The sequence below is a fragment of the Pseudoalteromonas shioyasakiensis genome (assembly GCF_019134595.1).
Classification (GTDB): Bacteria; Pseudomonadota; Gammaproteobacteria; order Enterobacterales; family Alteromonadaceae; genus Pseudoalteromonas; species Pseudoalteromonas shioyasakiensis_A.
This window is the reverse complement of the sequence record NZ_CP077770.1, coordinates 3,275,247-3,332,917: the sequence shown is the minus strand read 5'-3', so window position 1 is coordinate 3,332,917 and position 57,671 is coordinate 3,275,247. Positions and strand designations below refer to the sequence as shown.

Genomic DNA, 57,671 nt, shown 5'->3' with positions numbered 1-57,671 from the left:
GAGGTAAATCAATTAGAGTTATAGATCCAAGAGGAATAAACACAAATAACGAGTTTACTATTTTTGGAGATGTTCGCTATGACATTGCTAAGTTATCACATTCCATAATAGGGCTTTATGATCTCTTAATATCAGAGTTTTATCACCTTGATTACGATGAAGATGAGATTAAGTTCTCGCTAGAACTAAATACTGAAATGAATGGATTGCAGAAATTATTTTTAGACGCTGTAGAAACCGAATTTGACCTAAGTTTTAAGACTCTCCTTTCAATGCAAATACACCTTTTTTTATCAATGTTACCATTACATTCAGATTGCGAAAAAAGACAACAGGCTATACTTGCAAATGTTTACAGATTATATCACAAGATTGATTAGAGGTTGAAATGATAGTTATACCTATGGCGGGCCAAAGCTCAAGGTTTACAACTGCTGGATATAAAAAACCAAAGTTCATGTTAGAAGCTCATGGTATGAGTATGTTTGAACATTCATTAAAAAGTTTCGAGTGTTTTTATGAAAATACACCATTCCTCTTTATAACTAGAAATAGTAAAGAAGTAGTTGACTTTGTAAACGAAAAAGCGCTTCACCTGGGAATTCTAGAGTTTTATGTCGTTGAACTTGAGTTCCAAACACGAGGGCAGGCAGAAACTGTAAGCTTAGGAATTGATAAATGGCTGAACCTTTACAAAAGTAGTGATTATAGTGATGAATTTCCAATAACAATTTTTAATATTGACACTGAAAGGCCTGGTTATAGACATCCGGAGCTTATCAATTCTAGTTATTTAGAAGTTTTCAAAGGAACTGGTGATAATTGGTCTTTTGTTAAACCAAGAAGCCCTGAGTCAAATGATGTAATCCTTACAGCTGAAAAAAAGCCTATTTCTGATTTATGTAGCACTGGGCTTTACTATTTTTCTAAGTATTTTCTATTTAAAACTGCACTTGAAAATTATCTTAAGCTGCCAGAAGAGTGCTGGGAGAAGGGAGAGTTATATGTTGCACCACTTTATAATTACTTAATCAAGGCTGGTTATGAGGTTAAATTTAACCTTATAGAACGGCGGAACGTTATATTTTTTGGAACTCCAAAAGAATATGAAGATTATAAGTGTAATGAGAATAAAGGTTGAGAAATTTACTTCTGAGCATGGGGATACGGGGAGCCTCTTTGCTAGTGGCTTTCTTTGTAACCCTCTATATTACAAGAACTTTAGATTTGGAGGCGGCTGGCTACCTTCTTTTCTTACTTAACACTATGCTATTATTTAGTAATTTTTTTCTATTAGGTTGTGAACCTAAGTTTATTAAATGCTCTGCAGTTAGTGTGACAAATGAAGGATACAGAGAGGAGCTAAATAAATATCTATCTATGATATTGTTTGTCTTAACTGTGGCTAGTTTAATAGCTTTAATAAGTTATTTATTTACTCATAAACTTGATCTTATAGTTTACTATCAAGCATTCATACTGTCATTTTTGCTTGTTGTAATAAAAGTGTTTACTTCTTTTTTTATAGGTAAAGGTCGGCTTAACTTAAGTGTTTTACTAGAGTCTCTAGTCCATAATTTGTTTTTTTTATTAGCAACTTATCTGTGTGTGTCATTTGGTTTATTTGAGGCAAGTATTACTAACTTTTACTATGCTTTATTAATTGGTCTTTTAATTTCATTAGGTTTATCTTTTCTGATTAATGTCTCAAAACTAAATTTTAAATTGAATATCAGTATGAAGAAGGCTCTAGTTGAATTAAATAGTAAAAGTGTAAGGGATTATACTTCGATTATGTTAATTACTTTAGTTGCGACTTTTTTTCCTATTCAATTTGGTAAAACAGTTCTCAATGTTGAGCAAATTGCATTAATTCTTGTATCAGTAAGAATTGCTTCCCTTATAAGAACTCCATATATTGTTCTAAATGCTTTGCATTCACCACTATATGCTAAATATATTAAAGAAAATAACTATAAAGAGTTAAAGCTAAAGCTCTCAAAGGATGGTAAAGTTCATATTTTTTCAAGCTTGGCATGTACTGTAACTATATTGTTTTGCGGGGAGAAAATACTTCATTTGTTCGGGGGGGAGTATGTAGATGCCGGTAAATATCTTACGATTGTAATCTTAGGACAATTTATTTTCTGTTCTTTAGGGCCTGTTGGTGCTGTCATGTTGATGTCAGGCCAAGAAAAAATTGTAAGAAGTAAGCTTTTTTTAAATGCTTTGATTAACTTACCAATAAGCATTGGTCTTATAAGTTTTTTAGATGGATTTGGGGTCTGTATATCCATTTTATTATTCATGGCCGGTCAAAATTTATTGTTATTAACCTCATTTGAAAGATTATTTAAATATAGCTATTTAAAAACTGTATTAAAGAGTGAAATGAAATGATTAAACAGAAAGAAAATATAGCGATAATTCTTTTTGGAAATATGAGAACTTTTGAAAGTTGTGCTCTATCCTTATTAAATAGCCTAGATAGAAACCTTTATAATATTGATGTATATATACATACATGGAGTAAAAAAGAGCGGACGACTGAGTCATTTTATGATGTGAATACAACTAATAACGATAATGTGGATGTTGATAAGATTAAAGAACTATATTCTCCAAGGTTGTTAGTTGTTGATGAACCCCTTCAATTAGTGGCTGAACCTTGCCCGCACACCGGATATGATATAGCGGGTATGAAATCAATGCACTACTCTATGTCCAAGGCTATTAACTTGGCATTAAGTGAAAAAGATTATTCAGCGTATCTATTAACCCGACCTGATATATTATTTAAAAGTCATTTACCTATGGCAAGTGCATTAGAATATTTTTCACTTCACGATAAAAATTTACCTATTTTATTCCGTGCTTGCTATTTCGTACCTACTTATCAAAGTGATATAGATTATTTTAGAAAGGCTGGAGCTACCGATTGCGTGATGTTGATGAATAGACCAGCAGCCGATGTTCTCTCATCAATGAACGATATACCCAAAAATATATACTATGAAAAAGTTAGAAAGTGGGCGGAAGGTCAATTAGATCTATTTCTAGCTCATAAAATAGTTTTAGTAAAAACAATGAACTTTACTGCGCCATTAAATTGGTCTTTGCTTAGGGAGAGCGGTGAAGAAGTGAAGCGTTCTGTTGCTATATTGCAAGAATTCAAAGCTATTACTTGCAGGTTAAAAAATATTTTTAGATTAGTGCGATCCAATGATAAGTTATAAAGACATAAAATTAAATCTAAATGTTTCTGATTCTTTAGCGCTTCTAATTGCCACTGTTGCTTTTATTATCATTCAAAATAATGTTTATTCTTTTTTTGACTATGATGGTTACCAAATGTATATAGAAGCTAATGGTCTTGCTATGGTTAGGTTTTCGAAAGAAATAATTAGTGCAAGTATTATGGATATTCTTTCTAAATTGAAGCTGTCAGCTTGGCACTATTATTTTATTTGTAATTTGTCTTTTATAGCATCATGTTATGTTGTAACAAGAAAGGCAGGGAATTTAAAAAACCTCATTTTTTTACTTTTAGTGATAAACCCAATTACATTTATAATGTATTTGACACCTCGTCAAACTATGTCAATAGCATTTTCCCTTTTAGCATTTTCAACTAATCGCTTCTATTTGAAAATTGCTATTTTTATTTTTGCTACTTTAACTCATACAGCTAGTGGAATCATATCGCTGATCTTCTTCTTTATTTTCAACTCCACTTTTAAGTTTTCATTAATGTTCATGCTCGGTTTTTTCGCTATATTTTCTATGGTAATGAGTGGGATTATCCCAACTAAGTATGCGTATGTTTATACTGAAGAAATCAGTAATGATCGAGGTTGGGGGCGGCTTATGTATTTCCTTGTTTTTACATCCTTTTTAATGTTTCTTAATAAGAGTAAAGAGTGCGGGATCGCATTTTTGTCCGCCTTGTTGATTATAGGGTTACACATAATAGCTCCAGTAGGTGGTAGATTACTGTATATTGTTTTGCCTCTCCTTTTACTTTCATATAAAAATCTTTACTACACTCTCAACTATGTAATATTCTTATTTTTTGTTGTTATTAATATTATTTTGTGCTCGTTTATCGTTTATAGTGGTTCCTATGGATATTAAATTGTCAGTTATAATTCCGTTATATAATAAATCATATAGTATTGTGAGAGCTTTGGATTCGGTGCTCTCACAAAAAAGGAGTATTGATGAGTTAATAATTATTAATGATGGGTCTACAGATGAAAGCCTTGCTATAGTTAGATCTTTTTTTAATAATAGAGAGGTGCCATTTACAGTTTGCATTATAGATAAAGATAATGAAGGTGTTGCGGCGACTAGAAATCTTGGCATTGATAAAGCAAGAAATGATTACATAGCATTTCTTGATGCAGATGATTATTGGTCAAGCGACTTCTGGAGTGCTCGATATGACGCTATATTACATAATGATGCTTGTGAAGTTTATTCAGGATCTCATTACTTAAATGGCAAGTTAGTTACTCCTTATGTTGGTGAAAAATATGGTATAGAGAATCACTTCTTCATAAGGTCAATATTTGGTTCCTTAATTAATAGTTCAAAGGCCGTTTTTAAAAAGAAAGTTCTTTATGATAGCGGATTGTTCCCTTTAGGTGCTAATGTCGCTGAAGATTTGTATTTGTGGATAAATATTGCAACGAACAACTCTATTTTTTATGATAGTAATCCCTCTGTTTATATTGAAGTGCAAGACGATGATAGCCGAGATAAGCGAGTTGGTGAATTACCGTTGCCAATACTGAAAATATACCCGAAGGTTAAATTCTCTTCACTTCGAGTTTATTTGTCATTTATGTTATGGAAGCACTATTTACGAGCCATCAAAACTAGAGATGAAAAGTTTATTAAATCTTCTGATAATATTTTGAGGCCACTAGATCGTTTTGTTATTAATTTTATGAAAGTTATAATTAAGTAAGTGACCTATATATGCCAAGCCTTCAATATAAAATTTTTTCTTCTCTCTTATCAAAACTACCACTTTATTTAAGAATTCAGATTCTCTACTACAGGAGGTTTAGAAGACTTTGTAACTTCTCATCACCTCAGTGTTTTACTGAAAAGTTACAGGTTAAGAAAGTTACTGACAGGGATAATTTGTTAACGGTCGCTGCAGATAAAATTGCTTCAAAGCTTTTTGTTAAAGAGCTTGTAGATGATATATATATACCTAAAACACTTTGGAGTGCAAGTTCAGCAGAAGAGATAGATTACCTAAATTTAGAAAACTTACCTGTGGATTATGTTTATAAAGCAAATCACACTAGTCAAACAATCGAAATTATTAAAGACTCTAAGCATCTTAGCAAATCAAAAATGAAAGCTTTAGCAAAGGTATGGTTAAAGCATGACCAGTCAGGTTCGTTAGGAGAATGGGCTTACGAAAATATAGAACCCAAAGTGTTTATTGAGGAGTTTTTGGATTTTGGAGGTAAAGAACCTGATGATTACAAACTTTTTGTTTATCATGGTAAAGTCCACTTTATTCAGTTGGATTCTGACAGGTTTTTAGATCACAAAAGAAATATGTTTGATCGAGATTGGGAAGATTTAGGGTTCTCTTTTTCTCATTCAAGAAAATTACCTATACCACCGAAGCCACCTTTTCTAGATGGAATGATAGAAATAGCCGAGAGAATTGGTGCAAACTTTGATTTTATTAGAGTCGATTTATACTGGTATAATAGTCGGATAACTTTTGGTGAGCTTACTGTATATCCAGGTGCTGGCTTTGAAAAATTTCCTAGTATTGAATGGGATAGAAAATTTGGGGAACCATGGAAGATTTAAATTCAGATATATTAGGTTTTAAACTTTTATTTATAGTAAATGTAGACTGGTTCTTCATTTCACATCGCTTGCCAATAGCAAAAGAGGCATTGAACAAAGGATATAAAGTTACTATTGCCTGTAAGTTTACTGAGCACAGAAAGTATCTCGAAGATATGGGTTTCGACCTTATTGAGGTTCCCTTCAGTAGAAGTGGTGGGGGGGTGTTTTCTGAGTTAAAAGTACTCAAGAAAGTTAAGCAAGTACTAGATATTGTTAAGCCTGATATTGTGCATGCAATAACAATAAAACCTGTCCTGTATACTGGATTAGCTTTAAAGTCTACTAAGTCTAATGTTCCATTTGTAGCGGCCATATCTGGCCTCGGTTATGTTTTTACTGCAGATTCTTTAAGGGCTAAATTTACAAGGTTTATTGCTTCAGTCTTTTATAAAGTAGCGCTTTCACAAGAGTTTAAAAGAGTTATCTTTCAAAATACATCAGATGAAGCAATACTAACTCGAGTTGCTAAGCTGGATAGCAATGATAAAGTTTTAATTAAAGGATCGGGTGCTGACTTATCTGTTTATAATTTTAAACCAGAAAATCTAAACAAAGCACCTAAAGTAGCGATGGCGTGTCGGTTGTTAAAAGAAAAAGGTGTATACCAATATATAGAGGCGGCGAAAGTTGTTAAAGCTTCTCACCCTGATGTTGAGTTTTTACTAATTGGTACACCAGATTTAGAGAACCCAAACACTGTAAAGCAAACTGAAATTGAGCAATGGGTTAATGAAGGGATTATCAACTACCTAGGTCATAGAAATGATATTCCCGATGTTTTCTCTGAGAGTAATATTGTGTGCTTACCCTCTTTTTATGGGGAAGGAGTGCCTAAAGTTTTAATTGAAGCCGCTGCATGCGGTCGAGCTATCGTAACAACGAATAACCCCGGCTGTAGAGATGCTGTCATTGAAGGTAAAACAGGGTTAACGGTGCCGGTCCGTGATTCTATCAAGTTAGCTGAAGCACTTATTCAATTAATAGATAATACTAACCTTAGGTTAAATATGGGGCAACAGGCGCGAAAATTTGCAGAGCAGGAGTTTGATGTTAATAGTGTTGTTGATAAACATTTGGAAATTTATAGCTCAATATTAGCAAGGTGTGAGCAATGATCGGTGTAACAGGTTATACGGGTTTTGTTGGTAGTGCTTTATTGAAAGAGCTTGAATCGAAAAAAGTTTTACTTTTAGGTCGCAAGGTTTTGCCTGAATACCCTAACTTTAGCTATTTTGATTTGATTGATACTAAAAATCTTGAACTGCAAGATAGTTTGAACACAGTTGATGTGTTAATACACAGTGCTGCAAGAGTTCACATAATGAATGATAGTGCACTTGACCCTCTTGCTGATTTTAGAGCTGCAAATACACTTGGAACTATTAATTTAGCCAAACAAGCCGCGCAAGCTGGAGTTAAGCGCTTTATTTTTATTAGCTCTATAAAAGTAAATGGTGAGAGCACAACAAATAGGCCTCCATTCTCTTCAGCTGACTTGCCTTCCCCCGAGGACCCTTACGGTATTTCAAAAGCTGAGGCTGAGCAGCAATTACTTGAGCTAGGTAAGCAAACAGGAATGGAGATAGTTATAATTCGCCCCCCGCTTGTTTTCGGTGAAGGAGTGAAAGCGAACTTTGCATCTCTAATGAAATTGGTTAGCAAAGGCTTACCGCTACCATTTAGGCTAATTAAAAATAATAAACGAAACTTAGTTTCTGTTTATAACTTAGTTGATTTGATTAAAGTGTGTATTGACCACCCAAATGCATCTAACCAAGTGTTTTTAGCAAGTGATGACCATGATTTATCTACTGCTGAAATGGTTGCACTCATGGCTAAAGTACAAAATAAACCCAATTTAGCTATACCTGTGCCTGTATGGTGTTTTAAGTTAGCAGGTAAATTATTAGGCAAACAAGCCTTAATAGACCGATTGACTGGTTCATTGCAGCTAGACATAGCTCATACAAAAAATACACTTAATTGGTCACCGCCATACACTGTTGAGCATGGCTTTAAGCTAGCCGCTAAAAATTGTTCGAAAAAATAGTTAATGGATTTATAAATGATACGCTTATTAGACTTTTTGTTTGCTTTATTTGGTTTGTTATTTGCCTTACCATTTTTAGTTATTTTATATGTTATTGGTTTATTTGATACAGGCTCACCTATTTTTACTCAACAGCGTGTAGGTCGTAATAAAAAGCCATTTACTCTGGTTAAGTTTAGAACCATGAAGGTTGATACTGCATCGGTTGCTAGTCACTTAGCAAGTACCGCATCTATCACGCCTTTTGGTGGTTTTTTACGTAAAACTAAGTTAGATGAGCTACCACAGCTTTGGAATGTATTGAAAGGCGAAATGAGTTTGGTCGGCCCTCGCCCAGGTTTATTTAACCAAGAAGAGTTAACTGCAGCGCGTGATGCTAAAAATGTTTTTGATGTTCGCCCTGGTATTACAGGCCTTGCTCAAGTTAGCGAGATTGATATGTCGACCCCTGAGTTACTTGCAAAGACTGATCGTGAGATGATCGATACTTTAAATTTAAGTAATTATTTTAAATATATTCTTATGACTGTAACAGGTAGTGGTAGTGGGGATAGGGTTAAGTAAAAGGTTACTAGGTTCTAGGGAAGTGACTAGGTTCTAGGGAAGTGACTAGGTTCTAGGGAAGTGACTAGGTTCTAGGGAAGTGAGTAGGTTCTAGGGAAATGACTAGGTTCTAGGGAAATGACTAGGTCCTGAGAATTGCTAGGTTCTAGAAGAAGTCTAGAGAACTAAGGATGGTAATTATGCAATTTGAAAAACTGGATGTTTGGAAGAGAGCTTCTCGTTTAGCTTGTGATATCTATAAAGTTACTAAAGATTGTAAGGATTATGGCTTTAAAGACCAAGTAACGCGTTCAGCTGTTTCTATCCCTTCTAATATAGCCGAGGGAATAGAGCGTGAAACTGTGAATGATGAGTCTAGATTTTTGTATTATGCTAAAGGTTCTGCTGGTGAGTTAGTTACACAGCTTTATATTGGCGTTGAAATTGGATTTATAGAAAAAGAGCATGGATTAAAGCTAGTATCCGAAGCTAAAGAAGTTGCAGCTATGATCGCTTCGTTAATAAAGCGAAGAAAGGGTTTCGTTAAAGAGCGAGAGTCTATTTATGATATTGGTAGCTCCTAGCTCCTAGCTCCTAGCTCCTAGCTCCTAGCTCCTAGCTCCTAGCTCCTAGCTCCTAGCTCCTAGCTCCTAGCTCCTAGCTCCTAGCTCCTAGCTCCTAGCTCCTAGCTCCTAGCTCCTAGCTCCTATATTTTCTTTTAATTTCAATAGTTAATGAATTTGTATTAGATTGTGGCACTTTGGGCTTTTTAAAGTTATAATTTATAAAATTTTAACAATTATTAAGCTTAGAGTAAGTTATGGATGAGATACTTTAAGTTTGCTGTCGTTACAAGAAAGGGAACTTGTTGTGGATAAATATATTCGCGCTGTACTGAGTGCCTCCCGCGCCAAAAAAAGGTTAATTACCTTACTCTTTGATTCGTTTTTTATTATCTCTGCATTTTGGTTAGCCTTAATAGTTAGGCTCGATAGCATTTCGCCACTTTATAGTTTTGATAACTGGCTTGTATTGGCTTTGTTACTTCCTACCTCGTTATTTGCGTTTGTTAATTTAGGTTTATATCGCGCAGTACTTAGGTACATGAATACTCATGCGTTATGGGCTATTGTGTTTGGTACATTAATAAGCACAGTTTCGTTAGTTTTAATTGCGTTTTTTATTGGTACAAACATACCGCGTACCATGCCTTTTATTTTTGCATGGCTTTGTTTACTCACTGTAGGTGGCTCACGTATTGTGGCCCGCTCTATGATTGGCCGTTTAACTACTGCTAATAAAGAGTCGGTCATTATTTATGGTGCAGGCTCTGCAGGTAGACAGCTTGCAACAGCATTAAACACGGGGCCGGAGTACTATGTACGTGCTTTTATAGACGACGATACAACAAAGCAAGGCTCAATAATTCAGGGTATCCCCGTTTTATGTTTTAAAGGTATTTACGACCTTGTAAATAAAGGCCCTGTTAGCAAGGTGTTACTTGCTTTACCTAGCGAAAGCCGCGCCCGCCGTAAACAAATTTTAGCTCAGTTAGAGCCGTTAAAAGTAACCGTACTCTCTATACCAGGTATGGCCGATGTGGTTGAAGGTAAAGCTAAACTCTCTGAATTCAGAGACGTGGAGATAGAAGATTTATTAGGCCGTGACCCTGTAGACCCAAAACCTGAGTTAATGGCAGCTAATATCACTAATAAAGTGGTTATGGTGACTGGGGCGGGTGGCTCTATAGGTTCTGAGTTATGTAGGCAAATAGTTAAACAACAACCTAAAAAACTTGTTCTGTTTGAGGTAAACGAGTTTGGCTTATATTCAATCGAAAAAGAGCTGAGTGAGTATATTACTCATAATAACTTAAGCGTAAAGCTAGTGCCAATTATGGGCTCTGTGCAGCGTATTAACCGGATTGAAACTGTAATGATGGCCTTTGGTGTACAAACGGTTTACCACGCAGCTGCATACAAGCATGTCCCTTTAGTTGAACACAATGTTGTTGAAGGGGTGCGCAATAATGTATTTGGTACTTACTATGCAGCAAAAGCTGCGGTAAACGCGAAAGTCGAAACCTTTGTACTAATTTCTACCGACAAAGCAGTACGGCCAACCAATGTTATGGGCGCAACTAAACGTATGGCCGAGCTTTGTTTGCAAGGTTTAGCGCAAAATAAAGGTAAACAACATAATACCCGCTTTTGCATGGTACGCTTTGGTAATGTACTTGGCTCAAGCGGCTCGGTTGTGCCCTTGTTCCGTAGGCAAATTAAAGAGGGTGGGCCAATAACCTTAACTCACCCAGACATAACGCGCTTTTTTATGACCATACCAGAGGCTGCACAGCTTGTTATACAAGCAGGCTCTATGGGTAAAGGCGGTGATGTATTTGTACTCGACATGGGCGAGTCTGTAAAAATTAAAGACCTCGCGACAAAAATGATTCGCCTTTCAGGTTTTGAAGTAAAAGATGAAGCAAACCCGCATGGTGATATAGCCATAGAATGTACCGGCCTTCGCCCTGGCGAAAAGTTATTTGAAGAGCTATTGATTGGCGATAATGTTGGCGAAACATCACACGAGCGTATAATGACTGCAAACGAAGTCATGCTGCCACTCCCTGAGCTCAACGTATTTTTAGAAGCGTTAGATATTGCATGCCATAATTTTGATCACCAAACAATTCGCCAATTACTACTTGATGCACCAACAGGCTTTAACCCGACTGATGGCATTTGTGATTTAGTTTGGAATGCAAAACAAGCTAAACCCGTAGCAAATGATGAACAGCCAAGTAAGGTTGTTAACTTTAAAGGTTAGAATTTTTTGTGTTTTTACTCTTTTTGAGCGCGATTTTTCGCGCTTTAATTGTTTTTAAAGCTATGAAATTTATTTAAGTGTATTACATATAGCTCAATTAGCTTTTTATAAGGTTCTAACTAGAGCTGATGTTGCTTATAATACTGGTAAAATAAGTATCTTCCAGTGAAGGTGCGGCTTATACGAAAGGATATTATTAAATGAAAATAGCGGTAGTTGGTACGGGTTATGTAGGCCTGTCTAATGCAATGCTTTTAGCGCAGTATAACAAGGTTGTTGCTTTAGATATTGATGAGCAAAAGGTTGCTCTATTACAAAGTAAACAGTCGCCAATCGTTGATACTGAAATTAGTGATTTTTTACAAAATAAGCCACTTAACTTTAGCGCAACCACAAATAAAGAGTCAGCGCTTTTAAATGCCGAATTTGTAGTCATTGCCACTCCAACTGATTATGACCCAGAAACTAATTATTTTAATACTCGCTCGGTGGAGTCGGTAATTAGCGACGTGTTAGCTATAAACCCAACCGCTACCATGATCATTAAGTCAACAGTGCCAGTGGGTTATACCAAATCAGTAAAAGAGCAGTTTGGTACTGATAATATTATTTTTTCGCCTGAGTTTTTACGTGAAGGTAAAGCGCTATACGATAACTTACACCCATCACGTATTATTGTGGGTGAACAAAGTGAGCGCGCGAAAGTGTTTGCAAATTTATTGGCAGAGGGCGCTGTAAAAACAGATATCGAAGTATTATTTACTGACTCAACCGAAGCTGAGGCGATTAAGTTATTTTCGAACACTTACCTAGCAATGCGTGTAGCTTACTTTAACGAGTTAGACAGCTACGCCGAAAGCCATGGTTTAGATGCAAAACAGATTATTGAAGGTGTAGGCCTAGACCCACGTATTGGTAAACACTATAACAACCCATCGTTTGGTTATGGTGGTTACTGTTTACCTAAAGATACCAAGCAGCTATTAGCTAACTACCAAGATGTGCCGAACAATATGATCCGTGCGATTGTAGATGCCAATACGACTCGTAAAGATTTTATTGCTAACTCCATTATTAATCGTAAACCTAAAGTGGTGGGTATTTATCGTTTAGTGATGAAATCTGGCTCTGATAATTTTAGGGCGTCGGCTATTCAAGGCATTATGAAACGCATTAAAGCTAAAGGTATTGAAGTAGTGGTTTACGAGCCAACCTTTGAAGGCGAAGCATTCTTTAATTCGCGTGTAATTAAAAACCTTGATGAGCTTAAAAGTATCTCTGATGTAATTGTGTCTAACCGCATGGCCGAAGAGTTACAAGATGTAGCAGATAAGGTTTATACCCGCGATTTGTTTGGAAGTGATTAATGCGAATTAGCTGTCAGCTTTCAGCTTTCAGCTGTCAGTTTTGAGCTGAATGTGCATATTCGCCGCTGAGGTGATTGGTGGCATCGTAGGTATGAAATTTACTTCGCACGAAAATTTATTCACAAAGAGAAGTGAATGAGAAGAGAATGAGGAAACCACAAGATCATTTTTTATTTCCTCTAAAGCGCAGCGTCTCTTAGCCTCTTTGTGCGATTAGTTGTATTTAATGTAGGCGTGAAATTTATTTCTCGCAAAGAGCTTGATTGAACCACAGAGGACACTGAGAGCACAGAGGAAGTAATTTATAGAATCAGATATGCACAGTGCTGTTTTTAGGTAATGTAGGAGGTACTTTAGTGCCGAAGTCTTTAGTGTAATTCACAGCTAAAGCCGTTCCTACGAATTAAAGAACCTTTGAACAAAGATAAGTAAACGAGAAAAGAACGAGGAAGTGATAATAAAGCTTTTTGTTTTCTCTGAAGCGCAGCGCCTCTGTGTGCTCTGTGGTTCATAGTGTTTTTCTATCTTTAACCTAATTAAAACCACAGAGGGCATAGAGAGCATAGAGGTTGAGAAGGAGGTATTTAAGCTTTTTATTTAAAGCGCAGCGTCTCTTTATCTCTTTGCGAACATTTAGTTTCTCTGTGTAGCGCGTTGCGCCTTGGTGTACTCTGTGGTTCAAAGTAAGAGCATTAAAGCTTTAATTAAGTCAAAAGAATTGGCGGCCTTCGGGCTCTAAAAAAGTAGGAATAAAATGAAATATTTAGTAACCGGAGCTGCGGGTTTTATTGGCGCAGCTACTTGCCAAAAGCTACTAGCGCAAGGCCATACAGTTGTTGGTATTGATAACCTAAACGACTATTACGATGTAAATTTAAAACTTGCCCGCCTTGAGCTAATTAAAGATAACAGCAACTTTAGTTTTGTTAAACTTGATATTGCAGAGCGTACTGCAATGGCTGAACTTTTCAAAAATGAGCAATTTGATCGTGTTATTCATTTAGCAGCACAAGCTGGCGTGCGTTATTCAATTGAAAATCCAGACGCTTATGCAGATTCAAACCTTGTTGGTCATTTAAATGTACTTGAAGGGTGTCGTCACAATAAGGTTGCGCATTTAGTTTATGCTTCGTCGAGCTCTGTTTATGGCTTAAACGAAAAAACTCCATTCGAAACAACCGACAGTGTTGATCACCCGGTTTCGTTTTATGCAGCTACTAAAAAAGCTAATGAGCTAATGGCTCATAGTTACTCGCATTTGTATAACTTGCCAACAACAGGCTTACGTTTTTTTACGGTTTATGGCCCATGGGGTCGCCCAGATATGGCGCCTTATATTTTTACTAAAAAGATCCTCGACGGCGATACGATCGATATTAATAACAATGGCGATATGTGGCGTGACTTCACCTTCATTGACGATATCGTTGAAGGAGTTGTACGTGCCGCTGATGTAGTACCTGAACGTGATGATAACTGGAAAGTTGAAACCGGTTCACCGGCAACAAGTTCTGCCCCGTTTAAGGTGTACAACATTGGCCATGGTAGCCCAATTAACCTAATGGACTTTATTAGTGCTATTGAAAGCGAATTAGGTATTGAAGCTAAGAAAAACTTTCGTGAAATGCAGGCTGGTGACGTTTATAAAACGTATGCAGATACCCAAGACTTATACAAAGCTACAGGTTACAAACCTGCTGTAGGTGTTAAGCAAGGTGTAGCTGAGCTTATCAGTTGGTATAAAGAGTTTTATAACAAACAATAAACTCTTGTGAATTTCTAGGGGCTGAAAGAGCAAAGCATAGAAGCTATAAGTCTAATGTGCTTTTTCTATGCTGAGGTGATAAGCAGCACCGTAGGCGTGAAATTTATTTGTTGACCACAACAATTTCGCGCGAAAGTAATTGCACAAAGAGAAGTGAACGAGAAGAGAAAGAGGAAACCAAAAGATACTTCCTTTTTAGCGAAGCATCTCTTAGCCACTTTGTGAATTAAAGACCTTTTCTAACCACAGAGGGCACTGAGATCACGGAGGTAGAGAAGGAGGTATTTAAATAGTATTTCTCTTTAGCGCAGCGTCTCATAATCTCTATGTGATCATTTGGTTTCTCTGTGTAGCGCGAAGCGCCTCGGTGTACTCTGTGGTTCAAATGTGTTTTTACACAAAAAGAAAAGCTAGCCGTGAGTGTTAATGTGAGCGCACATATTCGCTGCTGAGCTGATAGACGACACTGTAGGCGTGAAATTTATTTCGCGTGAAGATCTTGATTGAACCACAGAGGTCATAGAGAGCACAGAGGAAGAGAAGGAGGGATTTAAATTAGTGTTTCTCTTCAGCGAAGCGCCTCTTAGCCTCTTTGTGCAATTATTGCCTTTGATGTAGGCGTGAAATTTATTTCGCGTGAAGAGCTTGATTGAACCACAGAGGTCACAGAGAACATAGAGGAAGAGAAGGAGAGATTCAAATAGTGTTTCTCTTCAGCGCAGCGTCTCATAATCTCTATGTGATCATTTGGTTTCTCTGTGTAGCGCGAAGCGCCTCGGTGTACTCTGTGGTTCAAATGTGTTTTTACACAAAAAGAAAAGCTAGCCGTGAGTGTTAATGTGAGCGCACATATTCGCTGCTGAGCTGATAGACGACACTGTAGGCGTGAAATTTATTTTGCGTGAAGATCTTGATTGAACCATAGAGGTCACAGAGAGCACAGAGGAAGAGAAGGAGGGATTCAACTAGTATTTCTGTCTCATAACCTCTTCGTGAACATTGGTATTAACGAAAAATAAAATAAAAAACCATTCAGCTTGTATCTACATTGGTACTGTTAGTTTGGTATTATTGTAGATTAAATTATTAGATAAGGGACTTAATATGAAAGCAGTGATCCCAGTTGCGGGCCTTGGTACCCGTATGCTTCCAATGACCAAAGCAATTCCTAAAGAAATGCTGCCGTTAGTTGATAAACCACTTATTCAATACATCGTAAACGAGTGTGTAGCTGCCGGTATTAAAGAGATTGTATTAGTAACTCATAGCTCAAAAAACGCTATTGAAAATCACTTTGATACTAGCTTTGAGCTAGAGGCTACACTCGAAAAACGTGTAAAGCGAACACTGCTAGAAGAAGTTCGTTCTATCTGCCCACCTGATGTAACCATTATGCATGTTCGTCAAGGCGAAGCTATGGGCTTAGGTCACGCAGTTATGTGCGCAAAGCCAATAGTCGGTGATGACGATTTTGTTGTTGTACTGCCTGATGTTATTTTAGATAGTTACACTGCTGACCAAAAAAACGAGAACATTGCCGCTATGATTAAGCGCTTTAAAGACGTTAAAGCAAGCCAAATTATGCTGGAACCTGTTCCGCAAGAAAGTGTGCACAAATATGGTATTGCAGATATTGGTGGTGTAAAAATTAAAGCAGGCGAAAGTGCGCCAATTAAAACCATGGTTGAAAAACCAAAGGCTGAAGAAGCACCTTCTAATTTAGCGGTTGTTGGCCGTTATGTGTTATCAAAAGCTATTTGGCCGTTACTTGCTAAAACACCTGCGGGCGCTGGTGGCGAAATTCAATTAACCGATGCGATTGATGAGCTGATGAAAACTGAAGTTGTTGAGGCTTTCCACATGAGTGGCAGAGCACATGACTGTGGTGATAAGCTTGGTTATTTAAAAGCAATTGTAGAATACAGTATGCGCGATGATAATCTAGGCGCAGAGTTCTCTGAGTTTTTAAGTGAAATGGTTGAGCCAAAAGTGAGTCATTTAAAAGCGGTTTAATCTCTTTGTCAGTTTCTGATATATCTAAACGCCTACACATTGTGTAGGCGTTTTTGTTTATTAGATAGAATTTTAAACACAAAGGGGCGAGGATTACAGATTGAGATAATTAATAGACTTAAGGTGAATGTGTAGACTCTTTACTAAAGTGATATTTGATACCGTAGGTCTGAAATTTATTATGCACGTAAGATCTCTTTTGAACCACAGAGGACACAGAGAACACAGAGGTAAATACGGCAAGACTAAAAACTCAGAAAGAGCTGTTTGGTAGTGTTATGTTAGTTTGTGGGATGTTTTGGATACCAAAATTTTAAGAGCTTTGAACCACAGAGGGCACAGAGAGCACAGAGGAAGAGAAAGAGGTACAAGGTGCTTTATCTTCAGCCCGGTGTTTTATGAGTTTTAGAATTAATTTAATTTTCTCTATGAAGCGCGAAGCGCCTCTGTGCGCTCTGTGGCTAAAAGTGTTTTTATACAAAGAGAAAAGCTCGCCGTGAGTGTTAATGTGAGCATGCATATTGGTCACTGAGGTGATAGGCGACACCGTAGGCGTGAAATTTATTTCGCGCGAAGATCTTGATTGAACCACAGAGGTCATAGAGAGCACAGAGGAAGAGAAAGAGAGTTTCAAAATAGTATTTCTCTTCAGCGCAGCGTCTCACAATCTCTATGTGGTCATTTGGTTTCTCTATGTAGCGAGAAGCGCCTCGGTGTACTCTGTGGTTCATAGTGTTTTTTGTGGGTCAGATATTGGTTGATTGAATGGCATTGTATGTAAGGCGCGCCAAGCAAGCGTGACGCCTACTGTTTAATATTTTATTTCTCTGTGTAGCGCGAAGCGCCTCTGTGTACTCTGTGGTTCATAGTGTTTTTTGTGGGTCAGATATTGGTTGATTGAATGGCATTGTATGTAAGGCGCGCCAAGTAAGCGTGACGACTACTGTTTAATATTTTATTTCTCTGTGTAGCGCGCAGTGCCTCTGTGTACTCTGTGGTTCATAGTGTTTTTTGTGGGTCAGATATTGGTTGATTGAATGGCATTGTATGTAAGGCGCGCCAAGCAAGCGTGACGCCTACTGTTTAATATTTTATTTCTCTGTGTAGCGCGCAGTGCCTCTGTGTACTCTGTGGTTCATAGTGTTTTTTGTGGGTCAGATATTGGTTGATTGAATGGCATTGTATGTAAGGCGCGCCAAGTAAGCGTGACGACTACTGTTTAATATTTTATTTCTCTGTGTAGCGCGCAGTGCCTCTGTGTACTCTGTGGTTCATAGTGTTTTTTGTGGGTCAGATATTGGTTGATTGAATGGCATTGTATGTAAGGCGCGCCAAGCAAGCGTGACGCCTACTGTTTAATATTTTATTTCTCTGTGTAGCGCGAAGCGCCTCTGTGTACTCTGTGGTTCATAGTGTTTTTTGTGGGTCAGATATTGGTTGATTGAATGGCGTTGTATATAAGGCACGCCAAGCAAGCGTGACGCCTACTGTTTAATATTTTATTTCTCTATGTAGCGCGCAGCGCCTCTGTGTACTCTGTGGTTCAAAAAGTATTTTTCGTTTTATTAAGATAATTTAAGCTATTCTTAAATTATAAACTGCTTTTTAATGTTCAATATTAGCAAGGATGGCTATATGGAAACTGACATCATTACCCGTAAAGTAATTGAGTGCGCGATTGAAGTACATAAACAACTTGGGCCTGGTTTATTAGAGTCTACTTATGAAAGTTGTTTGGTATATGAGCTAAAGCAAGCTGAACTTTCTCCTTTTAATCAGGTTGAATTACCTATTTTATACAAGAATTTATCTTTAGATGCAGGGTATCGACTCGATATACTACTTCCAAGGGAGTTAATTATAGAATTAAAAGCAGTCGATAAGCTTTTACCAATACACACAGCACAGTTAATTACATATCTAAAATTAACAGGTATCAAAACAGGCTTGCTGATTAACTTTAATGTTACTAGGCTGGTAGATGGTGTTAAGCGAATTCAAGTTTAGTATTTCTCTTAGCTTGAAAACTAATTGGAGCCACTGATGTATTAAGGTCAAGCGCCTGCTTACTCAGAGTTGTTTCCTCTAAAGCGAAGCGCCTCTATGCTCTTTGTAGTTCAAAATTATTCAAACTTAATTACATCATAGGCGCTACAGTTAGTTCCCTTGATTAAACTTCTAATTATTAACCTGGTTTTCTCTGTGTAGCGCGCAGTGCCTCTGTGCTCTCTGTGGTTCAAAATTATTAACACTTAATTACATCATAGGCGCTACGGTTAGCTCCCTTGATTAAATTTCGAATAATTAACTTTTGTTTTCTCTGTATAGCGCGAAGCGCCTCTGTGCTCTCTGTGGTTCAAAATTATTAAAGGCGATTACACCACAGTTGCTACAGATAGCTCTCTAGATTAAATTTCAATAATTAATTTTGGTTTTCTCTGTGCAGCACGCAGTGCCTCTATGTACTCTGTGGTTCAAAATTATTTAAGGCGATTACACCACAGTTGCTACAGATAGCTCTCTAGATTAAATCTCGAATAATTAACTTTAGTTTTCTCTGTGTAGCACGTAGTGCCTCTATGTACTCTGTGGTTCAAAATTATTTAAGGCGATTACACCACAGTTGCTACAGATAGCTCTCTAGATTAAATTTCAATAATTAATTTTGGTTTTCTCTGTGTAGTGCGCAGTGCCTCTGTGTTCTCTGTGGTTCAAAAAGCATTTAAGCCGATTGCATCATTGGCGCTACAGTTAGCTCTCTAGATTAAATTTCGAATAATTAATTTTGGTTTTCTCTGTGTAGTGCGCAGTGCCTCCGTGTACTCAGTGGTTCAACGTAGTATATGAAGATCAATCTAGCTAGCTATTTCAACCTTTGTTTTATCGCCGAGTAGGGCTTGGTATTTTTTAGCTAGGGTTGCTTTGGCTTCGTCATCGCCGTGAACTATTTTGATCAACTTCGGCTTCTTTTTCATACCCTTTACAAACCTAATTAATCCCTTTTGATCTGCATGGGCGCTGTAGCCACTGATGGTATGTATTGCAGCGTTTATATAAACCTTTTCGTTATTAATATAAACGTAACCGCCTTTTGGTCCATAGGTTTGAATATCACGCCCTAACGTGCCTTTACCTTGATAACCCACAAAAATGATATCGGTTGTTTTGTCGGGTAAAAACCTCTCAAGGTAATTAACGATTCTGCCGCCGGTGCACATACCACTGGCTGCAATGATTATTGCTGGTTGTTGCCTTGAACTTAAAAAGTTAATGAGTGCCATGTGTTCTTGATGAGTATCAATAGTATGCAGCTGGCTAAAGTCTAACGGGTGCCTACCTTGCTTAATTCTTCTTTTGGCCTCGTTATCCCACAAGGTTTTAAAGTGTTGGTACTCGGCAGTGAAGTTAGCCGCCATTGGCGAGTCTACAATTACTTGTAGCTTATGCCACATTGAATTTTTACGAGCTGAGTAAATTATTTGCTCTAGCTCATAAAGTAGCTCTTGCGTACGGCCAATACTGAATGCAGGAATAAGCATCACGCCATTATCTGCAACAGCTCGCTCTATAATATTTTTTAATACTTTAACCCGTGTCTTACGGCCATCATGGGTTTTATCACCATAGGTAGATTCAATCACAAGTGTATCTGCGCGGTAGGGCGGTTTAGGTGAAGGTAATAACGGTGTATAAGGCGCACCTAAATCACCTGAAAATACAACTCTGTGGTTATTTGGCTTTTTGCCAAGTTCAATCTCTACATAGGCAGAGCCAAGAATGTGGCCAGCACGTTGTAGGCGGATTTTAAATAAAGCTTCTTGGCTTTGGGAGCTCGAGGCTGCTTTTTCGGGGCTGAAGCCCGCACCTACAGGGATGGAGTACCATTTTTTGAAATCGAGGGGAACTATTTGTTGTTTTAGTCTTTTTAAACAAGTTCTAATGATTGCTTCATCTCTTGTTACACCCACTTTTAATGCATCTTCAATGACCATGGGTAATAATTTAGCGGTTGCGATAGAGGTATAAATAGGGCCTTTAAACCCGGCAACAAATAGGTAGGGTATGCGGCCAACATGATCGATATGGCAGTGTGTGACGATTAATGCTTTTACGGTTGATATGTCAAAGTCGATATTGAGATCTTCGTAGCTATCTTCACCCTGAAACAGCCCGCAGTCGATAAGTATTGAGTTGTTGTCGTCAATAATAAGCTGGTGGCAAGATCCAGTAACACCATTAACTGCTCCGTGGTGTTTTATATGCATAATAATATCCTTATTTTTGAAGCATATGTTCAGCATAGAGGTTATTGATTATAACGGCAACGAGTAAAGTTCTACATGCAGTGTCTAGGGTAGGAAGCTTTAGGCCTTAAGTAAGATGATCAAACTCGTTGCAAACAGAAATACGATACAGTAGGCGTGAAATTTATTTTCGCGCAAGAGAGCTTTTTGAACCACAGAGGTCATAGAGAGCACAGAGGAAAAGAAAGAGAGATTCAAATAGTGTTTATCTTCAGCGAAGTATCTCATAATCCTATGTGATCATTTGGTTTCTCTGTGTAGCGCGAAGCGCCTCGGTGTACTCTGTGGTTCATAGTGTTTTTCTCGTAGAGATAAGCTTTAAGTTGAATGTGCATATTCGCCGCTGAGGTGATAGGTGACACCGTAGGCGTGAAATTTACTTCACTCGAAAATATTTGCACAAAGAGAAGTGAACGAGAACAGAAAGAGGAAACCAATAAATCTTTCAAGCTGGTTTCTCTGAAGCGCAGCGCCTCTTAGCCTCTTTGTGATAATTTGTCTTTCTCTGTGCAGCGCGGAGCGCCTCGGTGTTCTCTGTGGTTCAATATATTTTTTGCACAAAGAGAAGTGAATGAGAAGAAAAAGAGGGAATAAAAGATACTCGCAGCGCCTCTTAGCCTCTATGTGATAGTTTGTTTTTCTCTGTGTAGCGCGAAGCGCCTCTGTGTTCTCTGTGGTTCAATTTTTTATTCACAACAAGAAATGAATAAGAAGAGAAAGAGTAAACCAAGAACTTACTTAATTTGTTTTTCTCTGAAGCGCAGCGTCTCGTAATCTGTATGTGATCATTTGGTTTCTCTGTGTAGCGCGAAGCGCCTCTGTGACCTCTGTGGTTCAATATGTTTTTTTGCACAGATAGCACAGAAGCAACAGAACAAATACGCAATTCAAACTCAATAACATTTTTAATAAACTATCCCTCTAAAGCGCAGCGCCTCTTAGCCTCTTTGTGAATTAAAGATCTTTTTTCAAAGGCACAGTATTGAATAGTTGTTCCTAAACTAGTTTCATCGTTTTTAAAAATATAAAAGCCAAAGAAAAAACTTTACCCTTTGTATTAACTTTTTAGATATGAATAGCTAACTAATTTAGTTAATTAATGCTATATTGGCGTTAATTAAAATTCTAAATAGTTCTTCATGGATTCGAGTTATGCTTAAGGCGAACACTTTGATTTTAGGTGGGTTAGCTACGCTATGCGCCCCAACTTTTGCTGCAGACAAAGTTACTGTTTATCAATCGTTTTCTGGTTATTCCGGGCTTATAAACACGCCAAACGCAAGTGTACTCGATAAAGGCATGATCGATATTGGTTACAATAACCAGCTTGATTTACGTGGTGTTCAGTACATGGATGGCCACAACTACATATTTTCTGCAGGCTTGTTCGATGGCTTAGAAGTAAGTGGTCAGATAGCTGCTAATTCAATGCATGATAATATGTTCTACAGCGAAGGGCGTGGCCAACTGCGTGACCTTTCTTTTAATGCAAAATATCAACTACCTTATATTCCAAAAAATTGGTTTAGTGTTGCTGTAGGCGCAAAAGATATTGGTGGTGCAGCAAATAACTACGAAACTTACTACGCAGTTGCTTCAAAAGAGTTATGGGATTTTAGATTTTCGGCAGGTTACTCAGTAAGTGACCGCCTCTCAAGCCAAATGGATGGCCCATTTGCAGGGGTAGAGTGGCAACCCTTTGAGTGGTTTGCTTTACTTGCAGAGCACGACGCAGATGCGTTTAATGCTGCAGCCCGTGTTACCGTTCCTAAAGAATGGCTGTATGACTTAGGCTCGTTAACATTTACTAGCCGTTTTTATAGTAACTCTGACTTTGCTGAAGACGATACCTACTGGGGTATTAACTTTAGCTTACCGTTAAGCCCGCGCGCTGCGAAAATTAAACAATTAGAGCCTGCGCCAGTTACTGTTAACACAGTTGCTAAACCAACGGTTAATGCAACTCGCCAGGTGGTTTATAACGCGCCAAGCAAAGCCAGTAAGCCTACTTATAATGCAAACCAAGCATCGCCGATACAAGTTAATAAAAAGCAAATGAACACCCAAGCTCATGCGTTAAAGCGTGCCTTGGCGAATGATGGCTTTGAAAATGTACTCGTAGGCTATAACAAGCAAAATCAGTTAATTGTTAAATTTGAAAACGCGATATTTAACCAAAATGATATTGATGCCCTTGGTTTGGTGCTTGGTCGCATTGCTGAGTATATCGACAATGAAAGTACGCAGTTTTATGTTCAGCTCGAAAAATACGAAATAGCGCAGTTTAATGTTACTGGTACAATTGGTAACTACAATGCCTTTTTAGCCGATAACGCAAACCCAGATTTAAATGTGAATATGGGTGCAATGGCGATGCCTGCAGGTATCGCCTGGATTGGCCTTACTAAGGCTAACAACCCATACTTTAAACCGCGTTTAACATTGTCACCAGCTATAACTAGTAGCCATGCAACAGAGTTAGGTGTGTGGGATTACTCTTTAGCACTCAGAGCCGATGTTGATGTACCTTTATGGAAAGGAGCAGGTATTGCGCTTGGCGGCCAAGTACATGTTACCGACAGTGATGACTACGAAGAAAACGCTCCATTTAGAAATTACCGTGAAGAAAGCGATTTCGATCGTGCTATGTTTTACCAAACATTCGCGCTGCCTTGGGGCTTTTATAACCAAACACAATTAGGTTATTTAAAAGATCGCTATGATTTTATGGGTATTCGCAACGAAACAGGCTGGTTAAGCCCTGAAGGCCGCCATAAAGTGACTGCAGATTTTGGTTATTTTGAATACGAAGATTACAACGCAAGTAAAGAATATCAAACTGTTTCTTACCAATATAATTGGGTAGAGCAAGATATTACTCTTCACGCTACAGCAGGTAACTTTTGGTATGAAGATTCAGGTGCTCGAGTCGAAAGTCGTTTTTGGTTTGGCGATAGCTACTTAGCCATATATGCAGAAGATACCCGAGTACAAAAAGTGGGTATTGCATTTAGTATCCCGCTTTCACCTAGAAAAGATATGGCAGTATCTAAGTACGGGCAAGTCAAAGGTGCGCCAGCATGGCGTTACGGTGTGAGTACTCAAGTGGGTGAATCGAAAAATACTTTAGTATTTAATCAAGCTTATGTGCCTGCAAGAGCAGTTAATTTAGACAATACGCTGTTTAACCAAGGCCGTATGTCGACCCAATATGTTTACAGTAATCTTACAAGATTAAAAGAAGTGTATAAAAAGTATCGGTAACAATTTTTATAGTGTGATCACTATGTGATTGTACAAGTTTTAGCTATAGTTATTACTTAGGGCTGATTTAATTATCAAGTAAGCCTTAATGATGTTAAAATAGCAGTTGCAAACTGTGTGATTGTTATTTAACCTTTAGTTAATTTTTAAACAGTTTTAGTACCTTCTAGCAATAATAGGTACAATAGGTTAACTAACGACCTTATTTTAAAAAATGTTAATTTAAAAGGAATAAAAGGACTCCCTATGTTTACTAACAAAAAAACGCTACTTGCAATGTCTGTTGCATCTGTTTTTGCTCTTTCAGGCTGTTCAAGTGATGATGACAAAAATGAGGTCGTACCTGATCCGGTTGTTCCACCTGTAGAAGTTGTTGTTCCACCTGAAGCACCAGCTGAGCTTGGCGCTGTTGTAAATGGTAACGTTGTTGATGCTGCTTCTTCTGACGTAGTTGCTTCAACAATCATGTTTTATGAAAATGGTGTTGCAAGTACTAGCCTTGTGGATGTTGATGGTAATGTACTAACTTCTGTTGAAACTGAAGATGGTAGCTTTACTTTTCAATTAGCTGATGGTGCAGACGTAGACTCTGTAACAGCTGTAGTAATGGCTGATACCTACGTACAAAAGTCTTTTTCAATTGACCTTGCTGACTTAAGCGAAGGTGATGTGCAAGTAGAGCTTCCGTTAGTGTCTCAAAGCACTGATGGTGTTGCAAACCAAAGCGTTGACGCATCTGTATCTGGCGGTGCTTCTGCTGAAGCAATCACTGGTGGCGTTGCAGATGGCAAAGCGACTGCTGCAGTTACAGTTCCTGCTAGCACTACTCTGTTAGATGCAAATGGTGATGCAATCACTGGTTCTACAGTAACGTTGGAAGTAACAGCAGCAGATACTAGTTCTTCTGCAGGTGCAGCAATCACTCCAGATGGTTTAAACTCTGAAGATTCTGAGACAATCTATACTCCTGTTGGTGTTGCAAGCGTTGAAATGGTTGACAGCAATGGCACTAAGGTTAAGAAGTTTTCTCAGCCTATTACAGTTTCAATGGCTATCCCAGCTGATAAAGGATTCACTACTGGTGATGAGTTAACTCTTGTTTCTCAGAATGAAGACACAGGTGTATGGACTACTGAAACTCAAAAAGTTGAAGTTAAAGACTTAATTGCGGATGGAAGCTTCTACAATGCAAGCTTTGAAACTGACCATTTAACTTTCTTCTCTGCAGTCAAAGGCTCAACTTATTGTTCAGCAGGCATTCGAGTGCTTTTATCTGGTGACGATGTTCCTGCGTCAGGCCTATTTTTCCGAGTGGAGTCTACAGATGGTTACGGCTCTCTTCGTGTTCGAAGCGGCACTTCTACGTTAAATGCTCGTTACGTACCTGGTGTATATGATGGCGCTACTGCACGTGTAACTCTTCGTGATGTTGAAGGTAACCTTTGGTACGATTCAGTTGATGAAGTTCCTGTATGTGGTGACGTAAATGTGACGCTTGCTGCGCCTGTTGAGTATGTAGATGAGACTCTTTCTTTAACTGCTCAATGTAGCAACGATGCTGATGTTTCTATCCCTGCATCTGGTGCGCTAGTTAAATACAGTCTTTCTGGCAAATCTAAGAAAGTTGCGCGCTCTACAGGTGAAGCTGGTCAATACACTTTAGCAAACCTTGTTTCTGGTGAGCAGTATACAGTTACAGTTAAGTATAAAGGTTCACTTAGTTCAATTGGTGACCAAACTTACACTATCACTGCTGATGGCACTGCTGAGTCTCAAACTGAACAACTTACTTGTGATGTTTCTACGGGTGTAACTGGCGGCTAATTAAAGTTTGTTAGTAAAATTGAGGGTTTAACCCCTAAATAAAAAGCCGCTTTAAGCGGCTTTTTTTTGTCTGAATTATAGTAGCAGCAAGCCTGAGTTGTATTGTTTGTTAGTGCGGTGCTCGTTCGCTGCAATTGCGGCGAATGCTAGGTGAACGAACGAGATGATATTCACAAAGAGAAGAGAATGAGAAGAGAAAGAGGTAACCAAAATATATATTGTCTACCTCTTAAGCGCAGCGCCTCTTATCCTCTTTATGCGATTAGATGCCTTTGATGTAGGTCGTGCTTTAGCGCGAAAATACTTGCACAAAGAGAAGTGAATGAGAAAAGAATGAGGAAGTGATAATCATGCTTTTTGTTTTCTCTTAAGCGAAGTGCCTCTTGGTCTATTTGTGCGATTAGATGTCTTTGATGTAGGCGTGAAATTTATTTCTCGCAAAGAGCTTGATTGAACCACAGAGGACACAGAGAGCACAGAGGAAGCAATTTATAGAATCAGATATGCACAGTGCTGTTTTTAGGTAATGTAGTAGGTACTTTAGTGCCGAAGTCTTTAGTGTAATTCACAGCTAAAGCCTTCCTACGAATTAAAGAACCTTTGCACAAAGAGAAGTGAATGATAACAATGCTCTTTGTTTTCTCTTCAGCGCAGCGCCTCTTATCCTCTTTGTGCGATTAGATGACTTTGATGTAGGCGTGAAATTTATTTCGCGCGAAAATATTTGCACAAAGAGACAAGAATGAGAAGTAAAAGAGGGAACCACAGGATCATTTTTACTTCTTCTTCAGCGAAGCGCCTCTTAGCCTCTTTGTGAATTAAAGATCTTTTTATAACCACAGAGGACATAGAGAGCACAGAGGAAGAGAAGAAGATTTTATATTGGTTTCTCTGTGTAGCGCGAAGCGCCTCGGTGTTCTCTGTGGTTCAAATATGTTTAAAGAGTAGCCATCAGCTTTCAGCTGTCAGTTTTGAGCCGGAAGGTGTTGTTTGTTAGGCCTTTACCAAAGACCTGCTTCGTAGGAGGTACTTTAGTGCCGAAAATATTTGCACAAAGAGAAGTAAAAGAGAAGAGAAAGAGTAAAGCAAAGAGTACTCCCTCTAAAGCGAAGCGCCTCTCATCCTCTTTGTGAATATAAAACCTATGCTTTATTTATCTCTAAAATCGCTTTTAACGTATGTTCTTTTTCAAGAATATCGCGATAAAGAGCAAACTGGTTGCGGGCGCGTTCTAGGTTGTGGTTTGCATGCTTAGTGGCAAAGTAATTATCGCCATCAATAAAGTCTGTTAAAAAGCGCAGGCCAATCATGAATGTCATGACTTTAGTGCCTAACCAGAAGCTTTCTTTTTCGGCGTCGGTGATCACATCTTGCAGTGGTTCAACATAACCTTTAACGATAGCGGCGAAGATCTCTTCACGAACGCGTACATTATTTAGGTTCGTAGAGTCTTCTTGCTCAGGTGAGCAGAAGGTACGTACCATATCACCAAAATCAAATAACCAATAACCAGGCATACAGGTATCTAGGTCGATGACTGCTTTTGCATCATCTGACTGCGTGCAAAAAAGCATGTTGTTGATTTTTGTATCGTTATGACAAGGTCTTAAAGGAATGTTACCTTCAAGCTGTTTTAACTCATCAACCAAACCTTGCTGAGCTAAACAAAAATCGATGTCATCTTGGCAAAGTGCCACACGGTTTACAGAGTCTTTTTCGATGACTTTTTCAAAGGCATCAAAACGCATCGCTAAGTTATGAAAATCAGGGATCACATGATGAAGCTGTTCAGCCTGAAAGTCTTGTAATGCCAGCGCGAATTGGCCAAATGCATTGGCTGCAGTTTGTGCTTGCGAGATAGTTGCTACTACATCTTCACTATAACTGCCGCCAATAAATTCGAGTGCACGCCAAACACCTTGATCGTATTCGACTAAAAAGTCACTTTCGATAGTTGGAACATGACGAATAATTTCGAGGCTGTACTCACCATTGCAGTGTTTTTCACTCAGGTGCTGCTCAATTAGTCGTGCATTTTCAACTAGCTGCTCAGGGTTAGGAAACACATCGGTATTTAACTTTTGCACAACCAAGGCGTTTTCTTCTGATTTAAGTAACATGGTTGTGTTGATGTGGCCATTGCCAATTGGCTTTAGCGTTACGTTATCTGTGCTTAAGCCAAAGTGCTCAGAAAGATAAGTTGCAACAGGATTCGACTTCATTAATTTTCCATTACTTATTTTTTGCTAGAAGAGGCAAGGGTTAATCGTTTAGCTTACGACGTAACTGACATAAAGTGTGTGCTATTGCATCCAATTCAGCTTTGTAGGTCACGCCATACCATGGCTCTTTTGCAGTATAAACGGTTACAGCTTGGCGGTTATCTTTAATCGCAAGTTGTATCTCATTGGGTAAATAGTACTCTTTAATGACACCGTTGTCAGTATTTTCTAAAAACTCAGTAAAGCCTTTTTCTAAGTCATTAAATAAACTCGGTGTTATTCCCCAAAAGCTCATTGAGCCAAGGGCTTCATCGGCTATTTTTAACCTTTCACTTTGTGGATTGTTACCCTTTAAAACGTTATTTTTGAGTTTGATGTCTAGGTATTCGACCACATCGGTTAAATGCTGGTGGCTATCAACAGAGCATACACCACGGTTTACGCCACCTTCTTCGGATAGGGTATCTTTTATTGGGTAACCTACCATCGCCCAATTGCTATGCTGTTTGAAGTGTTCACTAATAATTGCAAAAGAAGACTCGCCATAATAATCATCGGCGGTAATGACAATAGCAGGGTTATTTACATAGGGTTTTGCGCAAAGTAATGCATGACCTGTACCCCAAGGTTTTTGGCGTTCAGTGGCTAGATGCTCATAGCCGTTGGGCACTGCACTAATTTCTTGCTCAACTAGGATTACTTCGAGCGACTCAGGCAGGCGCGGTAAAATCGTTGCTTCAAATTCAGCACGAATTTTTTTATTAATGATGACCACCGCTTGGCTCACACCTGCTTTAACTGCATCCTGAATACTGAGTTCCATGATGGTGCAGCCCAGCCCTGGTATTTCGGCAATTTGTTTGTTTCCGCCAAAGCGGCTACCCAGCCCGCCAGCTAATACGATTAAAGTAAGAGAGTGTTGTGTCATCGCGAAAGTTAAATAAAAAACAAAGGAAAAGTGTACCAGAAACAATCACGCAGGAGGAAGGGGAGCTTTAAGCTATCAGCTGCAAATTTTGAGCTGAGCGGTATTGTTTGTAGGTCAGACATAGGTTGATGAAATGGCGCTGTATGTCAGACGCGCCAAGCAAGCGTGACGCCTACGTTTGATGTAGGCGTGAAATTTATTTCGCGCGAAAATTTTGATTGAACCACAGAGGACACAGAGAGCACAGAGGAAGAGAGATTCAAATAGTGTTTATGTTCAGCGAAACGTCTCTTTATCTCTTTGTGATACTTTGGTTTTCTCTGTGTAGGGCGTAGGCCTCTGTGTTCTCTGTGGTTCAAATATTTTTTGCACAAAGAGAAGAGAATGAGAAAAGAATGAGGGAGTGATAATAATGTTTTTTACTTCCTCTAAAGCGTAGCTTCTTTGTGCGATAAGGTGTCTTTGATGTAGGCGTGAAATTTATTTCGCGCGAAAATATATTTACGAAGAGAAGTGAATGAGAAGAAAATGAGGAAGTGATAAAAATTTTTTTGTTTTCTCTTAACCGGAGCGCCTCTTGGCCTCTTTGTGAATTAAAGATCTTTTTCTAACCACAGAGGACACAGAGAGCACAGAGGAAAAGAATTTATAGCCATCAGCTTTCAGCTGTCAGTTTAAAGCCGAATTGTGTTGTTTGTAGGTCAGACATAGGTTGATGGAATGGCGTTGTATCTAAGACGCGCCAAGCAAGCGTGACGCCTACGTTTGATGTAGGCGTGAAATTTATTTCGCGCGAAAATATATTCACAAAGAGAAGAGAGTGAGGAAACCACAAGATCATTTTTTATTTCCTCTAAAGCGTAGCGCCTCTTGGCCTCTTTGTGAATTAAAGATCTTTTTCTAACCACAGAGGACACAGAGAGCACAGAGGAAGAGAGATTCAAATAGTGTTTATGTTCAGCGAAGGTCTCTTTATCTCTTTGTGATAATTTAGTTTTCTCTATGTAGCGCGTAGCGCCTCTGTGTTCTCTGTGGTTCAAATATTTTTTGCACAAAGAGAAGTGAATGAGAAAAGAATGAGGGAATCACAAGATCATTTTTTACTTTCTCTCAAGCGAAGCGTCTTATGATCTCTTTGTGATACTTTGGTTTTCTCTGTGTAGCGCGTAGCGCCTCTGTGTTCTCTGTGGTTCAAATATTTTTTGCACAAAGAGAAGAGAATGAGAAAAGAATGAGGGAATCACAAGATCATTTTTTACTTTCTCTCAAGCGAAGCGTCTTATGATCTCTTTGTGATAATTTTGTTTTCTCTTAACCAGAGCGCCTCTTGGCCTCTTTGTGAATTAAAGATCTTTTTCTAACCACAGAGGACACAGAGAGCACAGAGGAAGAGAGATTCAAATAGTGTTTATGTTCAGCGAAGGTCTCTTTATCTCTTTGTGATAATTTAGTTTTCTCTATGTAGCGCGTAGCGCCTCTGTGTTCTCTGTGGTTCAAATATTTTTTGCACAAAGAGAAGAGAATGAGAAAAGAATGAGGGAATCACAAGATCATTTTTTACTTTCTCTCAAGCGAAGCGCCTCTTAGTCTCTTTGTGAGTAATAGCAGACGCGCCAAGCAAGCGTGACGCCTACGTTTGATGTAGGTGTGAAATTTATTTCGCGCGTTATCTTGTAGGTCGTGCTTTAGCGCGTCATTGATGAAACGTACATAATATCTTGTCGCCATAAATGACGACATTAACAAAATCGCATCTCGCACCTCGCACCTCGAACCTAATAGCTTCATATTTACGTTGGTGGTATATTCTCTGTGTGGTGTTTAACCCTTTTAGGTAGACGATTAATGGCAAAAGATAGATACGCGCCAAAAGCTGTTGGCGATATTATGGCGGGCTTAAGTGGCCGCTTGGCATCTTATGCTGGAAAAACCCAAGGCTTGTCTTCTCAACAAACCATTCTTGATGACTTTTTAGGTGAAACGCTTTCAAAAAAATGCCGAGTAAGTAATTACCGCGATGGTACTTTGATGATCGAAGCGGTTTCGGCACCGATTGCACTGCGTTTAAATTACTTAAAAATGGATATGCTTTCGCATTTTCGTGCTGCTGGTATGGTAGAGCTTGGGCAAATTAAAATTACTGCCAACCCACAAGCAACACAGCGCTTATCAGCAACAAATAAGCCAGAACAAAAACCTGTTTCTAAACGTCAAATGAGCGAACAAACAGCCGATTACCTCAGCGCCATCGCCGCAGACGCCCCTCCTTCTTTAAAAGCCAAGTTAGAGCGCTTAGCCCAACACGGGCGGAAAAAATAATTAAAGCCATCAGCTTTCAGCCGTCAGTTTTGAGTTGTCCAGTATTGCCTGTTGGTTATGTGTTGATGTGCATGATTCGCGTTGTATGATAGGCGCGCCAAGCAAGCGTGACGCCTACGTTTGATGTAGGCGTGAAATTTATTTCGCGCGTCAGATCTTTCAGTGAATGAGAAAGAAATAAGAGAACCACAGGTTCATTTTTTTACTTTCTCTAAAGCGCAGCGCCTCATACCCTCTTTGTGAGTTGAAGATCTTTTTTCTAACCACAGAGGACATAGAGAGCACAGAGGAAGAGACCATAACCTCTTTGTAAATATTAGTTTCTCTGTGTAGCGCGCAGCGCCTCTGTGTGCTCTGTGGTTCAAATATTTTTTACACAAAGAGAAGTGAATGAGAAGAGAAAGAGTGATCCAAAAAAATATCTTAATTTATTCCTCTTAAGCGCAGCGCCTCTTGGCCTCTTTGTGAATATTAATCTACTTCGCTTTTTTCTCCCCTGATCTTGATTTTATTTCGATTGTCGCCATATCTATTCAGTAATCTTGTTTTCACCTATTTTATGGGGTTAGATCAAAGATTATGGCTGATTTTTAAATTTTCTTGCTGAAAATCCATATCTTCACACACAGAAGGTTTGATGTTGCGCAGACTCTGGTATGATAGCGCACGAAATAAGCGGTGTTTTGAACAGCGTAATGATAAATTGTTAATTAATATGCCCTACATCATGAGCATAAGCGCATATTAATTATCAATTGAAGAAAGTGGGTTAGCTAATGACTAGCTAACAAAGAATACATTGTAACGGTTTTATCATGATATCTAATTTATTTACCAAGATTTTTGGTAGTCGCAATGACCGCACTATTAAAAACCTAAGAAAGACGGTCGCTCTAATTAATGCGCTTGAAAAGCAATTAGAAGCGCTTTCTGATGAAGATTTAAAAGCAAAAACAGCTGAATTTAGAGAGCGTTACGATAACGGACAAAGCCTAGATGATATCTTACCAGAAGCATTTGCTGTGGTACGTGAAGCATCTAAGCGTGTAAATGGCATGCGTCACTTCGACGTACAGCTACTAGGTGGTATGGTTTTACATCAAGGTCGCATTGCAGAAATGCGTACCGGTGAAGGTAAAACACTAACAGCTACATTACCTGCATACCTTCGTGGTTTAACAGGTAAAGGTGTTCACGTAATTACCGTGAACGACTACCTTGCAAAACGTGACGCCGAAACTAACCGCCCATTATTTGAGTTCTTAGGCCTAACAGTAGGCTGTAACGTACCAGGCATGATGCCACAGCAGAAGAAAATCGCTTACGCTGCCGACATCACTTACGGTACAAATAACGAATTTGGCTTTGATTATCTACGCGATAACATGGCATTTAGCATTGAAGAGCGTGTACAACGCCCACTTTACTACGCTGTAGTGGATGAGGTGGATTCAATCTTAATCGATGAAGCGCGTACGCCGCTGATTATCTCAGGCCCAGCAGAAGACAGCTCTGAGCTTTACATCGAAATCAACAAAATTGTGCCTGACCTAGAGCTACAAGAAAAAGAAGATGAAGAAGGTGTTGAAGGCGACGGCGATTACACGATCGATGAAAAGTCTAAGCAAGTTCACTTAACTGAACGTGGCCAAATTAAAGTTGAAGAATTACTAATTGAGCGCGGCTTAATTCAAGAAGGTGATTCACTTTATTCAGCTTCAAGCATCACATTATTAAGCCATGTGTATGCGGCACTTCGTGCTCACAAGCTTTATCAAAAAGACGTTGATTACGTTGTTAAAGAAAACGAAGTTATTATCGTTGATGAGCACACAGGCCGTACAATGGAAGGTCGTCGTTGGTCAGAAGGTTTACACCAAGCTGTTGAAGCAAAAGAAGGTGTACGCATTCAAAACGAAAACCAAACATTGGCATCAATCACATTCCAAAACTACTTCCGTTTATACGACACTCTAGCGGGTATGACAGGTACAGCAGACACAGAAGCGTTTGAGTTCCAGTCTATCTATGGTCTAGACACAGTAGTAATGCCAACTAACAAGCCGATGATCCGTGACGATCGTGCTGACCTTGTATACCTAACACAAGAAGAAAAGTACGAAGCAATCCTTGCTGATATCAAAGATTGTCAAGAACGTGGTCAACCGGTACTTGTTGGTACTATTTCTATCGAAAGTTCTGAGTACTTATCGCAGTTCTTACGTAAAGAAAAAATTAAGCACAACGTACTTAATGCTAAATTCCACGCGCAAGAAGCAGACATCGTTGCCGATGCCGGTTTACCTGGCACAGTAACTATTGCAACTAACATGGCCGGTCGTGGTACTGATATCGTGTTAGGTGGTAACTGGAACAGCGAAGTTGAAAAGCTAGAAAACCCAACTGATGAACAAATCAAAGCGATTAAAGAAGAGTGGCAAAAACGCCACGATGCAGTAATCGAAGCGGGTGGTCTACACATCATTGGTACTGAGCGTCACGAATCTCGTCGTATCGATAACCAGTTACGTGGTCGTTCTGGTCGTCAAGGTGATGCTGGTTCAAGCCGTTTCTACTTATCAATGGACGACGCGCTAATGCGTATCTTCGCTGGTGAGCGCATGACTAACATGATGCGTAAACTAGGTATGCAACGCGGTGAAGCGATTGAGCACCCTTGGGTTAACCGCGCAATCGAAAACGCACAACGTAAAGTTGAAGCACGTAACTTCGACGTTCGTAAACAATTACTTGAGTACGATGACGTAGCAAACGACCAACGTCGTGTTGTTTACTCGCAACGTAACGAGCTACTTGAAGAAGGCGATATTTCAGAAACTATCACTGCAATTCGCGGCGATGTGCTAAACGGTGCGATTGACCAATACATTGCACCACAAAGCTTAGCTGAAATGTGGGATATCCCAGGCCTTGAAGAGCGCTTAAAACAAGATTTCTTAATTGAGCTGCCAATTTCACAATGGCTAGCTGACGATAGCAAACTATACGAAGAGAAACTTCGTGAGCGTATCGAAGAAGCGGTTGAGCAAGCATACAAGCAAAAAGAAGAGATGGTAGGCGAGTCTGTACTACGTCAATTCGAAAAAGCGATTATGCTACAAAGCCTAGACCAACATTGGAAAGATCACTTAGCAGCGATGGACCACCTTCGTCAAGGTATCCACTTACGTGGTTACGCACAGAAGAATCCTAAGCAAGAGTACAAGCGTGAGTCTTTCGAGCTGTTCTCTGAAATGCTTGAGAACTTAAAAGTCGACGTTGTGAGTATTTTAAGTAAAGTACAAGTTCGCGCGGAAGAAGATGTTGAGAAAGTTGAAGAGCAACATCGTCGTAGCGAAAATGCACCACGTGAATACCAACACGAAGAAGCTGAGCACATTGGTGGCGAAACACCTGAAGGCGCTGTGGTAACACAACGTGCAGAACCTAAAGTAGGCCGTAATGAGCCGTGTCCTTGTGGTTCAGGTAATAAATATAAGCAGTGTTGCGGTAAATTAAAATAACCAAAACACGGTGATAAAAAGCGACGCTTGCGTCGCTTTTTTTATGATTAAGGAAACAACAAATGACTAAAAAAGTAGTGCATGTTGCTGTTGGCGTTATTTATAAAGATCAGCAATTATTTATTTGTAAGCGCCCAGATGACAAACATCAAGGCGGCTTATGGGAATTCCCTGGCGGCAAAGTAGAGCAGGACGAAAGTGTATTTGCTGCGCTACAGCGCGAGCTGTTAGAAGAAGTGAACCTAACCGTAAATGGCAGTGAAGAGCTGATGGTTATCGAACATGACTATGGCGATAAATGCGTACGTTTAGATGTGCACATTGTTGATGATTTCACAGGCACGGCCCATGGCGCAGAAGGCCAACAAGGCAAATGGGTCGCACTAAGCGAGCTTGATGATTACAGCTTCCCAGCCGCAAATGTTGAGATTATCGAAAAGATAAAACAGAAGTACGAGCAGTAACAGCCGTCAGCTGTCAGCTGTCAGTTTTTAGCCAAAGCGGCATTGTTTGCGGGCTCTTTATTAATTTGCAGACTTGGTGCTGAATGTAAGACGCGCCAAGCAAGCGTGACGCCTACGTTTGATGTAGGCGTGAAATTTATTTCGCGCGAAAATATTTGCACAAAGAGAAAGGCTAGCCATCAGCTTTCAGCTGTCAGTTTGAAGCCGAATTGTGTTGCTTGTAGGTCAGGCTAGGTTGATGGAATGGCGTTGTATGTAAGACGCGCCAAGCAAGCGTGACGCCTACGGTGTAGGAGGTGTTTTTAACGCCGAACAGCTTTGTTTTATTCACGGCTAAAGCCGTTCCCACGTTGATGTAGGCGTGAAATTTATTTCGCGCGAAAATATATTCACAAAGAGAAAGACTAGCCATCAGCTTTTAGCTGTCAGTTTGAAGCCGAATTGTGTTGTTTGTAGGTCAGGCATAGGTTGATGGAATGGCGTTGTATATAAGACGCGCCAAGCAAGCGTGACGCCTACGGTGTAGGAGGTGTTTTTAACGCCGAACAGCTTTATTTTATTCACGGCTAAAGCCGTTCCCACGTTGATGTAGGCGTGAAATTTATTTCGCGCGAAAATATTTGCACAAAGAGAAGTGAATGAGAAGAGAATGAGAAAGTGATAATAATGCTTTTTTGTTTTCTCTTCAGCGCAGCGTCTCTTTATCTCTTTGTGATAATTTGGTTTTCTCTGTGTAGCGCGCAGCGCCTCTGTGCTCTCTGTGGTTCAATATGTTTTGCACAAAGAGAAGTGAATGAGAAGAAAATGAGTAAGTGATAATAATGCTTTTTTGTTTTCTCTTCTGCGAAGCGCCTCTTAGCCTCTTTGTGAATTATCGAAATATTTCGCGATGTAAAATCGCGCCTACAATGCTACCGCTAATCTCCCCCTCCCATCGCTCAAAAATGCGGCTTATCTTGTTTTGATAAGAATTGTTACATATTCGGTTTTATTGTTTCGCTTGAGAGGTTTATTATGGTGAAAGCGAAAAACTAATGATTAATTAGGTTTGCTAGTTTTTCGATAAATACATCAAAAATAATTAGTACGGGACTCCCATGAAAAAAGTAACACTTACCGCGGCAAGTATTGCACTAGCCCTCGGTCTTGTTGGTTGTGGTGAAAAAGAACAAGAAACTAAAGCTCCAGCAACTGCGACCGTAACTGAAGCAAAAGCACCTTTAAATTCAGGTATTGAACTGGCGAACATGGACGAGTCAGTTCGCGCACAAGATGACTTTTACTATCACGTAAACGGCGAATGGTTAGAGAAAACAGAAATTCCAGGTGATAAATCAAACTACGGTTCATTCACTCAGCTTTACGATGATTCGCAAAAAGCGATGAAAGAAGTACTCGAAAAAGCGGCGGCAAATAAAGACGTTAAGCCAGGCTCTGACGAAGCTAAACTAGCTGCATTCTATAACAGCTATATGGACGAAGCAGGTCGTGAAGCGGCTGGTATCAAGCCATTATCACCAGTGCTAGAAAGCGTTGATGCAGTTAAGAACAAGTCAGATCTTGTTGCTTTAATGGCTGAACTTCGCATTAAAGGCGGCAGCTTACCGTTTGGTTGGTACGTAAACAACGACGCGAAAAACTCTAGTGAAAACGCGATGTATGTTTATCAGTCAGGTTTAGGTTTACCAGATCGCGACTACTACCTAAAAGATGAAGAAAAATTCACAAAAATTCGTGAAGCTTACCAAGCATACGTAACAGCTATCTTAAGCAAAGCCGGTGTAGCAGATGCAGAGTCTGCGGCTAAAGCAATTATTGATCTTGAAACAAGCATTGCTGATGCGCAGTGGAGCCGTGTTGAAAGCCGTGATGCGACTAAATCTTACAACAAGATGAGCGTTGCAGATGCTAACAAACTTACTGGCGACTTTGATTTTGCAGCTTACCTTGATGCATCAGGTATCAAAACTGAAGATGTAATCATTCGCCAACCTAGCTACCTAGAAAAATTTGCTGGTATCTACAACGATACAGACTTAGCAACGTGGCAGAACTATCTTAAGTTCCATTTTGTTAGCAACTACGCTCGCCTATTAGATAAAGAGCTAGTAGACCTTAACTTTGATTTCTACAGCACAACACTTCGCGGTGTAACAGAGCAATCTCCACTTTGGAAAAAAGCGGTTGATGCATCAAACGGTGTACTAGGTGAAATTCTAGGTAAAGTATACGTTAAAGAAAACTTCCCGCCTGAAGCGAAAGCGCGCATGGAAGAGTTAGTTGATAACGTTATCAAAGGTTATGCGGTTGCGATTGAAAACCTTGAGTGGATGAGCCCAGAAACAAAAATCGCGGCTAAAGAAAAGCTTGATAAGTTCACACCAAAAATCGGTTACCCAGATAAATGGAAAGACTACTCAGCACTTGAAGTTAAAGGTGGTGACTTAGTAGGTAACTACATTCGCCACAGCGAGTGGGAATATGCAGACATGACTGCAAAACTAGGTAAGCCAGTTGACCGTTCTGAGTGGCACATGACACCACAAACAGTAAACGCTTACTACAACCCTGTGAACAACGAAATCGTATTCCCAGCGGCTATCTTACAACCGCCATTCTTCAACCTAGAAGCTGATGACGCTGTTAACTACGGTGCAATCGGTGCGGTAATCGGCCACGAATTGGGTCACGGTTTTGATGACCAAGGCGCGAAGTACGATGGTGACGGTAACTTACGTAACTGGTGGAGCGAATCAGACCTTAAACAGTTTGAAGAGCGCACAGGTCAGCTAGTTGCTCAGTATAACGAGTACAAACCATTTGAAGATGCAAGCGTAAATGGTCAGCTTACATTAGGTGAAAACATCGGAGACTTAGGTGGCTTAACAGTTGCTTATACGGCATACCAGTTATCACTTGGTGATGAAAAAGCGCCAATCATTGATGGTTACACAGGTGATCAGCGTTTCTTCATGGGTTGGTCGCAAATTTGGCGTCGTAAATATCGTGACGAAGAGTTACGTAACCGCCTAATGACAGACCCTCATTCACCAAGCCATTACCGTGTAATTGGTATTCTTTCAAACATGCCAGAATTCTATCAGGCATTTGATGTGAAAGAAGGCGACAAAATGTATATCAAACCAGAAGATCGTGTAAAAATCTGGTAATTGATTATCGATTTTAAAAAAGGCTCTGAGTGAACGCTCAGAGCCTTTTTTGTTTGGAGCTGTCAGCTTTCAGCCGTCAGTTTTGAGCCGAACAATGGTGTATGTTGTACTGCGTTTGTTTGCTGATATGGCGGCGAGTGCTAGAAGGTCGGGCAAAAATTTATTCACAAAGAGAAGTGAATGAGGAAACCAAAAAATCCTTTGCTTACCTTATCAGCGAAGCGCCTATTAACCTCTTTTTGAGTTAAAGATCTTTTTCTAACCACAGAGGACATAGAGAGCACAGAGGAAGAGAAGGGAGGTTTCTCTTAAGCGCAGCGTCTCATGATCTCTTTGTGATACTTTGGTTTTCTCTGTGTAGCGCGAAGCGCCTCTGTGTTCTCTGTGGTTCAAATATGTTTTGCGCAAAGAGAAGTGAGCAAGAAGATAAAGAGGAAACAAAAAATACTTTGTTTCCCTCTAAAGCGAAGCGTCTCATAATCTCTTTGTGCGATTAAATATCTTTGATGTAGGCGTGAAATTTATTTCGCGCGAAGGCAATTAAAGCATAATCGCATCTTTTAGATACTGGAATAACTCTTTGTAAGCTTTGGCTGGTTTTTCTGCTTTTACTTCTTTTGCGGCGCTGCGCACTAATTGGCGCATTTTTTGGCGCTCAAGAGACGGGTATTGATCAATTGTTGAATTGATCAGGTCGTCACCTTGTTTAATCAAATCATCGCGCAGGGTTTCGATTTTGTTCATCAAAACATCCGCTTGGTTGTTTTTGTTAAGCATGATGTCGATCATCGCTTGGATTTCATCAACGTTTTCTGTGGTACGTAGTACTTTTGCGATGTAGTTTAAGTTACGACGGTAAGCATCGCTCTTATCACTTACTTTATCAGAAACAACAAGGGCTTCTTTTAATTCGTGATTAAGTGGTAAACGATCGCGTTGCTTTTTCGGCATTTTTGCAATTTCAGCACCCAGACCATGATATTGCATGGCTTCACGTTTTAATTCGCTTTTTGATACGTAAATAATTTCTTCTTCAATAAGTGGCTTTTTCTTCTTCGCCATAAGGATGCTCATTCAGTAAACTTAACTATTCGCTATTATACGCCATTTAGTTAATGATTAATATTAGCTGATGCAGGTCTCGCAGTGTGTTAGCATTCGTTACACTATAAAAAATATCAGAACCTAGGACACACAAGATGAAAGATCCTATTTATCAACACATTTCTGAAGTGAAAGACGCGGTAAGCGAAGTACTTGAGCATGCAAAAAAGTTGGGTGCTACTGCTGCAGAAGCGGCGATGTCGAGCACGTCAGGTTTGTCTGTTAGTACGCGCATGGGCGAAGTTGAAACAATAGAGTTTAACCAAGATGGTGGCTTAGGTATCAGTGTTTATGTGGGTAACAACAAAGGCTCTGCTTCAACAGCCGATTTAAACCCGAAAACATTACGTACAGTGGTCGAAAAAGCCATTGATATTGCAAAGTTCACCTCTGACGACCCATTTAATGGTATCGCTGATAAAGAGTTACTTGAATTTGCACCTCAAGATTTAGATTTATACCACCCGTGGGAAGTAAGCCCTGAGCAAGGTGTGGAGTTTTGTCATCAAGCAGAACAAGCGGCGCTGAATGCCGATGAGCGCATTGTAAATTCAGATGGTGCGAGTTTTTCATCTCACCAAGGTTTACGTGTTTATGGTAACAGCCATGGCATGATTGCAGGTTACCCTCGTACGCGTCACAGCATTAGTACGATGGTGATTGGTAAAGATGGCGAGCAAATGCAGCGCGACTCGGCTTACACTATCGCGCGTCATAAAGATGATTTAAACGACGCTGCAAAAGTAGGTCTCGAGGCAGCAAACGAAACCTTGGCTAAGCTTAACAGCCAAAAGCTCGGTACTATGAAAGTACCTGTAATTTTTAGAGCAGATATTGCCAACTCATTATTCGGCCATTTAGTGTCGGCGATTGGTGGCGGTGCGCTTTATCGTAAATCAAGTTTCTTGCTTGATAGCTTAGGTACTAAAGTATTCAGCGATTGTGTGAATATCTCTGAACGCCCGCATATATTAAAAGGTTTAGCGTCTTCGCCGTTTGATGCTGAAGGTTTAAAAACCGTAGATCGTGAAATTATTCAAGGCGGTGAACTGCAAACTTACCTATTAGCAAGCTATGCAGCACGCAAACTGTCGATGGCACCAACGGGTCATGCTGGTGGTATTCATAACTGGCTAGTAGAACAAACGCATGCTGACTTAAAAGCACTCTTAAAAACCATGGGCACAGGTTTATTAGTAACTGAACTTATGGGCCAAGGTGTGAACACGGTAACCGGTGATTACTCACGTGGAGCAGCAGGTTTCTGGGTTGAGAATGGCGAAATCCAATACCCAGTAAGTGAAATCACGATTGCTGGTAACTTAAAAGATATGTTTAAGGCCGTTGTGGGCTTAGGTGGAGACATCGAGCGCCGCGGCGGTATTCAAACAGGCTCTGTGTTGATTGAACAAATGCAGGTTGCTGGTAGTTAATTCATAAATAACTAATCATTTTTTAAAAGCCTCACTTTAGTGGGGCTTTTTTATTTGAAAAAGCGCTTTACCTAAACTTAACTTGAGGTTTTATCTTGGTGGCAGTTTAAAAATAAAAAGGAAAACTACCATGTATTTAGAACACGTAAACCTTGTTGTTAGTAATGTTGATGCCATGCTGCACTTTTATAAAGCCGCATTCCCGCACTGGCGCGTGCGAAGCCAAGGTGACAGCAAATGGTCTGGTAAACCGCGCAAGTGGCTGCACTTTGGCGATGATCACCAATATCTTGCATTAAGCGATAACGGTGAAGCTGAAAACCGTGATTTAGCAGGGCACCAGGTGGGCCTTGCTCACTTTGCTTATGTGACAAACGATATTAATGCGGTAATTGAACGTCTTGTTTCAGCCGGTTATGAAATAGATAAACACGGCCCAGAAAACCCATATCGTAAAAATGCATATTTCATCGACCCTGCAGGGTTTGAAGTTGAGTTTGTAGAGTATTTTAGTGATATCCCGAGTGAGAGGAATAATGACTTGTGAAGGAGCTGTCAGTTTTGAGCAGAGCGGTGTTGTTTTTAGGTCTTTACCAAAGGCCAGCCTCGTAGGAGGTACTTTAGTGCCGAAAATATGAGGAGCTGTCAGCTTTCAGCCGTCAGTTTTGAGCCGAGCTGTGTTGTTTGTAGGGCCTTTACCAAAGGCCAGCCTCGTAGGAGGTACTTTAGTGCCGAAAATATGAGGAGCTGTCAGCTTTCAGCCGTCAGTTTGAAGCCGAGTGGTGTTGTTTGTAGGCCTTTACCACAGGCTTACCTCGTAGGAGGTACTTTAGTGCCGAAAATTTGAGGAGCCGTCAGCTTTCAGCTGTCAGTTTAGAGCCGAGCTGTGTTGTTTGTAGGGCCTTTACCAAAGGCCAGCCTCGTAGGAGGTACTTTAGTGCCGAAATTTGAGGAGCCATCAGCTTTCAGCTGTCAGTTTGAAGCCGAATTGTGTTGTTTGTAGGTCAGGCATAGGTTGATGGAATGGCGTTGTATATAAGACGCGCCAAGCAAGCGTGACGCCTACGGTGTAGGAGGTGTTTTTAACGCCGAACAGCTTTATTTTATTCACGGCTAAAGCCGTTCCCACGTTGATGTAGGCGTGAAATTTATTTCGCGCGAAAATAATTGCACAAAGAGAAAAGAATGAGAAAGTGATAATAGTGCTTTTTTGTTTTCTCTTCAGCGCAGCGTCTCATGATCTCTTTGTGATACTTTGGTTTTCTCTGTGTAGCGCGAAGCGCCTCTTATTCTCTTTGTGAGATTAGATGCCTTTGATGTAGGTCGTGCTTTAGCGCGAAAATACTTGCACAAAGAGAAGTGAATGAGAAAAGAATGAGAAAGTGATAATAGTGCTTTTTTGTTTTCTCTTCAGCGAAGCGCCTCTTGGCCTCTTTGTGAGATTAGATGCCTTTGATGAAGGCGTGAAATTTATTTCGCGCGCATTCTTGTAGGTCGTGCTTTAGCGCGTCATTGATGAAACGTATGCAATATCTTGTCGCCATAAATGACGACCTACATTAACATAATCGCACCTCACAACTTTACTGCACTTTATTCATCTCTTTCCAACTGGCTTTTAGGCTGTTGGCAAAGCTGATGAATTTTTCTTTCATGGTACGTTTAACTGAAATCTCGACTGAGCCTAGCCATACATTACCTTCAATAGTGATGGTTGGGCCTTGGCCTTTATTTAAGGCGACTGATTTATTCTCTACGCTGCCAATAAAGCTAAACAGTTTAGATACCACATTTACATGTTCTGGCACGTAGATTTCGTCGTTACCTAAAATACAGTTTACGTAAATGGTGACGTGCTGATGTTGGAAAATTGCTTCGCTAAAGTCGAGTTCGATTGAACCTAAGCAGTTTGTTAGGTGAATTTCTTTTGGTACTACCCATTGGCCGCTGCGCTCATTTGAACCCAAAATACTACGAAGCTGCAGGCTTTCGTTGTCGTTGCTGTGGCTGTAGTGAGGTTTAAATTGCGCATGCTTATGCGATTTGTAGTCAATATCCGCTTTCAGATCTAAATCAGCAACCAGTTCAACCAATACTTCATTGCTGGTGGCTGCCATTGCCTGATCTAGTCGGCGTTCAAATGCTTCGGCTGAAATAACAGCATGACTGTAGTTATAAATGAGTTGATCAATGACTTCTTCTTTTACTTGATCGATTGGGCGATCTTCAAGTTTAACGGCCATGGTAGTTCCCTGTTGTGATTTTAAAGGTGATTTTTTAGTTATTAATTACATAGCAAAGCTTAGGCCAAAGTTTATTTTTTATATAAATCAATGGTTTGAATTTTTGTGCTAATAAGCAACTTCGTTAAATTAACCACAGATTAATAAAATCAGCAACTAAGTGGCCATTTTTGCAACATCGTGAACTTCTTACCGAGCAGCTTGTAAATCTTTACCTAAATGAATATAAATAGCCGCTGAATGAGTGTTTAACTTTCTGAAAATAAACAAATAAATAGTTGGCATCATAGTCGCATTAGTAAAAGTGTCTTAAATCAAAAGGAGAAGATTATGAACACTTTTAACAAATCTATGATTGCCGCTTTAGTAATTGGTGCAACTAGCATGTCAGCTCAGGCAAGCAGCTGGGAAAATGAAAGTAAAGATGCTTGGATTGATGGTAAGGCAGAAACTGTGCTTCTTATGAACACAAACCTTAACAACTTTGACATCAACACTGATGTAACGAATGGCAAGGTTGTACTTACAGGTAAAGTTGATAGCGAATTAGATAAAGAGCTTGCTGAAGAGCTAGTTCTTAGCCTAGACGGTGTTAGCTCTGTTGATAACAAACTAACTGTTGTTAAAAACATGAAAGCTAAGCACATGAAATCAGATAAAGCTGATTCAGCAGAAAGCGACTTAACCGACGCAAAAATCAGTACTGTAATCACGACACGTTATTTATTTAACTCAGAAGTTGGTGGTACAGACATCGATGTTGATACTGACATGGGTGTAGTAACACTAAAAGGTACTGTTGAGTCTGATGCAGAAAAGCAATTAGCGGTAAGCATTGCAGAAAATGCTGAAGATGTTCGCAAAGTAATCGATGAATTAACGATTGTTGCTGAATAATAGCAAGCCCTATATAGCCCAGCTTTGGCTGGGCTAAGCTTTTTTCAAGGAGTGAGTCATGGATTTAATACGTATTATTTTATCGGTTTTAATTCCACCACTTGGCGTATTTTTACAGGTAGGTTTAGGTGCGCAGTTCTGGATTAATATTCTTTTAACCTTATTAGGGTACATTCCAGGTTTGATTCATGCTGTGTATATCATCGCTAAGCGATAATCACCGCATTAATCTACAAGGATGGGTAATGGAGCACAGCAAGGAAGGGCTGTAGGAGTAACGGACGATAAACCGCAAGGAGTTTACAGAATGGATAATGTAACAACGCACAAAGGACAACAAGGAAGTAATAAGGCGTTATGGAGTAGCGCACAATGGCAACGCTTTATGGATAAAGTGAACGGAGATGACAGCAAGGAATAAGCTTAGGCAGGAGCCAAACAGGATGAAGCTAGCGTAAGGAGGAGACTATATGGAACAAGTACAAACGCAACCAACACAAGGATTGACCAACAAAGGAGTTGCTTTATGGAACAAGCAACAGTGGCACGAATTTATGGAACACGCGAAAGCGGTTGCGCCACGACTAACAGGGAAGGCTGACGATAAAAACCCGATGTCATCTTCAGGTGACATCGGGTTTTTAACTACTTCAGCAATTTATCTTTATAACTTAAATTGATTCACCGTCTTATTTAAAGCGGCTGCCAATTCATTCAAATCACGTGCTTCATCCGCCAATTCATGGGCATGATCCGCAGTGCTATTCACTAAGTGATTAATCGCTGCCAAGCTATTGTTAATATCTTCTGCAACCACAGTTTGCTGCTCAGTCGAAGTCGCAATTTGATGACTTTGATCTTGCACATTTGTCACTGATTGCGCGATATCTTGTAGAGCTTGCAATACAATTTGTGTTTGCTCAACTGAGCCTTCAGCACGTTCTTGACCTTGTTGCATCATAGTCGACGCTTGCTGGGCAATTTGCTGTAAGCGGCTGACCATATTGCGAATATCATCCGTAGACTCTTGCGTTCTGCTTGCCAATGAACGAACTTCATCAGCAACAACAGCAAAGCCTCGACCTTGCTCGCCAGCACGGGCTGCTTCAATTGCTGCGTTCAGTGCTAGTAAGTTAGTTTGCTCTGCAATCGAGTTGATAACATCAACTACCGCACCGATATTGCCACTTTCTTGTTCAAGACCCGCAACCACTTTAGACGCTTCACCAATATGGCTTGCAAGGGCGGTCATCACTGACTGAGCTTGAGTAGAACGTTTCGTACCGTCAACGGTAATGGTTTGCACTTCTTCAGCGGCATTATTGGTGTGCTGGGCATTACGCGAGATTTCCATCACTGTAGACGCCATTTCGGTTACTGCCGCACTTACACTATCAACTTGCTGCTTTTCTTGCTGAATTTCATCGTTGGTTTTTTGCGATACAATTTTTAACTGGCTCGCAGCTTGGCTTAGTTGCTCAGCCTGCGCAGCAGTATTAAGCATCATTGCACGAAGTTTATCGATGAAGGTATTCATGTGATGAGCAAGCTGGCCCACTTCATCATTACTCTTGATTTCGATTTTTTGTGTTAAATCGCCATCACCTGATGCGATATCACGCATGATGTAAGTTAGCTTAGTCAGCGGCTTGGTGATCATTTGCGTGGCCCAGAAGATCATCGCAATGATAATCGCAAGAATGATGATCACTGAGGTTGTGGTTGTCATCACCGCATCATTTACTGGTTCATCAATCATACTGGTCGGAATTAAAATACCCACGTACCAATCAAGATAAGGGGTTTCTAGCTCAAGGCGGTTGTATACAACGTAATATTGCTCACCTTTGAATGTAACGAAGCTGCTGCCATCTTTTTGGCTTTTCATCGCGCGGTTTAATTCGCTAAAGCCTGATGTGTCGCTAAATTGTTTTTCGAGGGCATCTAAGCCTTCTTTGCCATTCGGACCTTCGTCAGTCACAGATAGCTTGTGGCCAGTGCGCTTAGATAAGTGCACAACCTTTTGGTTACCATCAAGTAAGAAACCAAAGCCTTGGCCATTAAAGCGAATTTCTTCAACCATGTCGTTGATGTTGTTTAGCTGTAAATCAACACCACCAAAACCAACAAGTTTATTTTGTTTGTTATAAACAGGCTGTTGTACAACTGCAGAGGCATTACCTGTGGTTAAATCCACAGAAATAGGACCAACATACAACTTATTAATTTTTAAGGCATCTTGCCACCAACCGCGTTTGTAAGCGTAATATGGTTGGCCATTATAAGTGGCTGTGCGCTCGTTTTCTTTGAAATACTCACCTGTTGTTGCTGATGCAAAGAAGGCTGATAAGATGTTGTCATCGTTGCCACTGATACGCACAAAATCTTGATTAACGCTGTCGTATCCAGGTTGGTTATCAAGACTTTGGTCACGTTCAGTCCAATTGTCGAACCAATTCACTAAATGCGGATTTGTAATGAAGGTTTGTACCACTTTACCGTATTTGGCAAAGTAACCTTGCATTGAAAGTCGCTCACTCTGTAAATAGCTGTCGGCTTCGCGTTGAATAGCTTGGCGCGATAGGTCAGCAATATGGCTAACAAAAAAACTAGACGCGATGATCAGTAGTACACTTATCGTCCCGCCGATGAGTAGTAATATTTTTTTACGTAAAGAGAGGTTATTTAACATAGATGCACGTGTTTTTATTATCGGGTAGAGTTATCTATCTAATCATATTTGCACCCAAATCGCTACACCGTTAAGCGAACGTTAATAATAATTTCTAAGAGGTAGTTGGATAAATGAGTTCTGAAAATAATAAACTGGTCGTTTTAGGTGCAGGTTGGCTTGGTAGTGCGCTTTGTGTTGAGGCAAAAGAATTAGCGTGGCAAGTGCAAGGCACACACCGTAGTAGCGAGCACGAACATGACTTTCAGCGGCAGTTTGCGCTTGAAGGCGATGTACTTAAACATGATGTTTCACTTGGAGATGCATGGTGGGTATGTGCAATTCCACCGCGTAGTCGTAGTTCAGAAAGTAATTATTTAGCCACTTTGCAAGCAGGGCTTGAGCTTGCCAAGCAACTAAATTGCAAAGGCTTTATTTTATGTTCTTCGACGGGTGTTTACCCAGCTGATAATGGTCATTATGGCGAAAGTACAGCAATTAATTGCCAATCAGCGCGCCAGCAACTGCTATTTGATGCTGAGCAGTTAGTGCTAAATGCCGGTGGTAAAGTATTGCGTTTAGCGGGCCTTGTTGGTCCTGGGCGCGACCCAGGTAAGTTTGTTGCAGGTAAAGAGCTGTCTAGCTCAAGTCAGCAAGTGGTAAACATGGTACAGCAGCAAGATGTGATAGCGGCGATTTGTTCAGTACTCGAAAATTGGTCTAGTGCTAGCAGCATTTATAATGTGGTCAATCCGGCGCATCCTAAAAAAGTAGATTATTACCAACAAAAATGTGCTGAGCAGGGCAATCAGCCACCGACCTTTACTAGCCATGATAAAGGCGAGCGTATCATTGATGGCTCGGCGATTGAGTCACTGAGTTTTCGTTATCAAGCGCCTATTTAGCTACTTTTTAAAAGTAAGGTGGCCGCCTAGTCGATATTTACTGCCCGGTGAGACTAAGCGCGCAAAGCTTACAATACCTTGCGATGACCATGTTCGGCGGATCACTTGTAAACATGGCTCTTCGTTGTAAAGATTGAGCCATTCGCACATTTCTTGATTGGGCATAATCGCTTCAACCGTGTGGCGAGCCTCGGTAAGCGGGGCGTTTTGAGATAAGTATTCATGGGGTGTTAGGCTGTGAAAATCTTGTTGTAAGTAGTCTTTAGCAAGAGCGGGGTTCACAAAGCGTTCTTCAACTTGCAGTGGGTGCTCGTTTTCATTGTGCACAATTACACTTCGATAAACATGGCTGTCGACTTCGACACCCAAAGCAATCGCGATTGGGGCAATAGCGCTGATAGATTCCATCACTAAAATCGTACAACTGTAATTGCTGTTTCGCGCTTTAACTTCATCGGCAATGTTTTTTATTTCTAGCAACGATGATTGTGATTTGAAGCTGGCAACAAAAGTACCTTGGCCTTGGCTGCGGGTTAAAATACCGGCATCGGTTAACTCACTGAGTGCACGCCTAGCTGTCATGCGGCTAACTTGAAATTGACTGGTGAGTTCGTTCTCTGAAGGGACACGGTCGTTTTCTTGCCATTCTCCCGATTGAATATTTTCCAGAATGAATTCTTTTATTTGCGCAAACTTAGGGACGCTCATTATGAAAAGTTTATTTATAAGTTAACAATATGTTACAGGGTGACATAATTTCCTTGTATATACAAGATGAGTTGATAAACTTTAAGCAAATTTAAATTTAGGCTCATACTGAGCCTTTAGCAAGCATCAAGATAGGTGAAAAATGCACACAACCAACAATGATCAAGCGCTCTGGGATTTACTGATCACAGATGCCAATATCGCCACAATGGATCCTGCTGTTGATGCACCATACGGCGCCATTGAAAATGCAGCGATTGCCGTTAAAGATGGCAAAATTGCCTGGTTAGGTGCACAAACCGATTTACCTAAATTTGACGCGTTAGCAACGCCAACTGTCTCTGCTAAAGGGCAGTGGTTAACACCAGGGTTGATTGATTGTCACACTCACTTAGTGTTTGCCGGTAGCCGCGCAGAAGAGTTCGAGCAGCGTTTGCAAGGTGTTAGCTACGAACAAATCTCTGCAAACGGTGGCGGTATTGCAAGCACCGTACGTGCAACCCGCGAAGCCGACCACGAAACATTGTTTGTTAGTGCTAAAGAGCGCTTAAATGCGTTATACGCAGAAGGCGTGACAACTGTCGAGGTTAAATCTGGCTATGGTCTTGATTGCGAAAATGAAATTAAACTACTCGAAGTAGCTCGTTTACTCGGTGAAAATCACCCGGTTGATGTTAAAACCACGTTTTTAGGTGCGCATGCATTACCGCCTGAATATAAAGGCCGTAGTGATGAGTACATAGAGCTTGTTTGCGGTGAGATGCTTGACCGTGTTGTTGAAGCTGATTTAGCTGATGCCGTTGATGCTTTTTGTGAAAACGTAGGCTTTAGCAACGAGCAAACTCGTCGCGTTTTTGAAGCGGCTAAAAAGCACAACTTACCGGTTAAGTTGCACGCTGAGCAGCTATCTAATCAACATGGCGCAGAGCTTGTTGCAGAATTTAATGGCTTATCGGCAGATCATATTGAACACTTAGATGAAGCTGGCATTCAAGCAATGGCCAAAGCGGGCACTGCGGCGGTATTGTTACCAGGTGCATTTTACTTTTTACGCGAAACAAAGTATCCGCCAATTGAACTACTCCAGCAGTACCAAGTTCCGATCGCCATTTCAACCGACTTCAACCCTGGAACTTCACCATTATGTTCATTGCACTTAATGATGAATATGGCGTGCACTATTTTCCGTATGACACCAGAGCAAGCATTAGCTGGCGTAACACGAAACGCCGCGGGTGCGTTAGGTCTTGACGATCGTGGTGTGTTAAAAGTGGGGGCTCGGGCTGATATTGCTCATTGGCAAATATCCCACCCAGCACAATTAAGTTACCAATTCGGCGTAAATAAACTGTTAAATCTGTGGATTTTGGGTAGACTTAGTTAGATAAGTTTTATTACGCAGTTTGGATTACATGTCATTGATTTTTAGTTTAGCGAGTAGTAGCACGCAACTCGTAAATTTAACAAGTGATGTAGTGCCAGTGTTTTTAGCTGGTAGCGTTTTTATGGCAATGATCTGTGCCCTATGCGTAACCCAAAACCCTATTTTAAGACTAAGCCTAGTCGTTAATGGCGTACTAGGTTTAGCTATTTTAAGCTTAGGATTACCTTGGCTGGTGATCTTACTTGCTTTAGCTTTATGCTTTCATTTATGGCAAGCATTTCGCACCACCAATTGGTTTGCCATAATATTGAGTGTCTCTGCCGCTATTTCGTTTGCGGTTTTATACTCTGCCCACCTATTACTCGATACAGCCTTATATTGGCTTGTTTTCTCGGTAGTTATTTTATCTATCTCAGGATTTTTTAATTACGAAGAGCCCGAAGAAGATGAGCAGGTTGAAGTAGAACCGCTCCATAACGATGATTTAGATGCTGCTCCACTGACTGGTTTACCAGACCGTAATGCGCTCAGAAATAGCTTTGTTGCATGGGCTGAAGAGCATTCGGCAAATTGTGCATTAGTGATGATCCGCCTTGAAGGCTTTAACGATGTTAACCAGCATATTGGTCGTGACTTTGGTGATTTATTATTAGCGCAATCGGCCACACGTATTAAACAGCAACTCAGTGTTGATGCTGTGCTGAGTATGACAGGTAACACCGCAAATACTGAAAAACTGGCGCATTTAGGGGGCTTAAACTTTGCCTTTATTTGCTCACTCGAAGAGCAAAAACACCTTCATGAGCAGCTGATCAGCCAAATTAGGCAAGTCACATTAAAGCCATTCAACGTTGCTAATTGTACGATTGAAGTTAAAGTACGCGCCAGTTACGTGAACTGTGACGAACCTGAATACAGCTTCGAGAACCTAATTTCATTTGCCAACCTTGCCCTTGATTCAAACCCAGAGCGAGAAATTGTGCCTTATCACCCACAAATGATGATTGAGCAACTAGAGCAACAGGCACGCCTACGCGAATTAGCTCACTTAGATTTTGCCAGCGAACTTGAGCTTTATTTTCAGCCGGTTATTCGTAATAGCGACGAGCAAATTGAGTTTTTAGAATTGCTGCTACGTTGGCAGCATCCAAAACAAGGCATTCTTTCGGCGAACAAATTCATTGATGATATTCGTGTCGCAGGCCTAAGTTACCCTGTGGCAGCATATGTTATTGAACGTGCTGCTGAGCTTGCTATGGCACTGCGTATGGAAGGCATTGAACTGCCACTTAGTATTAACGTGTTTGGTCCAGAAATGCTGCACGAAGAGTTCATTGAATTTGTTGACCGCATTATGACTGAGCACCGCTTAGAGCCGGGTGATTTAATCATAGAATGCCCGCTCGATCTATTTATGAGCCTAGACGACCAAGGTAAAGCCATGGTCGCAAGGCTAAATAGTATTGGTATTAAGCTGTGTATCGATGGCTTTGGCGATACGCCTATTTGGCTTGCTAAGCTGCCTAATCTTAATGTTGAGTATATTAAAGTAGCGGCTTCGCTAACCGCTGATTTTGCCCATCAAAGCCAAGTTCGTAGCCTAGTCTCTGGCATGGTGGATATGCATAATCAAAATAATGCCAAGGTGATTTGTGAAGGGGTAGAAACACTAGAGCAACTTAAATTTGTTAAGTCGTTGAACACCTACGCCGCCCAGGGTTATTACTTTAATTACCCGCTTAGCAGCGTAGGCATGATGTCGTGGTTAAAACAATGGCGGTTAGAGCATCAGGGGTAAGTTAAAGCCGTCAGCCGTCAGCCGTCAGCTATCAGATTGGAAGTTAGTGAGTTGCTTGACTCGTTACATCGCGTTTTATCTCGAACCTTACTGCCCATAAGAGTCGCGGCATAAAGCCGCTGCTACAGGTAGGCGTGAAACTTGTTTCGCGCGTCTGACAGCTGAAGGCTGAAAGCTGACCGCTTCTATGTGTTGAGTATCGCTTCGTTCGAGCCGACCTCCCCAAAAAACAGTCGTTCCATCGCGCTTTGTCTCGAATCTTGCTTCCAGTTTAAGGGGCGCGGCATAAAGCCGCTGCTACAGGTAGGCGTGAAACTTGTTTCGCGCGTCTGATCGCTGAAGGCACAGAGCTGACCGCTTCTATGTGTTGAGTATCGCTACGTTCAACCCACCCCACAAAAATCAGTCGTAACCTCGTTTCTCGCTTCTTTCTAACTTGCCTCTCTCGCTTGCAAATACGCATTCACTAGGGCGGTGATTATTTGGCCTGCGTCATTCATGCCTGCTTCTAAGCCAACTGGGTGTTGCGACGGGGCGCCTTCGCATAAGTGGAGGTAGCGAGCTGTTGTTTGGCTGGCAGCTAAATGCACAAAGTGTTCGGCATCACTCACACTGAAGCCACAATTGGTGTATGCACTAACCGGCATTAATGAGATGCTGTCTAGGTCGACTTCGACTCCAAGTGGCGCATTATCAAACTGAGCTAATGCGTGTTTACATGCCGAAGATAAATCGACTTTGCGACGTACTTGAATGTCTTGGTAACTATCAAACGTGAAGTTTGCGTTTGTCAGGGCATCCATAATCGCTTGGTTATTTTTAAATTCGTGTAACCCCATCACATGATAGTCAGCAAGGTGGTTTTCGCTGTACGCATACCTAAAGCCATTGCCGCTATGACGGCCTTCACACTCTCTGAAATCAGCATGAGGGTCTAAGTTGATAGCGTTGACTGGTTTACCATGTTGCTTACTAAGGGCACGTAAAATACCTAAGCAGTTGTTATGGCCGCCACCGATTACAATTGGCTCAAGGCCTGCTGCAAAAATCATCGCAAGCACCTGCTCAACGCGGGTGTCTATATCAGCGCATAATTCACGTAGTTTGGCTAAGTCAGCGTCGTTTTTATTATCAAGGTCAGCAGCTTGTTGGTTTAAGTCATCAAGGGCAACTTCGCCGAGTAATAACACGCGCTCATGATTTAAAAACTGGTTATGCGTTTGGTTTAAAAAGCGCTTTAAAAATGCTTGCCACGCTTGCCCTGAGCCAGCGTTACCTAAGTTAGCGCGAGGACCAATATCTTCACATACGCCAACTAAAACATAGCGAATACCAAATTGTTTTGCATCGATGAGTGCTTGTGGAGCGTTAACTTGAGTGTCGAGAAGGGCAAGGGCTTGCCAAGCTTTTAGTTCGTTAGCGCGGCGAGTACATAAGTGCTTTACCGCCGCTTCATCATAAATTTTAAGGTAGTTTGTCACCGAGATTAGTCTTCTATTATTTCTAACTCTAATTCTTCAGCAGATAATATAATACCGGTGCTATCAGCGTAAACAAAGTCGTCATCAAAGAAAGAAACGCCTGCGAAGTTAACGCCAATGCCGTCTTCACCTGCACCTTCACTATCGGCAGCAACAGGAATAGAGGCAATTGCTTGAATGCCTAAGTCTAGCTCTTCAAGTTCATCAACATGGCGAATGGCACCGTAAACGATAATGCCTTGCCAGTTGTTTTCTAATGCGATTTCAGCCAGCTCTATATCAATAAGGGCGCGTCGGGTAGAGCCACCACCATCAATCAATAACACGCTGTCGGTGCCATCGGTTGATAAAATTTCGCGGATCAGCTCGTTATTTTCAAAGCATTTAACGGTTTTTACTCGACCACTAAAGCTTGGGCGTCCACCAAAATTGATAAACATTGGTTCGAGCACATCAACCACATCTGGAAAGTGGTCGCATAAATCAGAAGTGCTGTAATCCATTTTTTCATCCTCTAAAGAGACTGTCTGTTTAGTACTCAGTATACCCTGATACAACTCAATAACAACGACTTAATAGCGGATTATTGGTTTAAATCAAAGGAATTTCGTTACCGCAACATTAGTGTCTCAAAAGCGTCACCTAATTGTTATTTTTAACGCCTAAGCTGAGATGAGTATAAAAATTAGACGCAAAGTATGACAAGGAGCTCACCATGGCAAACAACATACTTACTAAATTGGCAAAAGTGGATGAACAGCTGTTTTTAAGCGTGTTTAACGATGCTTCGCCAGTTTGGCTTAGAAGATCAGCGCTTGGCTTTTCGAAAAGCGGCGATGGCGGGCTATATGTGGTGTTGTTTCTTGGTTTTTGGTGGTTTACCGAGCAGCTGCACTTTCAACAGCTGGCACTGAGTATATTAGTGGGCTTTGCCATCGAGCGACCTATTTACTTTTTAGCTAAAAAGCGCATCGCGCGGGTTAGACCGTGCGACTGTTTAGTGCAAGGTGCTTATTTAGTGCCGAGCGACCAATTTAGTTTACCTTCGGGGCATAGTGCTGGAGCGTTTGTGGTGGCAACTATTTTGACTATCTATTTTCCGGAATTTGCTTTGCTGTGGCTAATGTGGGCATCAGGGGTTGCGGCATCGAGAGTGATTATTGGTGTGCATTACCCTGCTGATGTGGTGATTGGCGCAGTGATGGGTTCAAGTTGTGCAGTATTAGCTGTAATGGTGGTGGAGTCTATATGAGAATATTGTACGGTATTCAAGGTACGGGTAATGGCCATATTACTCGCGCACGAGTGATGGCAACGACCTTTAAAGCATTAGGAGTGGATGTTGATTATGTGTTTTCGGGTCGTAAAGAACAAGACTACTTTGATATGGACGATTTTGCCGATTACCGAGCTTTTCGAGGTTTGTCGTTTACCAGCAAATCTGGGCAAGTTGATAGCTTTAAAACGTTGAAAAATGCGCGCCCATTGCAGCTTATAAAAGATATAAAAAACCTTGATTTACGTCATTATGACTTAGTGTTTAATGACTTTGAACCAATTACAGCATGGGCAGCTAAACAGCAAGGTATCCCTGTTATTGGTATGAGCCATCAAGCGGCGTTTTTATCTGATAAAGTGCCGATGTTTGGCCGAGCTTTTTTCCGTCGTGCGCTGATCCGTAACTATGCGCCAGCGAGCGTTTATTTAGGGGTGCATTGGCAACCTTATGCAGAAAACATCATTCCGCCATTTATTGCAAATCATCATCATGATAATCCAGTGATGGTCGAAAATAAGGTGTTGGTGTATCTACCTTTTGAGGACCTAGACAGTGTGGTCGACTACCTCAAAGACTTTCCTGAGCGTGAGTTTTACTGTTATCACCCTGATGCGCAAGATTGTTCAATCGGAAATATTCATCTGCGAGCGCCGTCACGTGTTGGCTTTTTAAATGATCTTGCTAATGCTGGCGGCGTAATTGGCAATGCCGGATTTGAACTTGCAAGTGAAGCATTGCAGCTGGGTAAAAAACTTTTACTAAAACCACTTGGTAAACAGTTTGAGCAGGGGATTAATGCACAGACGCTCTTATCGATGGGAGTAGCCCATGTCATGAGCTATTTAAACCCCAATGCGATGGATGATTGGTTGCAATCTCCACAGAACAGAAAGCTCAATTTTCCGAGTGATCCAGCACCTTTGGTTGATTGGTTGCAAAAAAAACAGTGGGAAAAGCTGGATAAATTGCATAAACATTTATGGCAACAGGTTGATTTAGAACAAAAACTGATTGTTTAAAAGTACCTTATATTGGAAAATGCGCGGCAAGTTTAACCACTTTTTATTAGCTGCTTTAAATAGTTTAGCTATACTTTAACTGCATGTTTCTATAAGGCACTTTGAATGAATGTATTACAAAACTTAACTATTAAGCGTCGTTTACAGTTAAACGCGCTCGTTGTTGGTCTTGCAATGATTGTGATGCTGTGTGTAATTATCTTTGAGTCGCGCATGATGCTAAAGCTCAACGAAACAATTCAAAATGCGGAGGAGCTCGACATTCATGAACTTGCGATGCGTAAACATGAAAAAAACTTTTTGTTTTACAAAGATGTCGATAGCCTTGAGCTTTTTGAGAAAGAGTATTCGCAGCTAAAAAATAAAATGGCGCGACTAGACGAGTTAGTGAAAGATTTGTCGATGGACTCATCTAAACTAAATGAATTTAGACGCCTTGCGAAAACTTATTACGATGACTTCAATGAAGTTGTGGTACTACAAAAGAAAATTGGTTTACACCCTAAAGATGCACTTTATGGTGATTTACGTGGTGCGGTGCATCAAGTAGAAACATTATTAAGTGAGCGCGAAAACTATAAACTACTGGCTTTAATGCTTCAGCTTCGCCGTGCAGAAAAAGACTTTATGCTGCGCTTTGATTTAAAGTATATGGGCAAGTTTGATGATTTAGTTGCTAGTTTTAGCTCTGAGATTAAAAACGCTGGGTTCGATGCAAATTACGAAAACCAATTGCTTAGTTTGCTTGCGACTTATCAAAGTAAATTTAAAGCCTTAGTTGATGCACAAGTTGCTTTGGGCCTTGATTTAGAATCAGGGGCACTCGGTGAGATGAAGCGCAGTGTAGAGCTTAGTGATGCAATAGTTAACCAATTGACTACACAAACTAAAGAGTTTGTAGAATCTAGTGCTGCTAGTGCGCAGTTGATTGCCATTCTTGTATTTATTATTGCGAGCATTTTAGTAATGTTATTAGTTTACTTTACTAGCCGCTCAATTATTCAGCCTATCGAACGTGTGTACCACACGATTAATGAGATTCGTCGCAATAACGACTTAAGCATGTCGATTACTCAATCGGGTAAAGATGAAATCACCACAATGACGGTCGACTTTAATAGCTTGATCAGTGATTTTAAAAAGCTGATTTACGAGGTAAATACAGCGCTAAGTACTCTTAACGTGGCAACAGAACATTTATCTGAAACGACTGCAGCAACTAGCTCAGGTATGCAAGAGCAGCTTCACGAAGCTGACATGGTTGCCACAGCTGCCACCGAAATGCAGGCGACGATTCAAGATATTTCACACAATACTGAAGCGGCTGCGAAAAAAGCTGAGTCGACTAACTTAAGTGCGCAACAAGGCCGTTCTGAGGTTGAATCAACAGTGGTGCAAATTAATCACTTATCAGATTCACTCGGTAACGCATCAAGTGTGGTGTCGCAGTTAGAAAAAGACGCTGAAACCATTGGTTCTGTACTTGATGTTATTCGTGGCATTGCTGAGCAAACAAACTTACTGGCACTCAATGCGGCAATTGAAGCAGCACGTGCTGGTGAACAAGGCCGTGGCTTTGCGGTAGTAGCAGATGAAGTTCGCTCGCTTGCGCAGCGTACCCAAGATTCAACGCAAGAGATCGAGAGCATCATTTCGACCTTACAAGGGCGTACGCAAGAAGTGGTGAGCATTATGCAGCAGTGTCGTACGCAAGGTGGCGAAAGTGCAGCACAGGCAAGTAAAGCCGGTGAGTTGCTTCGCTCAATCACCGAAGATGTACAAACCATTATGGATATGAGTACTCACATTGCCACCGCAATTGATGAGCAAAGCCAAGTGGCTTCTGAGGTAAATAAAAACGTGGTACGTATTCGTGATATCGCTCAAGAAGCATCGGGTCACGCGGCGACTAATGCGCAAACCAGTGAAGAAGTATCTGAGCAAGCGCGTGTGCTTTATCAGGCAATCGATAAGTTTAAAGTTTAATGAGTACTTGATACTTTATATAAAAAGCGCGGTGACGGTGTCGTCATCGCGCTTTTTTGTTGTTTAGTTTGCTCGGAGCTAATCCAGTAGGTATTAAGGCACAAACTTAATAGGCACGCTGTCTTTGCTTGCTTCGTGCTCTGAGACCCTTGTTTGGTATTGTTGCCAAAGCTCATCATGGTTAGCTTGCAGCTCACTTAAATAGTGCCAGCTGAATAAACCGCTATTATGGTTATCGCTAAATACTAGTCGAATCGCATAATGGCCAACCGGTTCAATCTTGTTAATTCC

General features: G+C 40.4%; 43 protein-coding genes (2 of these 43 cut by a window edge). 32 read left to right on the top strand and 11 right to left on the bottom strand.

All coding sequences use genetic code 11. The features are described 5' to 3' along the window. The 3 genes in view from KQP93_RS15395 to KQP93_RS15385 are tightly spaced (at most 44 nt apart) and all read left to right on the top strand, a layout consistent with a single transcriptional unit that may run on beyond the window. A protein-coding gene (locus tag KQP93_RS15395; RefSeq protein WP_217875108.1) for an aminoglycoside phosphotransferase family protein crosses the window boundary here: on the top strand, positions 1–380 show its final stretch. It extends 1,186 nt beyond the left edge of the window; only the last 380 of its 1,566 coding nucleotides appear in the window; the start codon falls outside the window, past its left edge; the stop codon is at positions 378–380. An 8-nt stretch (positions 381–388) separates the two neighbouring features. Then, positions 389–1,141: a capsular biosynthesis protein gene (locus KQP93_RS15390; RefSeq protein WP_217875107.1), complete on the top strand. Its 753-nt coding sequence runs from the start codon at positions 389–391 to the stop codon at positions 1,139–1,141. A 44-nt stretch (positions 1,142–1,185) separates the two neighbouring features. After that, on the top strand, positions 1,186–2,400 hold the full coding sequence (locus KQP93_RS15385; protein ID WP_303396562.1) for an oligosaccharide flippase family protein: 1,215 nt from the start codon (positions 1,186–1,188) through the stop codon (positions 2,398–2,400). Positions 2,401–3,061: 661 nt separating this feature from the next. Here the strand turns inward: KQP93_RS15385 and KQP93_RS21675 are convergent. Then, entirely contained in the window at positions 3,062–3,247 is a 186-nt protein-coding gene (locus KQP93_RS21675; RefSeq protein ID WP_440590142.1) for a hypothetical protein, read from the bottom strand. Between KQP93_RS21675 and KQP93_RS15375 the strand changes: the two genes are divergently transcribed. The 12 genes from KQP93_RS15375 to KQP93_RS15320 all read left to right on the top strand — a co-directional run bounded on the left by KQP93_RS15375 (position 3,223) and on the right by KQP93_RS15320 (position 18,460). Further along, entirely contained in the window at positions 3,223–4,134 is a 912-nt protein-coding gene (locus KQP93_RS15375) for a hypothetical protein (RefSeq protein WP_217875104.1), read from the top strand. The two genes, KQP93_RS21675 and KQP93_RS15375, sit on opposite strands and share 25 nt — an antisense overlap. Then, positions 4,124–4,972 (top strand): glycosyltransferase family 2 protein, encoded by an 849-nt coding sequence (locus tag KQP93_RS15370; protein ID WP_217875103.1) that lies wholly within the window; start codon positions 4,124–4,126, stop codon positions 4,970–4,972. Before KQP93_RS15375 ends, KQP93_RS15370 begins: the two co-directional genes overlap by 11 nt. A gap of 11 nt (positions 4,973–4,983) precedes the next feature. Beyond that, a complete protein-coding gene (locus KQP93_RS15365) occupies positions 4,984–5,844 on the top strand; it encodes an ATP-grasp fold amidoligase family protein (RefSeq protein ID WP_217875102.1) in 861 nt (286 codons plus the stop codon). Beyond that, entirely contained in the window at positions 5,832–7,001 is a 1,170-nt protein-coding gene (locus KQP93_RS15360) for a glycosyltransferase family 4 protein (RefSeq protein WP_217875101.1), read from the top strand. Before KQP93_RS15365 ends, KQP93_RS15360 begins: the two co-directional genes overlap by 13 nt. Continuing rightward, the gene (locus tag KQP93_RS15355) at positions 6,998–7,936 is read left to right on the top strand and encodes a UDP-glucose 4-epimerase family protein (protein ID WP_217875100.1); all 939 of its coding nucleotides are present in this window, start codon (positions 6,998–7,000) and stop codon (positions 7,934–7,936) included. Before KQP93_RS15360 ends, KQP93_RS15355 begins: the two co-directional genes overlap by 4 nt. Before the next feature lie 15 nt (positions 7,937–7,951). Beyond that, positions 7,952–8,500, top strand: coding sequence for a sugar transferase (locus tag KQP93_RS15350; protein ID WP_217875099.1), 549 nt, complete (start codon positions 7,952–7,954; stop codon positions 8,498–8,500). Positions 8,501–8,679: 179 nt separating this feature from the next. Beyond that, positions 8,680–9,063: a four helix bundle protein gene (locus KQP93_RS15345; RefSeq protein ID WP_217875098.1), complete on the top strand. Its 384-nt coding sequence runs from the start codon at positions 8,680–8,682 to the stop codon at positions 9,061–9,063. Between the two features lie 286 nt (positions 9,064–9,349). Further along, positions 9,350–11,308 (top strand): nucleoside-diphosphate sugar epimerase/dehydratase, encoded by a 1,959-nt coding sequence (locus tag KQP93_RS15340; protein WP_217875097.1) that lies wholly within the window; start codon positions 9,350–9,352, stop codon positions 11,306–11,308. A gap of 200 nt (positions 11,309–11,508) precedes the next feature. Continuing rightward, entirely contained in the window at positions 11,509–12,675 is a 1,167-nt protein-coding gene (locus tag KQP93_RS15335; protein WP_217875096.1) for a nucleotide sugar dehydrogenase, read from the top strand. Positions 12,676–13,429: 754 nt separating this feature from the next. Continuing rightward, complete coding sequence (locus KQP93_RS15330) at positions 13,430–14,440, top strand: NAD-dependent epimerase (protein ID WP_217875095.1); 1,011 nt, start codon at positions 13,430–13,432, stop codon at positions 14,438–14,440. Between the two features lie 1,104 nt (positions 14,441–15,544). Further along, on the top strand, positions 15,545–16,453 hold the full coding sequence (galU, locus tag KQP93_RS15325) for a UTP--glucose-1-phosphate uridylyltransferase GalU (protein ID WP_217875094.1): 909 nt from the start codon (positions 15,545–15,547) through the stop codon (positions 16,451–16,453). 1,635 nt (positions 16,454–18,088) lie between these two features. After that, the gene (locus KQP93_RS15320) at positions 18,089–18,460 is read left to right on the top strand and encodes a GxxExxY protein (protein ID WP_217875093.1); all 372 of its coding nucleotides are present in this window, start codon (positions 18,089–18,091) and stop codon (positions 18,458–18,460) included. Positions 18,461–19,308: 848 nt separating this feature from the next. On the opposite strand, the gene KQP93_RS15315 is transcribed toward KQP93_RS15320, so the two are convergent. Continuing rightward, positions 19,309–20,718: an MBL fold metallo-hydrolase RNA specificity domain-containing protein gene (locus KQP93_RS15315; protein ID WP_217875092.1), complete on the bottom strand. Its 1,410-nt coding sequence runs from the start codon at positions 20,716–20,718 to the stop codon at positions 19,309–19,311. A 1,191-nt stretch (positions 20,719–21,909) separates the two neighbouring features. On the opposite strand from KQP93_RS15315, the gene KQP93_RS15310 reads away from it, so the two are divergent. Together KQP93_RS15310 and KQP93_RS15305 are read left to right on the top strand one after the other, a co-directional pair. Then, positions 21,910–24,021 carry a YjbH domain-containing protein gene (locus tag KQP93_RS15310; RefSeq protein ID WP_217875091.1) on the top strand — a complete coding sequence of 704 codons (2,112 nt, stop codon included), beginning with the start codon at positions 21,910–21,912 and terminating at the stop codon, positions 24,019–24,021. A 246-nt stretch (positions 24,022–24,267) separates the two neighbouring features. After that, positions 24,268–25,845, top strand: coding sequence for a hypothetical protein (locus KQP93_RS15305; protein ID WP_217875090.1), 1,578 nt, complete (start codon positions 24,268–24,270; stop codon positions 25,843–25,845). 1,142 nt (positions 25,846–26,987) lie between these two features. Here KQP93_RS15305 and KQP93_RS15300 read toward each other — a convergent pair. Together KQP93_RS15300 and KQP93_RS15295 are read right to left on the bottom strand one after the other, a co-directional pair. Beyond that, on the bottom strand, positions 26,988–28,067 hold the full coding sequence (locus tag KQP93_RS15300) for a phosphotransferase enzyme family protein (RefSeq protein WP_217875089.1): 1,080 nt from the start codon (positions 28,065–28,067) through the stop codon (positions 26,988–26,990). A gap of 40 nt (positions 28,068–28,107) precedes the next feature. Then, positions 28,108–28,995: an NTP transferase domain-containing protein gene (locus KQP93_RS15295; protein WP_217875088.1), complete on the bottom strand. Its 888-nt coding sequence runs from the start codon at positions 28,993–28,995 to the stop codon at positions 28,108–28,110. Positions 28,996–30,840: 1,845 nt separating this feature from the next. Between KQP93_RS15295 and KQP93_RS15290 the strand changes: the two genes are divergently transcribed. From KQP93_RS15290 to KQP93_RS15275, 4 genes are all read left to right on the top strand, one after another. Beyond that, on the top strand, positions 30,841–31,314 hold the full coding sequence (locus KQP93_RS15290) for a DUF721 domain-containing protein (RefSeq protein WP_055022438.1): 474 nt from the start codon (positions 30,841–30,843) through the stop codon (positions 31,312–31,314). A gap of 815 nt (positions 31,315–32,129) precedes the next feature. Next, positions 32,130–34,838 (top strand): preprotein translocase subunit SecA, encoded by a 2,709-nt coding sequence (gene secA / locus KQP93_RS15285; protein WP_217875087.1) that lies wholly within the window; start codon positions 32,130–32,132, stop codon positions 34,836–34,838. 62 nt (positions 34,839–34,900) lie between these two features. Next, positions 34,901–35,302, top strand: a complete 402-nt coding sequence (gene mutT / locus KQP93_RS15280; RefSeq protein WP_217875086.1) for an 8-oxo-dGTP diphosphatase MutT — start codon at positions 34,901–34,903, stop codon at positions 35,300–35,302. Between the two features lie 1,097 nt (positions 35,303–36,399). After that, positions 36,400–38,472: a M13 family metallopeptidase gene (locus KQP93_RS15275; protein WP_217875085.1), complete on the top strand. Its 2,073-nt coding sequence runs from the start codon at positions 36,400–36,402 to the stop codon at positions 38,470–38,472. A 540-nt stretch (positions 38,473–39,012) separates the two neighbouring features. Here KQP93_RS15275 and yjgA read toward each other — a convergent pair. Beyond that, complete coding sequence (gene yjgA / locus KQP93_RS15270) at positions 39,013–39,534, bottom strand: ribosome biogenesis factor YjgA (protein WP_217875084.1); 522 nt, start codon at positions 39,532–39,534, stop codon at positions 39,013–39,015. A gap of 137 nt (positions 39,535–39,671) precedes the next feature. Here yjgA and pmbA point away from each other — a divergent pair, with 137 nt between their 5' ends. After that, entirely contained in the window at positions 39,672–41,009 is a 1,338-nt protein-coding gene (gene pmbA, locus KQP93_RS15265) for a metalloprotease PmbA (protein ID WP_217875083.1), read from the top strand. Between the two features lie 130 nt (positions 41,010–41,139). Continuing rightward, positions 41,140–41,556, top strand: a complete 417-nt coding sequence (locus KQP93_RS15260; RefSeq protein ID WP_217875082.1) for a VOC family protein — start codon at positions 41,140–41,142, stop codon at positions 41,554–41,556. A gap of 1,036 nt (positions 41,557–42,592) precedes the next feature. On the opposite strand, the gene KQP93_RS15255 is transcribed toward KQP93_RS15260, so the two are convergent. Next, positions 42,593–43,252, bottom strand: a complete 660-nt coding sequence (locus KQP93_RS15255) for a LiaF domain-containing protein (protein WP_217875081.1) — start codon at positions 43,250–43,252, stop codon at positions 42,593–42,595. A gap of 330 nt (positions 43,253–43,582) precedes the next feature. Here KQP93_RS15255 and KQP93_RS15250 point away from each other — a divergent pair, with 330 nt between their 5' ends. The 3 genes from KQP93_RS15250 to KQP93_RS15240 all read left to right on the top strand — a co-directional run bounded on the left by KQP93_RS15250 (position 43,583) and on the right by KQP93_RS15240 (position 44,829). Continuing rightward, positions 43,583–44,149 (top strand): BON domain-containing protein, encoded by a 567-nt coding sequence (locus KQP93_RS15250; RefSeq protein WP_054563315.1) that lies wholly within the window; start codon positions 43,583–43,585, stop codon positions 44,147–44,149. A gap of 58 nt (positions 44,150–44,207) precedes the next feature. Beyond that, entirely contained in the window at positions 44,208–44,366 is a 159-nt protein-coding gene (locus tag KQP93_RS15245) for a YqaE/Pmp3 family membrane protein (RefSeq protein WP_064971745.1), read from the top strand. Positions 44,367–44,619: 253 nt separating this feature from the next. Further along, entirely contained in the window at positions 44,620–44,829 is a 210-nt protein-coding gene (locus tag KQP93_RS15240) for a hypothetical protein (protein ID WP_054563317.1), read from the top strand. On the opposite strand, the gene KQP93_RS15235 is transcribed toward KQP93_RS15240, so the two are convergent. Further along, positions 44,814–46,841: a methyl-accepting chemotaxis protein gene (locus KQP93_RS15235; RefSeq protein WP_217875080.1), complete on the bottom strand. Its 2,028-nt coding sequence runs from the start codon at positions 46,839–46,841 to the stop codon at positions 44,814–44,816. The two genes, KQP93_RS15240 and KQP93_RS15235, sit on opposite strands and share 16 nt — an antisense overlap. 113 nt (positions 46,842–46,954) lie before the next feature. On the opposite strand from KQP93_RS15235, the gene KQP93_RS15230 reads away from it, so the two are divergent. Continuing rightward, positions 46,955–47,725, top strand: a complete 771-nt coding sequence (locus tag KQP93_RS15230; RefSeq protein ID WP_217875079.1) for an NADP-binding protein — start codon at positions 46,955–46,957, stop codon at positions 47,723–47,725. On the opposite strand, the gene hutC is transcribed toward KQP93_RS15230, so the two are convergent. After that, positions 47,726–48,433 carry a histidine utilization repressor gene (hutC, locus tag KQP93_RS15225; RefSeq protein ID WP_217875078.1) on the bottom strand — a complete coding sequence of 236 codons (708 nt, stop codon included), beginning with the start codon at positions 48,431–48,433 and terminating at the stop codon, positions 47,726–47,728. A 142-nt stretch (positions 48,434–48,575) separates the two neighbouring features. On the opposite strand from hutC, the gene hutI reads away from it, so the two are divergent. Continuing rightward, complete coding sequence (hutI, locus tag KQP93_RS15220) at positions 48,576–49,817, top strand: imidazolonepropionase (protein ID WP_217875077.1); 1,242 nt, start codon at positions 48,576–48,578, stop codon at positions 49,815–49,817. 121 nt (positions 49,818–49,938) lie between these two features. Beyond that, positions 49,939–51,615 (top strand): GGDEF domain-containing phosphodiesterase, encoded by a 1,677-nt coding sequence (locus KQP93_RS15215; RefSeq protein WP_217876800.1) that lies wholly within the window; start codon positions 49,939–49,941, stop codon positions 51,613–51,615. 431 nt (positions 51,616–52,046) lie between these two features. Here the strand turns inward: KQP93_RS15215 and KQP93_RS15210 are convergent, their stop codons facing one another. Both KQP93_RS15210 and rraA read right to left on the bottom strand, forming a co-directional pair. Further along, positions 52,047–53,096, bottom strand: a complete 1,050-nt coding sequence (locus tag KQP93_RS15210) for a formimidoylglutamase (protein ID WP_217875076.1) — start codon at positions 53,094–53,096, stop codon at positions 52,047–52,049. A 5-nt stretch (positions 53,097–53,101) separates the two neighbouring features. Then, positions 53,102–53,599 carry a ribonuclease E activity regulator RraA gene (gene rraA / locus KQP93_RS15205; RefSeq protein ID WP_217875075.1) on the bottom strand — a complete coding sequence of 166 codons (498 nt, stop codon included), beginning with the start codon at positions 53,597–53,599 and terminating at the stop codon, positions 53,102–53,104. 212 nt (positions 53,600–53,811) lie between these two features. Here rraA and KQP93_RS15200 point away from each other — a divergent pair, with 212 nt between their 5' ends. From KQP93_RS15200 to KQP93_RS15190, 3 genes are all read left to right on the top strand, one after another. Next, a complete protein-coding gene (locus KQP93_RS15200; protein ID WP_217875074.1) occupies positions 53,812–54,348 on the top strand; it encodes a phosphatase PAP2 family protein in 537 nt (178 codons plus the stop codon). Further along, entirely contained in the window at positions 54,345–55,394 is a 1,050-nt protein-coding gene (locus KQP93_RS15195) for an MJ1255/VC2487 family glycosyltransferase (protein ID WP_217875073.1), read from the top strand. The genes KQP93_RS15200 and KQP93_RS15195 overlap by 4 nt, the downstream gene beginning before the upstream one ends. Before the next feature lie 105 nt (positions 55,395–55,499). Then, on the top strand, positions 55,500–57,380 hold the full coding sequence (locus KQP93_RS15190) for a methyl-accepting chemotaxis protein (protein WP_217875072.1): 1,881 nt from the start codon (positions 55,500–55,502) through the stop codon (positions 57,378–57,380). 93 nt (positions 57,381–57,473) lie between these two features. Here KQP93_RS15190 and KQP93_RS15185 read toward each other — a convergent pair whose 3' ends face one another. Then, positions 57,474–57,671, bottom strand: the 3' portion of a protein-coding gene (locus KQP93_RS15185; RefSeq protein WP_217875071.1) for a gamma-butyrobetaine hydroxylase-like domain-containing protein. The gene runs 177 nt beyond the window's last position; 198 of the gene's 375 nt are visible here — the last part of the coding sequence; the start codon falls outside the window, past its right edge — the gene reads right to left on this strand; its stop codon occupies positions 57,474–57,476.

Bases quoted from the DNA above. Each gene is read 5' to 3' on its own strand.
- hutC (WP_217875078.1), bottom strand. From the start codon at position 48,433: ATGAGCGTCCCTAAGTTTGCGCAAATAAAAGAATTCATTCTGGAAAAT.
- KQP93_RS15390 (WP_217875107.1), top strand. From the start codon at position 389: ATGATAGTTATACCTATGGCGGGCCAAAGCTCAAGGTTTACAACTGCT.
- KQP93_RS15305 (WP_217875090.1), top strand. From the start codon at position 24,268: ATGTTTACTAACAAAAAAACGCTACTTGCAATGTCTGTTGCATCTGTT.
- KQP93_RS15375 (WP_217875104.1), top strand. From the start codon at position 3,223: ATGATAAGTTATAAAGACATAAAATTAAATCTAAATGTTTCTGATTCT.
- hutI (WP_217875077.1), top strand. From the start codon at position 48,576: ATGCACACAACCAACAATGATCAAGCGCTCTGGGATTTACTGATCACA.
- KQP93_RS15310 (WP_217875091.1), top strand. From the start codon at position 21,910: ATGCTTAAGGCGAACACTTTGATTTTAGGTGGGTTAGCTACGCTATGC.
- pmbA (WP_217875083.1), top strand. From the start codon at position 39,672: ATGAAAGATCCTATTTATCAACACATTTCTGAAGTGAAAGACGCGGTA.
- KQP93_RS15300 (WP_217875089.1), bottom strand. From the start codon at position 28,067: ATGAAGTCGAATCCTGTTGCAACTTATCTTTCTGAGCACTTTGGCTTA.
- KQP93_RS15230 (WP_217875079.1), top strand. From the start codon at position 46,955: ATGAGTTCTGAAAATAATAAACTGGTCGTTTTAGGTGCAGGTTGGCTT.
- KQP93_RS15240 (WP_054563317.1), top strand. From the start codon at position 44,620: ATGGAACAAGTACAAACGCAACCAACACAAGGATTGACCAACAAAGGA.
- KQP93_RS15335 (WP_217875096.1), top strand. From the start codon at position 11,509: ATGAAAATAGCGGTAGTTGGTACGGGTTATGTAGGCCTGTCTAATGCA.
- KQP93_RS15290 (WP_055022438.1), top strand. From the start codon at position 30,841: ATGGCAAAAGATAGATACGCGCCAAAAGCTGTTGGCGATATTATGGCG.
- KQP93_RS15195 (WP_217875073.1), top strand. From the start codon at position 54,345: ATGAGAATATTGTACGGTATTCAAGGTACGGGTAATGGCCATATTACT.
- rraA (WP_217875075.1), bottom strand. From the start codon at position 53,599: ATGGATTACAGCACTTCTGATTTATGCGACCACTTTCCAGATGTGGTT.
- KQP93_RS15215 (WP_217876800.1), top strand. From the start codon at position 49,939: ATGGCAATGATCTGTGCCCTATGCGTAACCCAAAACCCTATTTTAAGA.
- yjgA (WP_217875084.1), bottom strand. From the start codon at position 39,534: ATGGCGAAGAAGAAAAAGCCACTTATTGAAGAAGAAATTATTTACGTA.
- KQP93_RS15365 (WP_217875102.1), top strand. From the start codon at position 4,984: ATGCCAAGCCTTCAATATAAAATTTTTTCTTCTCTCTTATCAAAACTA.
- KQP93_RS15370 (WP_217875103.1), top strand. From the start codon at position 4,124: ATGGATATTAAATTGTCAGTTATAATTCCGTTATATAATAAATCATAT.
- KQP93_RS15255 (WP_217875081.1), bottom strand. From the start codon at position 43,252: ATGGCCGTTAAACTTGAAGATCGCCCAATCGATCAAGTAAAAGAAGAA.
- KQP93_RS15190 (WP_217875072.1), top strand. From the start codon at position 55,500: ATGAATGTATTACAAAACTTAACTATTAAGCGTCGTTTACAGTTAAAC.
- KQP93_RS15315 (WP_217875092.1), bottom strand. From the start codon at position 20,718: ATGCATATAAAACACCACGGAGCAGTTAATGGTGTTACTGGATCTTGC.
- KQP93_RS15275 (WP_217875085.1), top strand. From the start codon at position 36,400: ATGAAAAAAGTAACACTTACCGCGGCAAGTATTGCACTAGCCCTCGGT.
- galU (WP_217875094.1), top strand. From the start codon at position 15,545: ATGAAAGCAGTGATCCCAGTTGCGGGCCTTGGTACCCGTATGCTTCCA.
- KQP93_RS15235 (WP_217875080.1), bottom strand. From the start codon at position 46,841: ATGTTAAATAACCTCTCTTTACGTAAAAAAATATTACTACTCATCGGC.
- KQP93_RS15350 (WP_217875099.1), top strand. From the start codon at position 7,952: ATGATACGCTTATTAGACTTTTTGTTTGCTTTATTTGGTTTGTTATTT.
- KQP93_RS15320 (WP_217875093.1), top strand. From the start codon at position 18,089: ATGGAAACTGACATCATTACCCGTAAAGTAATTGAGTGCGCGATTGAA.
- KQP93_RS15260 (WP_217875082.1), top strand. From the start codon at position 41,140: ATGTATTTAGAACACGTAAACCTTGTTGTTAGTAATGTTGATGCCATG.
- KQP93_RS15345 (WP_217875098.1), top strand. From the start codon at position 8,680: ATGCAATTTGAAAAACTGGATGTTTGGAAGAGAGCTTCTCGTTTAGCT.
- KQP93_RS15200 (WP_217875074.1), top strand. From the start codon at position 53,812: ATGGCAAACAACATACTTACTAAATTGGCAAAAGTGGATGAACAGCTG.
- mutT (WP_217875086.1), top strand. From the start codon at position 34,901: ATGACTAAAAAAGTAGTGCATGTTGCTGTTGGCGTTATTTATAAAGAT.
- secA (WP_217875087.1), top strand. From the start codon at position 32,130: ATGATATCTAATTTATTTACCAAGATTTTTGGTAGTCGCAATGACCGC.
- KQP93_RS15330 (WP_217875095.1), top strand. From the start codon at position 13,430: ATGAAATATTTAGTAACCGGAGCTGCGGGTTTTATTGGCGCAGCTACT.
- KQP93_RS15360 (WP_217875101.1), top strand. From the start codon at position 5,832: ATGGAAGATTTAAATTCAGATATATTAGGTTTTAAACTTTTATTTATA.
- KQP93_RS15250 (WP_054563315.1), top strand. From the start codon at position 43,583: ATGAACACTTTTAACAAATCTATGATTGCCGCTTTAGTAATTGGTGCA.
- KQP93_RS15245 (WP_064971745.1), top strand. From the start codon at position 44,208: ATGGATTTAATACGTATTATTTTATCGGTTTTAATTCCACCACTTGGC.
- KQP93_RS15295 (WP_217875088.1), bottom strand. From the start codon at position 28,995: ATGACACAACACTCTCTTACTTTAATCGTATTAGCTGGCGGGCTGGGT.
- KQP93_RS15355 (WP_217875100.1), top strand. From the start codon at position 6,998: ATGATCGGTGTAACAGGTTATACGGGTTTTGTTGGTAGTGCTTTATTG.